At 61.4% G+C, this 55,653-nt stretch carries 56 protein-coding genes, 4 tRNA genes and 1 riboswitch (1 of these 61 only partly in view); of the genes, 38 read left to right on the top strand and 22 right to left on the bottom strand.

Annotation, left to right across the window (positions count from 1 at the left end):
- On the bottom strand, window positions 1–1,142 hold the 5' portion of the coding sequence (locus QU606_RS25685) for a methyl-accepting chemotaxis protein (RefSeq protein ID WP_304997771.1). The gene continues 880 nt to the left of window position 1, outside the view; 1,142 of the gene's 2,022 nt are visible here — the first part of the coding sequence; its start codon is at window positions 1,140–1,142; its stop codon lies beyond the left edge, outside the window.
- A 414-nt stretch (window positions 1,143–1,556) separates the two neighbouring features.
- Here QU606_RS25685 and QU606_RS25680 point away from each other — a divergent pair, with 414 nt between their 5' ends.
- The 11 genes from QU606_RS25680 (at window position 1,557) to QU606_RS25630 (ending at window position 12,433) form a co-directional block, all read left to right on the top strand.
- A complete protein-coding gene (locus tag QU606_RS25680) occupies window positions 1,557–2,063 on the top strand; it encodes a hypothetical protein (RefSeq protein ID WP_304997770.1) in 507 nt (168 codons plus the stop codon).
- Window positions 2,064–2,170: 107 nt separating this feature from the next.
- A complete protein-coding gene (locus QU606_RS25675) occupies window positions 2,171–3,517 on the top strand; it encodes a hypothetical protein (RefSeq protein ID WP_168232043.1) in 1,347 nt (448 codons plus the stop codon).
- Window positions 3,518–3,799: 282 nt separating this feature from the next.
- Window positions 3,800–5,014 carry a methyl-accepting chemotaxis protein gene (locus QU606_RS25670; RefSeq protein WP_024076567.1) on the top strand — a complete coding sequence of 405 codons (1,215 nt, stop codon included), beginning with the start codon at window positions 3,800–3,802 and terminating at the stop codon, window positions 5,012–5,014.
- 9 nt (window positions 5,015–5,023) lie between these two features.
- Complete coding sequence (locus QU606_RS25665; RefSeq protein WP_024076566.1) at window positions 5,024–5,392, top strand: response regulator; 369 nt, start codon at window positions 5,024–5,026, stop codon at window positions 5,390–5,392.
- Between the two features lie 23 nt (window positions 5,393–5,415).
- Entirely contained in the window at window positions 5,416–5,703 is a 288-nt protein-coding gene (locus tag QU606_RS25660; protein ID WP_024076565.1) for a lipid asymmetry maintenance protein MlaB, read from the top strand.
- Window positions 5,704–5,744: 41 nt separating this feature from the next.
- Complete coding sequence (locus QU606_RS25655; protein ID WP_304997769.1) at window positions 5,745–7,778, top strand: chemotaxis protein CheA; 2,034 nt, start codon at window positions 5,745–5,747, stop codon at window positions 7,776–7,778.
- Window positions 7,779–7,807: 29 nt separating this feature from the next.
- Entirely contained in the window at window positions 7,808–9,466 is a 1,659-nt protein-coding gene (locus QU606_RS25650; RefSeq protein ID WP_024076563.1) for a methyl-accepting chemotaxis protein, read from the top strand.
- Window positions 9,467–9,502: 36 nt separating this feature from the next.
- Window positions 9,503–10,042: a chemotaxis protein CheW gene (locus QU606_RS25645; RefSeq protein WP_024076562.1), complete on the top strand. Its 540-nt coding sequence runs from the start codon at window positions 9,503–9,505 to the stop codon at window positions 10,040–10,042.
- Window positions 10,043–10,051: 9 nt separating this feature from the next.
- Complete coding sequence (locus QU606_RS25640; protein ID WP_024076561.1) at window positions 10,052–10,861, top strand: protein-glutamate O-methyltransferase CheR; 810 nt, start codon at window positions 10,052–10,054, stop codon at window positions 10,859–10,861.
- Complete coding sequence (gene cheD, locus QU606_RS25635; RefSeq protein ID WP_024076560.1) at window positions 10,858–11,361, top strand: chemoreceptor glutamine deamidase CheD; 504 nt, start codon at window positions 10,858–10,860, stop codon at window positions 11,359–11,361. The genes QU606_RS25640 and cheD overlap by 4 nt, the downstream gene beginning before the upstream one ends.
- Window positions 11,354–12,433: a chemotaxis response regulator protein-glutamate methylesterase gene (locus QU606_RS25630; protein ID WP_024076559.1), complete on the top strand. Its 1,080-nt coding sequence runs from the start codon at window positions 11,354–11,356 to the stop codon at window positions 12,431–12,433. The genes cheD and QU606_RS25630 overlap by 8 nt, the downstream gene beginning before the upstream one ends.
- Before the next feature lie 16 nt (window positions 12,434–12,449).
- On the opposite strand, the gene QU606_RS25625 is transcribed toward QU606_RS25630, so the two are convergent.
- The 8 genes from QU606_RS25625 to QU606_RS25590 form a co-directional block, all read right to left on the bottom strand.
- Window positions 12,450–13,796 (bottom strand): ATP-binding protein, encoded by a 1,347-nt coding sequence (locus QU606_RS25625; protein ID WP_304997768.1) that lies wholly within the window; start codon window positions 13,794–13,796, stop codon window positions 12,450–12,452.
- On the bottom strand, window positions 13,772–14,437 hold the full coding sequence (locus QU606_RS25620) for a response regulator transcription factor (RefSeq protein ID WP_150296195.1): 666 nt from the start codon (window positions 14,435–14,437) through the stop codon (window positions 13,772–13,774). The genes QU606_RS25625 and QU606_RS25620 overlap by 25 nt, the downstream gene beginning before the upstream one ends.
- A gap of 97 nt (window positions 14,438–14,534) precedes the next feature.
- Complete coding sequence (locus tag QU606_RS25615; RefSeq protein ID WP_168232047.1) at window positions 14,535–14,972, bottom strand: hypothetical protein; 438 nt, start codon at window positions 14,970–14,972, stop codon at window positions 14,535–14,537.
- Window positions 14,973–15,001: 29 nt separating this feature from the next.
- Complete coding sequence (locus tag QU606_RS25610) at window positions 15,002–15,766, bottom strand: hypothetical protein (RefSeq protein ID WP_304997767.1); 765 nt, start codon at window positions 15,764–15,766, stop codon at window positions 15,002–15,004.
- Between the two features lie 356 nt (window positions 15,767–16,122).
- Window positions 16,123–17,373 carry an NAD(P)/FAD-dependent oxidoreductase gene (locus tag QU606_RS25605; protein ID WP_024076558.1) on the bottom strand — a complete coding sequence of 417 codons (1,251 nt, stop codon included), beginning with the start codon at window positions 17,371–17,373 and terminating at the stop codon, window positions 16,123–16,125.
- A 101-nt stretch (window positions 17,374–17,474) separates the two neighbouring features.
- A complete protein-coding gene (locus QU606_RS25600; RefSeq protein ID WP_069076166.1) occupies window positions 17,475–17,915 on the bottom strand; it encodes a type II 3-dehydroquinate dehydratase in 441 nt (146 codons plus the stop codon).
- Window positions 17,916–17,928: 13 nt separating this feature from the next.
- Window positions 17,929–18,909 (bottom strand): NAD(P)H-quinone oxidoreductase, encoded by a 981-nt coding sequence (locus tag QU606_RS25595; protein WP_304998653.1) that lies wholly within the window; start codon window positions 18,907–18,909, stop codon window positions 17,929–17,931.
- Window positions 18,906–19,328 carry a RidA family protein gene (locus QU606_RS25590; protein ID WP_024076555.1) on the bottom strand — a complete coding sequence of 141 codons (423 nt, stop codon included), beginning with the start codon at window positions 19,326–19,328 and terminating at the stop codon, window positions 18,906–18,908. The genes QU606_RS25595 and QU606_RS25590 overlap by 4 nt, the downstream gene beginning before the upstream one ends.
- Window positions 19,329–19,511: 183 nt before the next feature.
- On the opposite strand from QU606_RS25590, the gene QU606_RS25585 reads away from it, so the two are divergent.
- The 10 genes from QU606_RS25585 to QU606_RS25540 all read left to right on the top strand — a co-directional run bounded on the left by QU606_RS25585 (window position 19,512) and on the right by QU606_RS25540 (window position 30,271).
- Complete coding sequence (locus QU606_RS25585; protein WP_069076168.1) at window positions 19,512–20,486, top strand: LysR family transcriptional regulator; 975 nt, start codon at window positions 19,512–19,514, stop codon at window positions 20,484–20,486.
- Between the two features lie 452 nt (window positions 20,487–20,938).
- Window positions 20,939–22,456 (top strand): amino acid ABC transporter permease/ATP-binding protein, encoded by a 1,518-nt coding sequence (locus tag QU606_RS25580; RefSeq protein ID WP_102623653.1) that lies wholly within the window; start codon window positions 20,939–20,941, stop codon window positions 22,454–22,456.
- 26 nt (window positions 22,457–22,482) lie between these two features.
- Window positions 22,483–23,355, top strand: a complete 873-nt coding sequence (locus tag QU606_RS25575) for a phytanoyl-CoA dioxygenase family protein (protein ID WP_150055936.1) — start codon at window positions 22,483–22,485, stop codon at window positions 23,353–23,355.
- Between the two features lie 28 nt (window positions 23,356–23,383).
- Entirely contained in the window at window positions 23,384–24,214 is an 831-nt protein-coding gene (locus QU606_RS25570) for an ABC transporter substrate-binding protein (protein WP_024076550.1), read from the top strand.
- A gap of 52 nt (window positions 24,215–24,266) precedes the next feature.
- On the top strand, window positions 24,267–24,998 hold the full coding sequence (locus tag QU606_RS25565; RefSeq protein ID WP_024076549.1) for a class II aldolase and adducin N-terminal domain-containing protein: 732 nt from the start codon (window positions 24,267–24,269) through the stop codon (window positions 24,996–24,998).
- Window positions 24,999–25,008: 10 nt separating this feature from the next.
- Window positions 25,009–25,686: a DUF1028 domain-containing protein gene (locus tag QU606_RS25560; protein WP_304997765.1), complete on the top strand. Its 678-nt coding sequence runs from the start codon at window positions 25,009–25,011 to the stop codon at window positions 25,684–25,686.
- Complete coding sequence (gene argE / locus QU606_RS25555) at window positions 25,683–26,834, top strand: acetylornithine deacetylase (RefSeq protein ID WP_304997764.1); 1,152 nt, start codon at window positions 25,683–25,685, stop codon at window positions 26,832–26,834. Before QU606_RS25560 ends, argE begins: the two co-directional genes overlap by 4 nt.
- A 105-nt stretch (window positions 26,835–26,939) precedes the next feature.
- Window positions 26,940–27,635, top strand: coding sequence for a tRNA (adenine(22)-N(1))-methyltransferase TrmK (locus QU606_RS25550; RefSeq protein WP_024076544.1), 696 nt, complete (start codon window positions 26,940–26,942; stop codon window positions 27,633–27,635).
- A 33-nt stretch (window positions 27,636–27,668) separates the two neighbouring features.
- A complete protein-coding gene (locus tag QU606_RS25545; RefSeq protein ID WP_024076543.1) occupies window positions 27,669–27,977 on the top strand; it encodes a DUF3144 domain-containing protein in 309 nt (102 codons plus the stop codon).
- Between the two features lie 236 nt (window positions 27,978–28,213).
- Entirely contained in the window at window positions 28,214–30,271 is a 2,058-nt protein-coding gene (locus QU606_RS25540) for a methyl-accepting chemotaxis protein (RefSeq protein WP_024076542.1), read from the top strand.
- A 244-nt stretch (window positions 30,272–30,515) separates the two neighbouring features.
- Here QU606_RS25540 and QU606_RS25535 read toward each other — a convergent pair whose 3' ends face one another.
- A complete protein-coding gene (locus QU606_RS25535) occupies window positions 30,516–31,142 on the bottom strand; it encodes a glutathione S-transferase family protein (RefSeq protein WP_069076629.1) in 627 nt (208 codons plus the stop codon).
- 386 nt (window positions 31,143–31,528) lie between these two features.
- Between QU606_RS25535 and QU606_RS25525 the strand changes: the two genes are divergently transcribed.
- Window positions 31,529–32,260, top strand: a complete 732-nt coding sequence (locus QU606_RS25525) for a BPL-N domain-containing protein (protein WP_024076538.1) — start codon at window positions 31,529–31,531, stop codon at window positions 32,258–32,260.
- A 159-nt stretch (window positions 32,261–32,419) separates the two neighbouring features.
- Here the strand turns inward: QU606_RS25525 and QU606_RS25520 are convergent, their stop codons facing one another.
- From QU606_RS25520 to QU606_RS25505, 4 genes are all read right to left on the bottom strand, one after another.
- Window positions 32,420–32,800, bottom strand: coding sequence for a cupin domain-containing protein (locus QU606_RS25520; protein WP_024076537.1), 381 nt, complete (start codon window positions 32,798–32,800; stop codon window positions 32,420–32,422).
- A gap of 501 nt (window positions 32,801–33,301) precedes the next feature.
- Window positions 33,302–33,709: a hypothetical protein gene (locus tag QU606_RS25515; RefSeq protein ID WP_024076536.1), complete on the bottom strand. Its 408-nt coding sequence runs from the start codon at window positions 33,707–33,709 to the stop codon at window positions 33,302–33,304.
- A gap of 116 nt (window positions 33,710–33,825) precedes the next feature.
- A complete protein-coding gene (locus QU606_RS25510) occupies window positions 33,826–34,143 on the bottom strand; it encodes a hypothetical protein (protein ID WP_024076535.1) in 318 nt (105 codons plus the stop codon).
- 133 nt (window positions 34,144–34,276) lie between these two features.
- The gene (locus QU606_RS25505; RefSeq protein WP_041160983.1) at window positions 34,277–34,495 is read right to left on the bottom strand and encodes a hypothetical protein; all 219 of its coding nucleotides are present in this window, start codon (window positions 34,493–34,495) and stop codon (window positions 34,277–34,279) included.
- Between the two features lie 228 nt (window positions 34,496–34,723).
- On the opposite strand from QU606_RS25505, the gene QU606_RS25500 reads away from it, so the two are divergent.
- The gene (locus QU606_RS25500; protein ID WP_024076534.1) at window positions 34,724–34,957 is read left to right on the top strand and encodes a hypothetical protein; all 234 of its coding nucleotides are present in this window, start codon (window positions 34,724–34,726) and stop codon (window positions 34,955–34,957) included.
- Window positions 34,958–34,996: 39 nt separating this feature from the next.
- Here the strand turns inward: QU606_RS25500 and chrA are convergent, their stop codons facing one another.
- Window positions 34,997–36,205: a chromate efflux transporter gene (chrA, locus tag QU606_RS25495; RefSeq protein ID WP_168232053.1), complete on the bottom strand. Its 1,209-nt coding sequence runs from the start codon at window positions 36,203–36,205 to the stop codon at window positions 34,997–34,999.
- A 197-nt stretch (window positions 36,206–36,402) separates the two neighbouring features.
- On the opposite strand from chrA, the gene QU606_RS25490 reads away from it, so the two are divergent.
- Window positions 36,403–36,843 (top strand): TspO/MBR family protein, encoded by a 441-nt coding sequence (locus tag QU606_RS25490; RefSeq protein ID WP_193689599.1) that lies wholly within the window; start codon window positions 36,403–36,405, stop codon window positions 36,841–36,843.
- Window positions 36,843–37,769: an alpha/beta hydrolase fold domain-containing protein gene (locus tag QU606_RS25485; protein WP_193689598.1), complete on the top strand. Its 927-nt coding sequence runs from the start codon at window positions 36,843–36,845 to the stop codon at window positions 37,767–37,769. The genes QU606_RS25490 and QU606_RS25485 overlap by 1 nt, the downstream gene beginning before the upstream one ends.
- 233 nt (window positions 37,770–38,002) lie before the next feature.
- Here QU606_RS25485 and QU606_RS25480 read toward each other — a convergent pair whose 3' ends face one another.
- The 4 genes from QU606_RS25480 to QU606_RS25465 all read right to left on the bottom strand — a co-directional run bounded on the left by QU606_RS25480 (window position 38,003) and on the right by QU606_RS25465 (window position 42,096).
- Window positions 38,003–38,767, bottom strand: coding sequence for an ABC transporter ATP-binding protein (locus QU606_RS25480; protein ID WP_024076530.1), 765 nt, complete (start codon window positions 38,765–38,767; stop codon window positions 38,003–38,005).
- On the bottom strand, window positions 38,764–39,768 hold the full coding sequence (locus QU606_RS25475; protein ID WP_024076529.1) for an iron ABC transporter permease: 1,005 nt from the start codon (window positions 39,766–39,768) through the stop codon (window positions 38,764–38,766). Before QU606_RS25475 ends, QU606_RS25480 begins: the two co-directional genes overlap by 4 nt.
- The gene (locus QU606_RS25470; RefSeq protein ID WP_304997763.1) at window positions 39,765–40,775 is read right to left on the bottom strand and encodes an ABC transporter substrate-binding protein; all 1,011 of its coding nucleotides are present in this window, start codon (window positions 40,773–40,775) and stop codon (window positions 39,765–39,767) included. Before QU606_RS25470 ends, QU606_RS25475 begins: the two co-directional genes overlap by 4 nt.
- Window positions 40,776–40,888: 113 nt before the next feature.
- Window positions 40,889–41,084: riboswitch (cobalamin riboswitch) on the bottom strand.
- Between the two features lie 82 nt (window positions 41,085–41,166).
- Window positions 41,167–42,096, bottom strand: a complete 930-nt coding sequence (locus QU606_RS25465; protein WP_277378454.1) for a DNA/RNA non-specific endonuclease — start codon at window positions 42,094–42,096, stop codon at window positions 41,167–41,169.
- 132 nt (window positions 42,097–42,228) lie between these two features.
- On the opposite strand from QU606_RS25465, the gene QU606_RS25460 reads away from it, so the two are divergent.
- Both QU606_RS25460 and QU606_RS25455 read left to right on the top strand, forming a co-directional pair.
- Entirely contained in the window at window positions 42,229–43,290 is a 1,062-nt protein-coding gene (locus tag QU606_RS25460) for a M4 family metallopeptidase (RefSeq protein ID WP_024076526.1), read from the top strand.
- Between the two features lie 28 nt (window positions 43,291–43,318).
- Window positions 43,319–43,624 (top strand): protealysin inhibitor emfourin, encoded by a 306-nt coding sequence (locus QU606_RS25455; RefSeq protein ID WP_024076525.1) that lies wholly within the window; start codon window positions 43,319–43,321, stop codon window positions 43,622–43,624.
- Window positions 43,625–43,648: 24 nt separating this feature from the next.
- On the opposite strand, the gene QU606_RS25450 is transcribed toward QU606_RS25455, so the two are convergent.
- Window positions 43,649–45,040, bottom strand: a complete 1,392-nt coding sequence (locus QU606_RS25450; protein ID WP_304997762.1) for an aldehyde dehydrogenase family protein — start codon at window positions 45,038–45,040, stop codon at window positions 43,649–43,651.
- Window positions 45,041–45,143: 103 nt separating this feature from the next.
- On the opposite strand from QU606_RS25450, the gene QU606_RS25445 reads away from it, so the two are divergent.
- The gene (locus QU606_RS25445; RefSeq protein WP_069076637.1) at window positions 45,144–46,037 is read left to right on the top strand and encodes a LysR family transcriptional regulator; all 894 of its coding nucleotides are present in this window, start codon (window positions 45,144–45,146) and stop codon (window positions 46,035–46,037) included.
- An 81-nt stretch (window positions 46,038–46,118) separates the two neighbouring features.
- On the opposite strand, the gene QU606_RS25440 is transcribed toward QU606_RS25445, so the two are convergent.
- Together QU606_RS25440 and QU606_RS25435 are read right to left on the bottom strand one after the other, a co-directional pair.
- Entirely contained in the window at window positions 46,119–46,328 is a 210-nt protein-coding gene (locus QU606_RS25440) for a hypothetical protein (RefSeq protein ID WP_024076522.1), read from the bottom strand.
- A gap of 111 nt (window positions 46,329–46,439) precedes the next feature.
- Entirely contained in the window at window positions 46,440–47,636 is a 1,197-nt protein-coding gene (locus QU606_RS25435; RefSeq protein ID WP_150056164.1) for an amino acid aminotransferase, read from the bottom strand.
- A 344-nt stretch (window positions 47,637–47,980) separates the two neighbouring features.
- Between QU606_RS25435 and uvrB the strand changes: the two genes are divergently transcribed.
- The 10 genes from uvrB to QU606_RS25385 all read left to right on the top strand — a co-directional run bounded on the left by uvrB (window position 47,981) and on the right by QU606_RS25385 (window position 55,445).
- Entirely contained in the window at window positions 47,981–49,996 is a 2,016-nt protein-coding gene (gene uvrB / locus QU606_RS25430; protein WP_024076520.1) for an excinuclease ABC subunit UvrB, read from the top strand.
- 195 nt (window positions 49,997–50,191) lie between these two features.
- Window positions 50,192–51,673, top strand: coding sequence for a glutamate--tRNA ligase (gltX, locus tag QU606_RS25425; RefSeq protein ID WP_024076519.1), 1,482 nt, complete (start codon window positions 50,192–50,194; stop codon window positions 51,671–51,673).
- A gap of 147 nt (window positions 51,674–51,820) precedes the next feature.
- A tRNA-Ala gene (locus QU606_RS25420) sits at window positions 51,821–51,896 on the top strand.
- A 78-nt stretch (window positions 51,897–51,974) separates the two neighbouring features.
- Window positions 51,975–52,050 (top strand) — tRNA-Glu (locus tag QU606_RS25415).
- Window positions 52,051–52,099: 49 nt separating this feature from the next.
- Window positions 52,100–52,175: transfer RNA gene (locus tag QU606_RS25410), tRNA-Ala, on the top strand.
- 90 nt (window positions 52,176–52,265) lie between these two features.
- Window positions 52,266–52,341 (top strand) — tRNA-Glu (locus QU606_RS25405).
- A gap of 218 nt (window positions 52,342–52,559) precedes the next feature.
- Window positions 52,560–53,099, top strand: coding sequence for a TetR/AcrR family transcriptional regulator (locus tag QU606_RS25400; protein ID WP_069076640.1), 540 nt, complete (start codon window positions 52,560–52,562; stop codon window positions 53,097–53,099).
- Window positions 53,100–53,114: 15 nt separating this feature from the next.
- Window positions 53,115–53,948, top strand: a complete 834-nt coding sequence (locus tag QU606_RS25395; protein ID WP_024076517.1) for an alpha/beta hydrolase — start codon at window positions 53,115–53,117, stop codon at window positions 53,946–53,948.
- A gap of 38 nt (window positions 53,949–53,986) precedes the next feature.
- Entirely contained in the window at window positions 53,987–54,421 is a 435-nt protein-coding gene (locus tag QU606_RS25390; RefSeq protein ID WP_024076516.1) for a thioesterase family protein, read from the top strand.
- A 55-nt stretch (window positions 54,422–54,476) separates the two neighbouring features.
- Entirely contained in the window at window positions 54,477–55,445 is a 969-nt protein-coding gene (locus QU606_RS25385) for a tRNA-dihydrouridine synthase (protein ID WP_024076515.1), read from the top strand.
- Window positions 55,446–55,653 lie beyond the last annotated feature (208 nt).

Below are 55,653 nucleotides of genomic sequence, written 5' to 3'. Positions count from 1 at the left end.
GCCAACGGCACATCCCCAAAAATGCCGGCCATGCTGCCCAGCTCGGTGCCGTTATTCAGTCGGCGCAAAATGCAGTCATTCAAAATCCCCGCCACCGGCTGGCCGCCCTTGCCACGCAAAAACTGCTCGTAGTCCAGGCGTGTGGCCTCACGCAATGGCGTACGTCGCACCATCACCAGCTCTTCGCCCGGCGCCACGTCGCAAAACAGCTGCACGATCTGCTGTTCATAGTCGATGCGTGCGATGGAGCGCACAAACAACTCACTGCCCACCCGAATCGCGAACGAGTAATCCGCCAGCTTCGACTCCAGTGCCTGGGGGGCGCAATTGAACGCATCACACAGCGCCTGCACCATGCTCTTGATATTGCCGCTGCTGTCGATCACCTGGTCAATCGTGCGGTCTTCCACCGAGGCGGTCAGCACACTGAAGGTCAAATCCGCGGCCTTGAAGTTTTGGCTTTTAAACACGCCAAAGCGCACATGGGCCGCGGTCTTGAGGAACACAATCTGTGCATGGTTCTGATAACTGCGCTGGCCATCGTGGATCAGCGTTTTCTGGAAATCCGACTTACCCCCAGCCGACCCGCCTACGAACAAGCATGGAAAACGCCCGGACTCATACAGCGCCTCCATGAAAAACGATTCCGACGCCGACAACCCATCGAACACCACGTAAGCCAAGGTGTCGCGGTGATCGATCGAGGTGTGCACCTGCACCCGCTTGATATTGGCCACCAACTTGGCGATCCGCTCCTGCATCCCCAAGCGCTTGCCGCCGCTGCGAATGTCCTCACACTCCAACGGCACCATCACCACCTCGGCAGAGGCAATCACACTGTCATCAAACAGCTGCAACACCATCCGGTCCCAGCGCTCGCCGGTCGCGCAATACAGCGAATCGGCGGCGTTGCACAGCTCACCGGAGGTGGTGCACAGGCTGATGGCGGTTTGCGGAAAGCGACGCTTGAGCTTGGCGGCGACCTGGTCGATGTCCAGGTGGGGGGAGATGAAACCGGTGATCAGGGTGGGTGTGATGCGCAGGGTGGCCAATGAGGACTCCAATTCATTGGCGGTGCAGGTGAGGGTGGCGGTGCCTTGACGATCGGCCCGGGCTTTTTTTAGAAGGGAAAGTGGGTTCATAGGGCTGGCTCGAACGGGTGGAGGGGCGCAGGTCATAGGCATGCGGTTAGTAGGGTTATCGGCGGGTTCGGTGAGGGCTGGAGGGGAGGACGCAAAGATGCGACGAATGAGCGCAGGGCACTCCCTCTTTGGGTTTGTCAGTCAGAAAGACAAGAAATAACCGATTCATCATTCAGGTGATTTGAACGGCCATTCGCGGGAAGATGGGTTAAGGGGCTTCCGAGCGGTAATGCTGGCGGGACTAGGAAGTTACTTACGAATTCCTACTTTCATGTATGACAGTGCTGTCCTTCGTGTTTTTAGGAAGTACTTGGCTTTCTACGGTTATTAAATCGTGCAATGGTAGGGGCGTGATGCTTACAGCTGGATTGATTTGAACCTGACATGTTAATAACTGACGCTAGGGTGATGATTATGAAAGGCACGATTGTATGGGCGCGCGGTATTACTCAAAGACGAACGTTGCTCGCTTTTTTAGCGGTTTTTGTAGCGTCTACTCATGGGACTGCTTTTGCGGCAGAAAACGCTATTACTAAAACAGCGGCGCCCAACCCCGTTCTTGTTTTATCTAACTCTGACACCCAGCCAGGCGTCGGGCTTGCGAGTTTCAATGTTTTGGCTGCGGATATTCCCCAAGGTACACTCATTGATCCCAAACAGTTGTTAGAGATTCAATGGAATACAACTTATTATCCTCAGGGCATTAGAGAAGTGGTACAGCTGTGTTACTCCCGGCCGTTCAGCTCTCAAGAGGACTGTAGGGAAATCTATCCAAATTCATCCGGGACATTGTCAGACTTTAATGCTCAGGCTTTCGGCCATGGCTCACGAGTTGTCATCTACCATCGTGTATTTGGCGGTACACCACGTTATGTAAATCCTGCCGGCACCGACTCAGTGACATTCCGATATCGATATTAATAAAACAAAAAGTACTCGCAGCCTATTTGGCTGCGGGTTGCTTTCCAGTTTTGACAATAGACTTTTCATCGCACCGTTGCTGTTTTCCCAAGCCAAGGTGAATGCTCATGGTCATTATCAATCCTGCCGCATCGTCGGCTTACAACCCCGTGGCAAACAGCTCAGTCAACGCCACGCCTCGCTCTTCGGTGTCGCCAGGCGATGAAGTCAAACCCGATACCTATGGTTCAGCAACCGATAGTGGCACCTTCAGCTCAGTCTCAATCCTGGCTCAGCAATTGAGTGAAGCCGCAACGCGTGCCGAAACCCGCATCGGCCAAAACGATACCAGCCTGCTCGACTCGATTACCGGCGATCAGTACCTCGTCAACCAAGCGCAGCACGACGCGCAGGTCCCCTCTACCGATAACCCGGATCTCCTGGCACGGGCTCGACAAGCGACCGGCTTCGTCAACGGTTCTGATACCAACCCGTTCAAGGGCCTCACACGCGATCAACTCCAGCTGATTGCCCACGACGACGGCGGGCCTTTCACCCTCAATGAGCGACGTGCCGCATGGGAAGAGCTGCGATCGATGGAGCCTCCGGCGCCGGCCAAGTCCAATTCCCACCGTGACCTCATGATTTCGCGCTTGTTTGGTAGCAACACCGAGCCACCGGTCGCCAAGCCACCGTTTACCTACCTCAATGGCACCCTGAACTCTAACCTTTTCCTTAACCGCGAGGATCGTGCCTTGTTCGCGGATATGTATGCTTATGCGCAGGAGCAGGGAGTGGATCTGGTTTATGTCGATGCATTGGCCATGACATTCGGTATTTATCGTCACTTCAGCGATGGCCGCCAGCTCTTGGGGGGCAACACCGGCTATGACGCGGAGCGGTATCGAGTGACTTTCGATTTCAAGCCGGAAGATGCTGCAATCGCCTCACGCATCCTCAATGGTTCGGCGATCAACAGTACCCGTATCGACCAGGGTTTTTTGCGATACATCCTGCATCCAGACCATGGGGCGTTCATGAACATCGGGGGGATACCGTTCCTGGAGAAGATGGTGAACAAGTTCTCCAGCGAGGGCGATCAGCAACCGCCGCTGGGCAGCGAGTTCGCCACCTACACGCGAGTCCGGATCGAGGATCACATTGTTCGCACCACGGACAAGTCCATAAGGCTGCCGCCCTCCGAAGCACTCTCGGGTATCGTTAATGGCGTATGGGGCCTGACCGAAAAAGGCAAGGCGGCTGGCTATAGCATCGACCCGGTCACCGGCCTGATGAGCAAGCCAGCCAAAGCCCCTGATGATCAAGCGTCGCCGCCCTCTACCCTGAATGCCCCTGTGGATACGGCGCCCAATCGCAATGCCTTCGACGCCCTCGCAGACACCCGCGACCAGCCCACCGCACGATGGATCTGGCCCGGCCATCTGTTCAAATTGATGAGGGGGTTCAAACCTTGAGGCTTGGGTGAAGACGGTCAAGGGCGGTCCTCTATCACCGCCGGTTGGGGGGCAATGGCGCAAGAGCGCGGCGTAGCCAGCCCCCGAGGCTTCTCAACGTCATGAGCGGACGTTAACGGCAGCGATTCGAAAGGCGCAGCTTCAGCGGGACTGAACACCGTGGACGTTCATCCGTTGGTCATAAATCAGACGGAAGGCACATAAGGTGTCTAAAGTTGTTCTGTACTGGGCAGATAAACCCTATGTCGTTTATATCCGCAACAACGTTCAAGGATCGAACTCATGACCCAGCGTCAAGCCAGCCGCATTTCCCCTACCGGTCATCCGCGTTTTCGCTGGTTTGCTTTCATCCCGGTCCTGCCCGCCGTCGTGTGGATACTGGTGCAATCAACTTCTGCGGCCAACCTGGCGGCCTGCGCGGTACTGGTGTTGATCGGCTTCGGTGCCTGTGCCTGGAGCGCGGGTTCGCAGCGTGACGCCACGCGGCGAGCCATTGCGCGTGCGCAGGCGGATCAGGCCGACGCGGACGCGGCACATAACGGCATGGCCGCGCGGGCACAGCTTGATGAAGTGTTGCTGGGCGCCATGCCGATCTGGGCCAAGCAGGTGGAAAGCTCGCGCCATCAGACCGAAGAAGCCATTGTGAGCCTGGCCAACCGTTTTACCGGCATTGCCGCACGGTTGCAGGAAACGGTACAAGCCTCGCAGCACGCTGCGGGTGAGCTGGATGGCCAGGCCGCCGACGGCGCGCTTGAGGTGCTGGCGCGCAGCGACAGTGAGCTGAGCCAGGTGATCAATTCGCTCAAGGCGACCCAAAGCAGCCGTGACCAAACCCTGGCCCAGGTCCGTAGCCTCACCGCCTATACCGGTGAACTGCGCACCATGGCCGCCGACGTGGCGGCGATTGCCGCGCAAACCAACCTGCTGGCGCTCAACGCGGCCATCGAGGCGGCGCGGGCTGGCGAAGCCGGTCGTGGCTTCGCCGTGGTGGCCGATGCGGTGCGCAGCCTGTCGAGCAAATCCAGTGAAACCGGCCAACAGATGTCGGCCAAGGTCGACATCATCAATAACGCCATCACCCAATTGGTACAGGCCGCGTCCAGCAGCGCCGACCAGGACAGCCACTCGGTGGCGGCGTCCGAAAACAGCATTCAAGTGGTGCTCGAGCGCTTCCAGAACATCACCGGGCGCCTGGCCGAGTCCGCCGACCTGCTCAAGCAGGAAAGCTACGGCATTCGTGATGAGATGACCGAGGTGCTGGTCAACCTGCAATTCCAGGACCGGGTCAGCCAGATCCTCAGCCACGTGCGAGACAACATGCACGCCTTGCATGATCACCTCCTGCAGGCCAGCCAGGCCCCTGACCAGGCGGTCGCCGTCGACGCCCGGCAGTGGCTGGCGCGCATGGAAGCCACTTATGCCACCGACGAGCAACGGCGCATCCATCATGGCGAAGCGGCCGTGCAGCAGAATTCTCAAGACATTACCTTCTTTTAGGAGCACCTCATGGCGAAGAATGTATTAGTGGTCGACGACTCCAGCAGTGTGCGGCAAGTGGTTGGCATTGCCTTGAAAAGCGCCGGTTACGACGTGATCGAAGCGTGCGACGGCCGGGATGCCCTGGGCAAGCTCACCGGGCAGAAGGTGCACCTGATCATCAGCGACGTAAACATGCCCAACATGGACGGCATCACCTTCGTCAAGGAGGTCAAGAAGCTGGCCAACTACAAGTTCACCCCGATCATCATGCTGACCACCGAGTCCCAGGAATCGAAGAAGGCCGAGGGCCAGGCCGCTGGCGCCAAGGCGTGGGTGGTCAAGCCGTTCCAGCCGGCACAGATGCTGGCAGCGGTCTCAAAACTGATTCTGCCCTGACACCCGGCGCCAGGGAGGCTCCCATGCCCATCACCCATGAAACGTTCGATGACACCACCCGCGTGTGCATTGACGGCGAACTGACGATCTACACCGTCGCCGAACTGGCGGGCGCGCTGCTGCCGCAGCTGGGCGCGACGCCACGCATGGCGCTGGACCTGTCGCAGGTCACGGAACTGGATGGCGCCGGCCTGCAGTTGCTCGCGGTCATCCAGCGTGAAGCCGGCATCGCCGGCACAGCCTTGAGCGTGATCGGCCAGAGCCAGGCGGTCACGCAGGCACTCCAACTGTGTCGCGGCGCGGTCTTGTAGTCAGCGCCATCCACGTTCATTGATCGACAAGGAAAGTTCAGGTGAGCATCAATCTCGATCAGGCACAGCAGACATTCATCGTCGAGGCGCGCGAGCTGTTGCAAGCCATGGAGCAATCCTTGCTGCAACTGGAAAGCGAGCCCGGCGACCAGGATGCCATTGGCGCGATTTTCCGTGCTGCCCACACCATCAAGGGTTCCGCCGGCCTGTTCGGCCTGGAGCCTGTCGTGAGTTTTACGCATATTGTCGAGGACGTACTCGACCGCCTGCGCGACGGCAGTGTGGCGGTCGATGCCACGCTGATCGCGATGTTGCTCAAGTGCGGCGACCATATGCTCGAGTTGATCGACGTCGTCGCCCATCGGGGCGAAACGTTGCAGCCCGAGGCCCTGGAACGTGAAGCGGCATTGCGCGAGGCGCTGAGCACGTATCAGGCACCTGGCACCCCGGCCCAACGCGTCGAAACCGCCGCGGCCTGTACAGGCACTCCCACCGACGTGCTGTGGCACATCTCCCTGCGCTTCGGCGCGGATGTGTTCCGCAATGGCATGGACCCGCTGTCGTTTCTGCGTTACCTCGAGACCTTGGGGCAGATGATGCAGGTCACGATCCTCACCGATAGCATCCCGGCCTTGGAAAGCTGGGACCCGGAAAGCTGCTACCTGGGCTTCGAGATCGACCTGCGCTCGACAGCCAGCCACGCCACCCTCAACGAAGTGTTCGACTTCGTGCGTGACGATTGTGAAGTGCACATCGTTGCCGTCGATCCCACGCCCGACAGCGACCTGGGCAGCGAACAGGTCACGCCGGCAGAGCAAGGCGCCATGACGGCTTCGGCGCAGCGCCAGCCGGCAGCCAGCGAGGCGAAACCCCGGGACGGTAATTACGTGCGGGTCAATGCCGACAAGCTCGACGAGTTGATCAACCTGGTCGGCGAGCTGGTGATTGCCAGTGCCGGCGCGAGCCTGCTGGCCCGCTCCTGTAACAACGACCCTCTGCAAGAGGCCACCTCGACGGTATCGGGGTTGGTGGAAGAGATCCTCGATGGCGCCCTGCACTTGCGCATGATCCCCATCGGCGACACGTTCAACCGCTTCCGCCGCGTGGTGCGCGATATCAGCCAGGAGCTGGGCAAGGACATCGAACTGATCATCAGCGGCGCGGAAACCGAACTGGACAAGACGGTTGTCGAGAAAATCGGCGACCCACTGATGCACCTGCTGCGCAACGCCATGGACCACGGTATCGAAAGCGCCGATGCCCGGCGTGCGGCCGGTAAGTCGGCCAAAGGCCATTTGAGCCTCAATGCGTACCATGACTCGGGGAGCATCGTCATTGAAATCGCCGACGATGGCGCCGGGCTCAACCGTGAACGCATCCTGGCCAAAGCCCAGGAGCGCGGGCTGGTGGCCAGCGGTGCGGTGCTCACCGACCAGGAGATCTACAACCTGATCTTCGAAGCGGGTTTCTCCACCGCCGAGGCCGTGACCAATCTGTCCGGGCGTGGCGTGGGCATGGACGTGGTCAAGCGCAATATCACCCTGTTGCGCGGCACCGTCGACCTGGACAGCCGCCCCGGCCAGGGCACCGTGGTGCGCATCCGCCTGCCGCTGACGTTGGCGATCATCAATGGGTTCCTGGTGGGCATCGACCAGTCCACTTATGTGATTCCGCTGGACATGGTCCAGGAATGCATCGAACTGGATGAGCGCCAGCGCCAGTCCAGCCGCGACAAGGGCTACCTGGACCTGCGTGGCGAAGTGTTGCCGCTGGTGGACCTGCGCGACCACTTCAGCCACGAAGGCCCCGCCTCGCGCCGCCAGAATGTGGTGGTGGTGCGCTACGCCGAGCACAAGGCCGGGCTGGTGGTCGATGAGCTGCTCGGGGAGTTCCAGACCGTGATCAAACCCCTGGGCAAGTTGTTTGGCGCACTGCGCGGCATCAGCGGCTCGACCATATTGGGCAGCGGCGCGGTGGCCCTGATCCTGGATATACCGGCACTGCTCAACCAAATCGTACAACTGGAAGCCCGCACGACCCAGGTGCCTCAATCGCCACCGGCCGTCGCTCGCTGACGTATTCGCAACTCCATGGAGGTTCCCCGATGAAATGGTTCTACGATCTTAAGATTTCCACCAAGTTGATCAGCTCGTTCCTGGTGGTCCTGGCGCTTACCGCCGCCATGGGCGGCTTCGCCATCCACCAGCTCGGTGCGGTCAACCAGGCGGCCCAGGACATCAAGGGCAACTGGATGCCCTCCATGCGCGCAGCGGCCGGCATGCGTTTTTTTGCCGCCAACTACCGCTTGAAAGAAAACCGCCACATCGGTACCGAGATTGCCGAGGAAAAGGCCCAGGCTGAACGTGAGGCCGTGGACTCGCGCCAACAGTTCGAAACCCGCCTCGGGACCTATGAGCAGTTGTTGTCCAACGATGAAGACCGTCAGCTCCTGGCCAGCGTGAAAAGCGCCTGGGCCTCCTACCTGGCGACCAGCAAGCAGTTGCTCGAGCTGTCCCGGCAGAATCAGGAAGCCCAGGCGCGCGGTTTGCTCAGGGGCGAGTCCAAGGAGCATTTCGATGAAGTGACCAGCCGCTTGCAGAAAATGGTCGAGCTCAACGACGGCGGGGCGACCATTGCGGGTGACAAGGGCGCGGCGCTGTACGAAAGCGCACGCGTGTCGATCATCGCGGTGCTGATCGCCGCCTTGTTGATTGGCCTGGGCCTGGCGATGTTCATTGCGCGGATCATTTCCCGTCCGTTGAAGCAAGCCGCGACTGCCGCCGAGCAATTGGCCGAAGGCAACCTCAACGCCCACATCGAGCCGGGTGCCAAAGATGAAACCGGCATGGTGCTCAACGCCATGCGCAACATGGTCGGCAAGCTGGCACATATCATCGGTGAAGTGCGCAACGCCGCCGATAACCTGGCCAGCGCCTCCGAGGAGGTCAGCGCCACCGCGCAATCGATGAGCCAGGCCACCAGTGAACAGGCCGCCAGCGTCGAGGAAACCAGTGCATCGGTCGAGCAGATGAGCGCCAGCATCAACCAGAACACTGAAAACGCCAAGGTCACCGACGGCATGGCCAGCAAGGCCGCCAAGGAAGCCACCGAGGGCGGCGAATCGGTACAGCAGACCGTGGTGGCGATGAAGAAAATCGCCCAGCGCATCAGCATCATCGATGACATCGCCTACCAGACCAACCTGCTCGCCCTCAATGCCGCCATCGAGGCCGCTCGGGCCGGTGAGCATGGCAAGGGGTTCGCCGTGGTGGCGGCCGAAGTGCGCAAGCTGGCCGAACGCAGCCAGGTCGCTGCCCAGGAAATTGGCGAACTGTCCTCCAGCAGCGTGGACATGGCCGAGAAGGCCGGCAAGTTGCTTGACGAAATGGTGCCCTCGATCAACAAGACTTCCGACCTCGTACAGGAAATCAGCGCCGCGTCCGAGGAACAGGCCGCGGGTGTCGCGCAGATCAATACGGCGATGACCCAGCTCAACCAAGTGACCCAGCAGAATGCTTCAAGCAGTGAGGAACTGGCCGCCACCGCCGAAGAAATGAGCAGCCAGGCCGAGCAACTGCAACAGGCCATGAGCTTCTTCGTGCTGGATTCAACGCCCAAGGCCGCGGTTCAAAGCAGCAGCGTGGACAGCCCTGGCAGCAAGCCAAACCGTCAGCCGCCACGCCCGAAACCACAGGCGCCGCGCAAGGCCTTCGCCTACAGCATGGCCAGTGCCCCGGACGAATCGGAATTCACCCGCTTCTGATCACAAGAATCGATGCGGGCCTACAGGGAGAATGACATGGGCGCAGTGATGACGACTCGGCATGCCGCGGTTGCGGTGGACGAGGACGCGCAATACCTGACCTTTATGCTTGGCGGCGAAATGTTTGCCCTCGGCATTCTGGGGATCAAGGAAATTATCGAATATGGCAGCCTGACCGTGGTGCCGATGATGCCCGCCTTCGTGCGCGGGGTGATCAACCTGCGTGGCGCGGTGGTGCCGGTGGTCGATTTGTCGGCGCGCTTCGGCCGGGCCAATTCGGCGATCACCCGGCGTTCCTGCGTGATCATCATCGAGGCGAGTACCGAAGATGGCCAGCCCCAGGACATCGGGCTGCTGGTCGATACGGTGTCTGCCGTGCAGGAGATCCCCGCCACGCAGATCGAGCCGCCGCCCAGCTTCGGCGCGCGGATTCGCGCCGATTTCATCAGTGGCATGGCCAAGGTCGATGGCAAGTTCGTGATTGTGTTGGAGGTGGACAAGGTGCTGTCCATCGATGAGATGTCCAGCCTCGCCGAGGGCGGCCAGGCGCCGGCTCTCGACCTTGACCTGCGTTGAGGCCCGACCATGCCAGACACCGCCGTTATCGACGATCGTGAATTCGGCCAGTTCCAATCCTGGCTGTACCGCGCAGCCGGCATCAACCTGTCGCCGGCCAAGAAAGCCCTGGTGGCCGGGCGCCTGTTCAAGCGTCTCAAGCACTATGAGCTGCAGAGCTATGGTGAGTATTTCAAGCTGATCATGAATGACCAACGCACGGGCGAACTGCAGGTTGCCCTGGATTTGCTGACCACCAACGAAACCTATTTTTTCCGTGAGCCCAAGCACTTCGACTTCCTGCGTCAACAGGTGCTGCCCAAGGTCGTGCCGGGCAAGGTGTTTCGTGTGTGGAGTGCGGCCAGCTCCTCGGGCGAAGAACCCTACAGCCTGGCGATGACCCTGGCCGAGAGCCTGGGTACCACCCCCTGGGAAGTGGTCGGTTCGGACATCAGTACCCAGATGCTGGCCAAGGCGCGCAGTGGTCATTACACCATGGAGCGCACCGAGACGCTGCCCCAGCCGCTGCTGACCAAGTACTGCCTCAAGGGCATTGGTCGCCAGGAAGGCACCTTCCTGATCGACAAGACCTTGCGTAACCGGGTCAATTTTGTCCAGGTCAACCTCAACGAAGCGCTGCCCGCACTCGGCGAGTTCGAGGTGATCTTCCTGCGCAACGTGATGATTTATTTCGACCAGCCGACCAAGAGCCAGGTGGTTGCGCGCCTGTTGCCGCTGCTCAAGCCCGGCGGTTACTTCATCATCAGTCATTCGGAAAGCCTCCACGGTGTGAATGACACCTTGAAGCTGGTGGCACCGTCGATTTACCGCAAGCCATGAAAAAGCCTGTCGGCGTGGCCGAAGTGGTATTGGCACCTGGGCAGGTCAGCTTTGCGACGCGGCCGACGCGCCTGCGCACTTTGCTCGGTTCCTGCGTAGCTATCACCTTTTGGCACCCGCAACGGCAGATCGGCGGCATGTGCCACTTCATGCTGCCGGGGCGCTTGCGCAACCATCAGTCCCTGGACGGCAAGTATGCCGATGAGGCCCTGGAACTGCTGGTGCAACACGCCCACCTCAATGGCACGCAGGCACAGGATTACCAGGTCAAGCTGTTCGGTGGCGGCAGGATGTTTCCCGAACAGCAACGCCAGCGGCCGACGCAGGACGTGGCCAGCCTGAATATTCGCGCGGCGCTGGCCTTGGCCGAGCGCTATCACCTGCACTTGGCGGCCCAGGACATGGGCAGTACCGGTTACCGCACGATCATGTTCGACCTGTGGAACGGCAACGTCTGGGTTCGGCACCAACCAATGGGAACACTTCAACAAAATGCCTAACAAAAAAATCAGTGTGCTGCTGGTCGATGACTCGGCCGTAGTGCGCCAGGTGCTGCTGGCGATTCTCAGCGATACACCGGATATCCACGTGATGGGTGCCGCCTCTGACCCGATCTTTGCCATGGACAAACTCGCCCGGGAATGGCCGGATGTGATCGTACTGGACGTGGAAATGCCGCGCATGGACGGCATCACCTTTCTGAAGAAAATCATGAGCGAGCGGCCGACGCCGGTGGTGATCTGTTCTTCGCTGACCCAGAAAGGCGCGGAGACCTCCCTGCAAGCGCTGTCGGCCGGTGCCGTGGAAATCATCACCAAGCCCACGACCGGGCTGAAGAGTTTCCTGATCGAGTCGGCGGCCGAGTTGGTGGCCGCGATCCGTGCCGCGGCGAACTCCAACGTCAAGAACCTGGGAAAGCGCGCCGCCAGCCCGGCGCCGTCACTGGCCCCGCCCAGCAAGCTCAGTGCGGATGCGATCCTGCCCGCCAATGGCCACGCCATGGCACAGACCACGGAACGTATCGTCGCCATTGGCACCTCCACCGGCGGTACCCAGGCACTGGAGGCGGTGCTGACAGCATTGCCGAGGGTGTGCCCCGGCATGGTGATCGTGCAGCACATGCCCGAGAAATTCACCGCCTCCTTTGCCGAGCGCCTCAACAGCGTCTGCGAGATCGAGGTACGCGAGGCGCGCAACAACGACCGCATCCTGCCCGGCCTGGCCTTGATCGCGCCTGGCGGCAAGCACCTGATGGTCACCCGCAGTGGTGCCTATTATCACGCCCAGGTGATCGACGGGCCGCTGGTCAACCGGCATCGGCCGTCAGTGGATGTGCTGTTTCGCTCGGTGGCCAAGTTCGCCGGCAGGAATGCCACCGGCATCATCATGACCGGCATGGGCGACGACGGCGCACGCGGGCTCAAGGAGATGCTCGAGGCCGGAGCCGCCACGGTGGCCCAGGACGAGGCCAGTTGCGTGGTGTTCGGCATGCCCAAGGAGGCGATCAAGCTCAACGCCGCCCAGCGCATCATGGCGCTGGAGGACATTCATCAGGCGATCTTGTACAAGTGAAGGTGAACGCCAGCGGTCAACGTGTGATCCAGACAGAAACACGTAACCCGCTCTGCTTCGCCTCATCGGCAAAACCCAGTTGGATACGCGCTCCTATACGCTCTACGATCGCCATGACGATGGATAAGCCCAACCCGGAACCGGATTCATGGGTTCCCAGGCTGCGGTAGAACGGGTCGAATACAAGCCGTTGTTCTGCAACGGCGATGCCCGGCCCGGAGTCCGTGACCTCGATAAGGACGGTCTCCCGTTGCGCAGTGACCTTAAGGTCGACACGGCCCGCCGCAGGGGTATAGCGAATGGCGTTGTCGACCAGGTTCTTGAGGAGGATGAACATCTCCATTTCGTTGATGACGACCTGAACATCCGCCAGGCTTTCAACCCCGATATCAATGCCCTTGTGTTCGGCCAAGGGCAGCAAGTCTTCCAGCACCTGGCGAAACACTGCATGGACTGACACGCAGGCTTGTGGTCGTGCGGTCAGCGATTGTGCAGAGGCCAAGGCCAGCAGTTGTTCGATCAGTTTTCGGTTGCGCTCGATCCCCTCGGCCAATGGCAAAAAGCGTTCCTGGGCGGTGGCCGACAGTGGCGTAGCCTTCAATCGTTCCGCTTGCAGGGATAGCGCCGTCATCGGCGACCGCAATTCGTGGGCGGCGTCGGCAATGAAACGACGCTGTGTTTCCATCGCCTGCTCGACACGCTTGAGCAACCGGTTGATCGCCACCACGAAAGGCCGGATCTCTGTCGGCAGATGATGTTCGTCAATAGGATGCAAAGCCTGCTGGTCGCGCTGATCGATTTCGGCCGACAGCGTTGCAATCGGTCGGAACAGCTTGCGCACCAGGTCACCCACCACCAGCAACAGCACCGGAAAGAGAATGAGGAAGGGCAACAGACTGCGCCAGGCGCTTTCGCGCGCTTCCTTGTCACGCACGTCTGCCTCCTGGGCAACCACGATTCGTTGGCCTGCCGCAGTCGTTTTGACCAGTACCCGAAAGGCTTCGCCCGCGATCGTCAAGGTCGACAAACCATCGGCCAGCGTCGTCGGAAAGGGCAAGGGTATGGCGTTGTCATTATTGCTGGGCGCGTGCTCGCTATCGGCCAGGTACTGCACGATGATCCTGGCGTCTTCATCTTCGCCTGCGGCTTGTTCTGCGCTGGGATACTGCAGCGTCATGTGTTGTCGATCAAACAGCGCGGCCACTTGGCGCAGAGCGTCGTCCTGCATTTCGTGTGCCTCATCGAGCGCGGAGGTAAACGCGAATGCCCCGGCCACCAATGCGACGATCAGGATGGCCAGCGACAGCGTGATCGAAAGCCTTAGCTGGACCGAGTCTCTCAAGCGCCTTTTGAAACCATCCATCCCATCCCCCTGACGTTTTTGATGACATGGCTCCCCAGTTTTCGTCGCAATGCATGGATCAGAAACTCCACTGCATTGCTTTCCACTTCATTGCCCCAGCCGTAGATACGGTCCTCCAGTTCGCTCCGCGAGAGGATGGCGCCAGGTCTTATCAACAGGGCCTGTAAAAGCGCGAATTCTCTATTGGAGAGTTGGACGTCGCGGGTCTCGGCCGTGGTGGCCTGCTTCGAGACGAGATTCAACGAGACCTCTCCGTTATCCAGCAGCGATTGCGCGTTGCCGCCACGACGGCGCAATACCGCACGCATGCGCGCCAGCAATTCGGCCATCGGGAAGGGTTTGAGCAGGAAGTCGTCGGCGCCGCCATCCAGGCCCCGCAAACGATCATCGAGAGCGTCCCGTGCGGTGATGATGATCAAGGGCACCGCGTTGTTACGCGCGCGAATGGCATCCAGCACGTCGAGCCCGTCTTTGCCGGGAAGCCCGAGGTCGAGTAATACAAGGTCATAGCTTTGGGTATCCAGGGCCGCCAAGGCGGTCAGGCCATTTTTCACCCAGTCGGTGGCGTAGCTCGCGTCGTTCAGCACGGCCTGGATGGCCTCACCAATCATCAGGTCATCTTCAACCAGCAGAATCCGCATGCTGCGCTCCGATAAGGAAAGGTGCGACGGTCGCGACCGTCGCACCTGTATTGAAGCATCTGAACCGGGGATTGTCCGCCGCCGATTCCTCGCGGCCTCACGGTTTGCCTTTCATCGCGTCGAAGGCGCTGAGCAAATCGTCCATTGCCGCCTTGCATTCGTTTGGCTTTGGCGTGCTGGCGCGAAGGGCGTCGAGCGCTCGATCGATGGCCTTGTCCAGTACATGCCAGTCGCTGGCGGCGCGAGGTTTGATGCCGGCTTCGGCGGAGTCCCAGGTGGTCTCCAGGTCCTTGATGCGCGCCTTGGCCGCGGGCAGGTCGTTTTTCTCGACGAGCGCGCTGACATCGGCGGCGATGGCCCGGAACTCACTCAGGTCACCCAGCTTTGAGCCCGACTGGGCAGGCGCGCTCATCGAGGTAGTCGGTGTACCGGTGCTGGGTTTGTCGGCGGGTTTCGAGCAGCCGGCCAAGCTGCCGAGCAGTACCAGGGACGCGACGATTGCTACGTGGCGAAGAGCCGTTTGAAAGGCGTGCATGATGATTCCTTTGGTCGAGGTCTGAAGGGTTATTGAATGACGGGTCTACGGTTGGCCACGCTGACTTGCGCGACTGCCACCAACAGCACGATGACCGTCAGGAAGATGGCGCTGGTCCACGCGGCGCCCATGCCCAAGCCACCGTAGGTCTTGGCTTGGGTCAGCAAGTCACCGAGGGAGGCGCCGAACGGGCGAGTGAGGATGTAAGCGATCCAGAACGTCAGCACGACATTGGCACCCCGGCGCCAGGCCAGCAGTGTTGCCGCGATCAGTGCGCCGAAAATCACCGCCCCGAGAGTGAACCCCAGCCCCAGCGCTTCAGTGGCCAGGTCCCCGGCGGCGGTGCCAAGGGCAAAGGTGCAGAGCACGGTGGACCAGTAAAAAAACTCACGTCGCGGCGTGTCGATTTCACGAATCGACAGGCTGTGCTCCACGCGGTACCACAGCAGGAAATTGGTGGCCAACAGGACGGAGAAGACCGCCGTGCTGACGTACAGGCTGATGTCGAGCATGTCGGTCATGATGTCGGTGATCTGCGTGCCAACGATGCTCACCAGCACCACGGTCAACCAGTAGATCCACGGCGAATAAGCGGTTTTGCGCATTTGCAAAAACACCGCGCACGCCAGTAGCAGCGCCATGCCAATGCTGGTCCAGCCCGCACCCAAACCAGCATCGACGGCCAGGAAGTCCGCACCGGTTTCGCCCACGGTCGTCGACAGAATCTTGATCAACCAAAACGACAGCGTGACCTCGGGCACTTTATTGAGCCATCCGGCTTTGACGTGATTCATGTGTGGGTAGCCTCTCCTGATCTGCGCTGAACTTGCGTGGAGGGGAAGATACGCACGGATACTTAGCTGAGACTGAGGGGGGGCAGATAGGGCTGTTGTGGCAAGCCCGCTTGCCCTAATGCCGTTCAGTTAAGCCTACGTCGTCTTTTGTAGGAGCGAGCTTGCTCGCGAAGAACTCACAGGCGCCGCGTTCATTCAGGAAGCACGCGTTATCGTTGACGTTTTTCGCGAGCAAGCTCGCTCCTACAAAAAAAGCCTAACTGAACGGTATTTGGGCAAGCTCGCTCGCCACAGAAGTGATGTTTTCACTCGGGCTACTAAACCCGATCACTGAGTTGTCAGCGACCGGGCCACCTTTAAGGCTTCTTGTAGGCCATGTACTCGTTCTGCAACACGATGTGATCGGCCAGGTACTTCGCGTCATGCCAAACCCCATAGATAAACGACGATGCGCGGTTCACCAGGTTTGGCAGGCCCAGGAAGTAGATGCCGCTCTGCGCCGAGATCCCGCGTTTGTGGAACGGCTCGCCGTTCTCGTCGAATGCATCCACCTTCAACCAGCCGAAATCAAACGTGAAGCCAGTGGCCCAGAGGATCGTGGTCACGCCGGCTTCGGCCAGGTTCAGGCTGAGGGTCGGGTTAATCAGGCATGCCGGGTCGGGCAGCAGCTTCCAGGCTTCGGGTTCCGGTGGAAATGCCAGGCCGTTCGACTCGATATAGGCATCCGCCTCACGCAGGACGTCAAAGTACGCACGATCCCCTTCGGCCACGTTCTCGGCCAGGCCCGGTTGGAAGGTCATGATGCCGTCGTTCCAGCCCTGGGTGACGCCCACCAGGTGGATGCCTTGGTGCGCCAGGCGCCGGAAGTCGACGGTCTTGCCCCCTTCGTAGCCGCTGACGGCGAAGGCGACGTGTTTTTTCTTCGGCTGGATTTTGACTTCGTCCCACAGGCCTAGGGCGCCGAGCCACCAGCAGTAGTCGCGGCCGCGGTAGGCGCGGGGAGGGCGGTAGTGTTCGCCGACCGAGAGGTACACGGTCTTGCCGGCCTTTTGCAGTTCTTCGGCGATTTGCGCGCCGGAGGCGCCGGCACCGACTACCAGGACGGCGCCTTCGGGCAGTTGGCCGGGGTTTTTATAGGTGGAGGAGTGCAGTTGGTGCAGCGGTGCGGTGGCGGGGACGATGTTCGGGATGGCGGGGCGTTGGAACGGGCCGGTGGCGGCCACCACGTTGGCAGCCTCGATCACGCCGGCCGAGGTGGTGACTTTGAAGCCGGGGCGGCCGACGTGGCGCTCCACTTGGTGCACTTCTACGCCGGTGCGCACGGGCGCCTGTAACCGCTCGACGTACGCTTCGAAGTAGTCAGCCATGCGCTCCTTGGGCGGGAAGGCTTCGGGGGAAATGCCTTCGAACGTCAGGCCGGGGAAGCGGTCGTGCCAGGCCGGGCCATTGGCGACCAGCGAGTCCCAGCGCTCCGAACGCCAACGTTCGGCGATGCGGTGGCGTTCCAGCACGATATGCGGCACGCCCATCAGGGACAGGTGTTCGCTCATGGCGACACCGGCCTGGCCTGCGCCGACGACCAGGGTGTTGATGGTTTCTACTGACATGTGCGTTTCCTGGAAAGTGAGAGGTTTATCAGCGACGCCGACGTTCCGATGCGAGCGTTGTCGAACGCCCGCGGGGAGCTGCTGTGTTTTCGAGTGCGCATTCAAGGCTTGAGCAACTCGGCCACGGCGGTAAGTGCCAGTTCGTAACCCAACGCCCCGAGCCCGGCGATGACGCCGGTGGCGGCCTTGGAGAGGTAGGAGTGATGCCGGAAGCGTTCGCGCTTCCAGATATTGCTCATGTGCGCCTCGATGATCGGGCCGTCGAAGGCCAGCAGCGCGTCGAGGATCGGCACCGAGCTGTAGCTCAGCCCGGCGGCGTTGATCACAAGGGCGTCAGCGTGCAAGCGCGCTTCTTGAATCCAGTCCACCAGCACGCCTTCGTGGTTGCTCTGGCGAAAGTCCAGACTCAAGCCCAGTTCGGCGGCGTGGCGTTGGCAGCGTGCTTCGATGCTGGCAAAACTCTCATTGCCGTAGGTGCCGTTGCTATCCAACCCATACAGGTTGGCGTTGGGCCCATTGAGGAAATACACGGTGTGGGGCATGGGGTTCTCCTGCTTAGTGCGCGACGCTCAGCACGACTTTGCCGACATTGGCGTTGGCTTCCAGCAGCCGATGAGCTTCGGCAGCCTGGGCGAGGGGGATTTGCGCATGCAGCTGCGGGCTGACCAGGCCGGACGCCAGCCAGGGCAAAACGCGGGAGCGGATGCACACCGCCAGGCGGGCTTTTTCGGCGTGGCTTTTAGGGCGTAGGGACGATGAGGTGAGGCTCAGGCTTTTGCGCATCAACAGGCCCAGGTCCAGCTCGATGTGCGCGCCTTGCAGGAACGACAGGCTCACATGCCGTCCCCCCATCGCCAGCGCCGCCAGGTTGCGCGCCACGTAGGGGCCGCCGACGTTATCCAGGACCACGTCCACGCCGCGATCTTCGGTGCAGTCCTGCACCACCCGGACGAAGTCTTCCGTGTGGCGGTCGAGCGCGCGCCAAACGCCGAGCGCTTGCAGCATCGCGACTTTCTGCGGGCCGCCAGCGGTGGCGATCACCCGCGCACCGGCAGCCTGGGCGCACTGCACGGCGAAGCTGCCGACGCCACTGGCGGCGCCGTGGATCAGCACGCTGTCGCCACTGCGCAGGCGCCCCAGTTCAAACAGGTGGTGCCATACCGTAAACGCGGCTTCCGGTATGCCGGCGGCGTGGTGCAATGACACGCCCACGGGTACCGGCAGGCAGTGCGCCGCCTCGGCCACACAGTACTCGGCGTAGCCACCGCCGTTGAGCAGCGCCATCACGCGATCGCCCACGGCAAATTCGTCCACATCGCAACCCCGTGCAACCACGATGCCTGCCGCTTCCAGGCCCAGTACGTCGGTGACACCGGGCGGTGTCGGCAAGCCGCTGCGTTGCATCAGGTCCGGGCGGTTGACACCCGCGGCCGCGACACGAATCAGCACTTCGCCAGGCTGGGGCGACGGCACCGGGCGTTGCACTAACTGCAACACCTCTGGCCCACCGGGCTCGCGGGCGATCACCGCGTTCATACGGTCCAATCGTCAGGCACCACGGCGATCACATCGATCTCCATCAGCCACTCGGGCTGGCCCAGGCCGGAAATCACCAGCCCGGTGGAAATCGGGAACACGCCCTTGAGCCATTTGCCAACCTCCTGGTACACCGGCTCGCGGTAGCGCGGGTCGATCAAATAGGTGGTGGTCTTGACGATGTGCGACAGGTCGGAACCGGCTTCTTCCAACAGTTGCTTGACGTTTTTCATCGCCTGTTCGGCCTGGGCGCGCGGGTCGCCGAGGCCGACCAGGTTGCCGTCGAAGTCGGTGCCGATCTGGCCGCGCACGTAGATGGTATTGCCAGCGCGCACGGCCTGGCACAGGTCGTTGTCCAGCGCCTGGTTGGGGTAGGTCTCTTTGGTATTGAACATGCGGATACGGGTGTGGGTCGGCATAGCAGGCAACTCATTGCAAGCGGGATGAGTTCAGCTTCACATCGCCTCCGATCTCGCGAAACCAGCATTTGCGCGGGGTAGTGCTTAGGAAAATCCGAAGCCCGTGCAGGTCATCGGCGCGCGCAGGACCCGGCACGAACCCTGCAACGTCGCCTGCACAGTCATTGTTGAGGGGCAGGTGTGATGCTCAGTCGTATTACTCAGCGTCAACTGGAGTATTTTGTGGCGTCGGGAGAGGCGGGCAGCATCAGTGCGGCCGCTGAGCGCATTCATGTGTCATCGCCGTCGATCTCGGCGGCGATCACCCATATGGAAGCCGAACTGGGCATCCAGTTGTTTATCCGTCATCACGCCCAGGGTATTTCCCTGACCGCCGTGGGGCGCTTGGTGATGCAAGAGGCCAAGCAGATCCTGGAGCAGATGAGCAACCTCTATACCATCGCCTCGGAATCATTGAACACGGTGCGCGGGCCGTTGCGGGTGGGCTGCCTGGAGTCGCTGGCGCCGATGATCACGCCCGAATTGGTGTTTGGTTTTGGTCGCGCGTTTCCCGGCGTGCGGTTGACCCAAACCGAAGGCAACCATGAGGAACTGCTGGAAAAACTGCGCAGCGGCGAGCTGGATATCGCCCTGACCTACGACCTGGTAACCAGCCCGGACATCGACTTCCAACCCCTCGCGCACCTGCCGCCCTATGTGATGGTCGGCGAGTATCACCCGTTGGCCAGCCTGTCGGCGGTCAGCATGCAGGACCTGGAAGCGTACCCGGTGGTGCTGCTCGACACGCCCTGGAGCCGCGACTATTTCCTCAGCCTGTTTATGCAGGCGGGCACCACGCCGAACATCATCATGCGCTCCACCAACCTGGAAACGGTGCGGGCGATGGTGGGCAATGGCATTGGCTATTCCTTCGCGAATGCGCGGCCCAAATCGAACATGTCCCAGGACGGCAAGCGGGTGATCCGCCTGCGCCTGGCCGGGGCGCATCGGCCGATGAAGCTGGGCTATGCCACTGCGAGCAACACCCAGCTGTCGCGCGTGGTGTCGGCATTTGCCGAGCGCTGCCGCATGTTTGTGTCCGACCAGTACATCCCCGGCATGGCGCCGCCGAGCTTTTTTGACCCCCATGCGGTGCGCTCGCTCAGCAGTGTGAACTGAGAACGCACCAGAAGGTGGCGTTCGCGGCACGCTGAATTGCAGCGTGCACCCTTTTAGCCAAACCACACAGTCTGCCCACTGTGGGAGGGGGCTTGCCCTAATGCCATTCAGTTAAGGCTTTTTTGTAGGAGCGAGCTTGCTCGCGAAGAACTTACAGGCGCCGCGTTCATTCAGGAAACACGCGTTATCGTTGACGTTTTTCGCGAGCAAGCTCGCTCCTACAGAAGGCGACGTACGCTTAACTGAATGGCATTAGGGCAAGCCCCCTCCCACAGTGGATGTGGGGTGTTTTCAACAGTGGGGGAGGCGCTGCGTAGGTTCTGCCTACCCAGTGGACCGGCTTTTACGAATTGACCCCAAGTGCCTCTCGCCACGACTCTGAATCCATTGATGCAGATCAACGTTTTGCACGTTCGATCGGCCATTTCTTTTTTCTGCAGGGCACAGCGACGATGACATTTGACTGGAACTACATGTTGGGTTTGCTGGGTGACGCCGAGTTCTGGCGAGCGACGTGGACGGTGATCAAGCTCAGCACCCTGACCTGGGTCTTGAGCATCGGTTTTGGCTTTCTGCTGGCGCTGGCCAAGCAATCCAGGCACGCGCTGCTCAGCGTGCCGGCGCGGGGTTATATCTGGTTGTTCCGCAGCCTGCCGCTGCTGGTGCTGCTGATCTTTATCTACAACCTGCCCCAGGCGCTGCCCGCCACCTCGGTGGTGTTGGCCGACCCGTTCTGGTCCGGCCTGCTGGCCCTGGTGATCTGTGAAACGGCATACGTGGCCGAGATCCATCGCGGCGGTTTGCTCTCGATCCCCAAAGGTCAGGGCGAAGCGGCGCGGGCGTTGGGCCTGAAGTTTTTCGGCACCCAATGGCGCGTGGTGATCCCCCAGGCGCTGCGAGTGGCATTGCCGTCCCTGGCCAACGAATACATCTCCATCGTCAAGCTGACTTCGCTGGTGTCGGTGATCTCGCTGACGGAAATCCTGATGGTCGGTCAGCGCCTGTATTCGCAGAATTTCCTGGTGATCGAAACCATGGCCGCGGTGGCGTTCTTCTACGTGTTTATCGTCACGGTGTTCGACTTCCTGCTCAAACGCCTGGAGCGCCTTCTCGACGTCAACCAGCGCAATGTCTCGCGCGTTCCCGATGCGGCGGTGCTGGCCCTGGCCACACAACAGCGCAGCGCGTTGCAGCGCCCGGTGAGTACCGGTGTGTCGGCGCTGCAGGCCACGCGACTGCACAAGGCCTACAACGACATCGAGGTACTGGGCTCGGTCAACCTGCAAATCCAGCCGGGTGAAGTGGTGTCGGTGATCGGGCCGTCCGGCTCGGGCAAAACCACGTTGATCCGCCTGCTCAACGGCCTGGAGCCATTGGACAACGGCGAGATCCAGATCAACGGCCAGCCTTTCATTCACCTCAGCAAGGTCGGCGCGCAGAAACCCCAGTACACCGAGCACGCCGAGCACCGCCTGAACATCGGCATGGTGTTCCAGAGCTTCAACCTGTTCCCGCACTTGAACGTGCTCGACAACCTGCTGATGGCGCCCAAATACCACCGCCTGGGGCGTACCGACGAGCTCAAGCAACAGGCCTACGCGCTGCTGCACAAGGTCGGCATGCTCGACCATGCCTGGAAGTACCCGCACCAACTCTCCGGCGGCCAACAGCAGCGCGTGGCCATTGCCCGCGCCCTGATGATGCGCCCGCAGATCATGTTGTTCGACGAGCCCACCTCGGCGCTGGACCCGGAGAAAGTCAACGAAGTGCTGCAAGTCATCGAGGCCTTGGCCGAGGAGGGCATCACCATGGTGATCGTCACCCACGAGATGAATTTCGCGTTCAAGGTCTCCGACCGGATCGTGTTCATGGAGAAGGGGCGGGTGGTCTGCGACGACACGCCCGCGGTATTGCGCAGCGGTCAGAACCCACGCGTGGAGGCGTTCCTCAAGGACGTCTCGCTGGCGTGATCGCTTTAACGTTCAGGAAAAAGACAATGATCGAGCAAGCACAAATCGAGCAGTTCCAGCGCGACGGATACCTGGTGGTGGAAGGTGTGTTGTCGATGGACGAAGTGGCCGCGCTGCAGCACGACTTCGACCAGTGGGTCGAAGAAAGCCGGCGCCATGACCAGGGGTGGGGCGCTACCGTGGATGGCCGCGCGCGCTTCGACCTGGAAGGCGACCACCGGCCTGACCACCCCTCGTTGCGCCGGGTCAGCTCGCCCACCGAGATTTCCACGGTGTATGAACGCGTGGCCTTGCACTCGCGCATGGCGGCGATTTCCGCGCAGTTGATTGGTGGCGGTGGCGCGCGTTTCCACCACAGCAAGATCAACTCGAAACTGCCCCACACCGCGACCCAGGTGAAGTGGCACCAGGACTTTTTGTTCACGCCCCACAGCAACGACGACATCGTCACTGCGTTGCTGATGGTCAGTGAAGTCACCCCGCAAAATGGCCCGCTGAATGTGATCCCCGGCAGCCACAAAGGCCCGCTGTGGTCGCACTGGCAGAACCAGCGCTTCACCGGCGCGGTGGACGATGCGGTGGTGCAGGAACACTGCCAGCAACCGGTGGCCTGCTACGGCCCGGCCGGCTCCGTGTGCTTCATGCACACGCGGCTTTTACATGCTTCCAGCCCTAACGAGACCGAACTGCCGCGCACCCTCTTCATCAGCGTCTACGCCGCTGAAGACGCGCTGCCATTCGGCGAAAACCCACTGCCCAGCGCACATGCCGGCCTGCTGGTGGCCGGCGAAGAAAGTGGCGTGGTGCGTTCTACGGATAACCAACTGCGCTTGCCGCAGAAACCCCGTGGCGCCTCGTTCTTCGTGCAACAGGCCGGACAAGATTCTGCCACTGCCTAACCTCCCAACCCCCTTGCAGGTATTGACCATGACAGCGTTTCGTAAAAGTGTTCGCCCCCTTGCCGTGTGCCTGCTGGGCGCTGCGGTTGCGATGACTTCGTTGGCGGCTTCGGCGTTCCAGCAGGAAGGCAAGATCGTCGCCGGTTCCGATGTGACGTTCTTCCCCTACGAGTACATGGATAACAACAAGCCGGCGGGCTTTGATATCGAGTTCATGGACGGCCTGGGCAAGGTCATGGGGCGCAAGGTCGAGACCCTCGACACGCGCTTTCCCAACCTGATCACCGGCCTGCAAGCCGGGCGTTTCGATGTGACCAATTCGTCGATGTACATCACTGCCGAGCGGGTCAAAGTCATCGACATGATCCCCTACCTCAAGAGCGGCGAGTCGATCCTCACCCTCAAGGACAGTGCGTTCCAGCCCAAGACTCCGGAAGAATTCTGCGGCCACAAGATCGGCTCCATGGGCGCCACCTCGTGGCTGGCGCAGATGAACAAACTGTCGGCCGAGTACTGCGTGGCCAAAGGCTTGAAGCCGATCCTGATCAGCGAATACAGCACCGACCCGCAAACCACCCAGGCGCTGCTTGCGCATGCGGTGGAGGCGCAGATCACCGACGCGGCCGTGGCCCGTGGTGTGATCGACAAGCTGGGCAACCGCGTGGTGATTTCATCCGACACGTTGATCTACCCGGTGCTCAACGGCTTCGGCGTGAAGAAGGGCAATGACACGGTGAAAAAAGCCCTGCTCGACGGCCTGGACAAATACCGCGCCACGCCTGAGTACGCGGCCTTGCTCAAGAAATACAACTTCGAGGCGCCGACCGATGCCGACATTGCGGCGTTGATGCCCAAGTAACCTGACCCGCGCGCCGCAGTCCGCTGCGGCCGCGCCCTGCGGAGACCGATCCATGGCGTTATCCCTCGAAGAACAAACGCGCATCGACCTGGCGGCGACCTTTCGCATCATTGCCCACCTGGGCATGCACGAGGCCGTGGCCAACCACTTCAGTGCCGCCGTGTCGGCCGATGGCAAACAGTTTTTGCTCAACCCGAAGTGGAAGCACTTCTCCAGGATCCGGGCCAGCGATCTGTTGCTGCTCAACGCTGATGACTCATCCTGGGCCGAGCACCCGAACGTGGACGCCACTGCCTGGTCGATCCACGGGCAAATCCACCGCCTGCTGCCGCACACCCGTGCTGTGCTGCACTTGCACCCGGTCTACACCACGGCGGTGGCGTGCCTGGCCACACCGCATATCCCGCCGATCGACCAGAACACCGCGCGCTATTTCAACCGTGTCGCGGTGGATGAACTCTACGGCGGCATGGCCGACACCGAGGCCGAAGGCGCGCGCCTGGCCGGCTTGCTCGACGGCAAGCGCCGCCTGCTGATGGGCAACCACGGCGTGATGGTGACGGCCTCGTCCATCGGTGAAGCCTTCGACGATATCTGGACCCTGGAGCGTGCCTGCCAGATCCTCGTCACAGCGTGGTCCACGGGGCAGCCGCTGCGAGTGTTGTCCGATGACGTCGCGGAGAAAACCGCACGAAGTTGGGAAGGCATTGCGGATTTCTCACGCCGGCACTTTGAAGAAATGAAGCAGATGATGATCGACGCCGACCCCTCGGTACTCGATTGAGGAGCGCTCAATGACTTTTTCAGTTGTCGCCCGCTGCGCCGAAACGGGCCAGTTGGGTATAGCAATCAGCTCATCGAGCATTGCGGTGGGCGCCCGTTGCCCATGGCTGCGGCCCGGGGTGGGCGCGGTGGCCTCGCAGAATATTACCTTGCCGAGCCTGGGGCCGCAGGTGCTGGACGTGTTGGAGCAGGGCATGGCAGCCAGTGAGGCGCTTGGCGCGGTGCTTGCCGGCCAGGAGTATCGTGAATATCGTCAAGTAACGGTGATCGATAGCCAGGGGCGCACCGCGCATTACAGCGGTGCCCAGACCCTGGGCATTCACGACGCGGTCAGCGGGGAGCAGTGTGTTGCCGCCGGAAATATGCTGGCCAATCGCGCAGTGATCAGCGCCATGGTACGCGCCTTTGAGCGCGCCAGCGGGCACCTGGCCGAGCGCCTGCTTGCCGCGATGCACGCCGGCCAGGCCGAGGGCGGCGAAGCCGGGCCGGTGCATTCGGCGGCCCTGGTGGTGGTCGATGACCTGCCGTGGCCTATCGTCAACTTGCGTGTGGACTGGGCCGATACAGACCCGATTGGCGGCCTCGACCAACTCTGGCAGGCCTATCGCCCGCAACTGCAGGACTACCTCGACCGCGCCCTCAACCCGCACCTTGCACCGGGCTATGCGGTGCCGGGAGACGATCGATGAACCACAGCCGTGACCTGCTGGCGCAACTGGTGCGCTTTGACACCACCAGCCGCGAATCCAACCTGGCGCTGATCGACTTCGTGCGCACCTATTTGCAGGGCCACGGCGTTGCCTGTGAACTGTTATTCAACGAACACAAGAGCAAGGCCAACCTGCTGGCGACCATTGGCCCGGCGGATGTGCCGGGCATCGTGTTGTCCGGGCACACCGATGTGGTGCCGGTGGACGGCCAACGCTGGAGCGTGGCGCCGTTCGAGCTGACGGAACAGGACGGCAGGTTATACGGGCGTGGCACGGCTGACATGAAGGGCTATATCGCCTGCGTACTGGCCTGCGTGCCAACGCTGGTACAGGCGCCGTTGCGCATGCCGGTGCACATTGCGCTGTCCTATGACGAAGAAGTGGGCTGCCTGGGTGTGCGGGCGTTGATCGAAAGGTTTCAGGCCCAACCGGTCAAGCCGCTGCTATGCGTGATCGGTGAGCCCACCGAGCTCAAGCCGGTGCTGGGGCACAAGGGCAAATTGGCCATGCGTTGCGACGTACACGGTGCGGCGTGTCATTCGGCGTATGCGCCGTCGGGCGTCAACGCCATCGAATACGCGGCGCGCTTGATCAGTGAACTGGTACGGCTTGGCGAAACACTCAAGGCGCCGGCGCAGCTGGATCCGCGTTTTGAACCGCCATTCTCCACGGTGCAGACCGGTGTGATCAGCGGCGGCAAGGCACTGAATATCGTCCCGCAGCAGTGCACGTTTGACTTTGAAGTGCGCTCGCTGCCGGCCCATGATCCCTGGCTGGTGGCCAACCAACTGCGTGATTACGCCGAGCACACCCTGCTACCGGCGATGCAGGCGGTGAGTGCGCAGTGCGCGATCGGCTTCAGCGAGTTGTCGAGCTACCCCGGCCTGGTGACCTCGCTGGAAAGCCAGGCCGCCGAGTGGGTCGCGCAATTTTGCGGCTCTCGAGACTACGGCACCGTCGCCTTTGGCACCGAGGGCGGCCTGTTTGACCAGGTGGGGATTCCCACGGTGGTGTGCGGGCCGGGGAGCATGGAGCAGGGGCACAAGGCCGATGAATTTATCAGCCTGGCGCAACTGGAGGCGTGTGATCGGATGTTGGCGCGGGTAGTGGGGTTTGTGCGCCATTGAATGGCAAGGCCGGCCGTGTTTTCAGGCGCCAGCCTTTACCTCATCTTCTTCACCCAGCATGATGCGCCGCTCGCACTGACATTCGCGGTGAAGAAGGAACCTCAGTTGAACGAACACACACTCTCCACCCGCCTGGAACGCGTGGCGGCGCATGTGCCGCCTGGGGCGCGGTTGGCGGATATCGGCTCGGACCACGCCTACCTGCCGGTGGCGTTGATGCGTCGCGGTGTGATCGCAGCAGCGGTGGCGGGGGAGGTGGCGGCGACGCCCTTCCACGCGGCGGAACGGACCGTGCGCGACAATGGCCTGGAGCAGCAAGTCAGCGTGCGCCTGGCCGATGGCTTGGCGGCCGTCACGCCGGCAGATGCGATCACCGCCGTCAGCCTGTGCGGCATGGGCGGCGAGACGATCCGTGACATCCTCGCCAGCGGCACGGCGTACCTCAACGGCCAGGAGCGTCTGATCCTGCAACCCAACGGCGGCGAGCAATCGCTGCGCCACTGGCTGATGGACAATGGCTACCGCATCCTGGTCGAGGAGCTGTTGCAGGAAAACCGTTTCTACTACGAAATCATCGTCGCCGAACGTGCCGAACCAGTGGTGTACAGTGCCGAGGCGTTGTACTTCGGCCCGCTGCTGATGCAGGCGCGCAGCCCGGTGTTCCTGGCCAAATGGCAACGCCTGCTGCGCCAGAAACACAAGACCCTGGCCAGTTTCCAGCAAGCGCGGCAGGCGGTGCCGCAGGCCAAGGTGCAGGAACTTGTCCAGCAGGTGCAGTGGATTACCGCGTTGCTGGCTTGAACTCAATTCAACGACTCATCAAGGAAGCCCACCATGGCAGACGCCACCGACTCAGCCTTCTACGACCGCGCCGACGCCCATATCGAGCTGTCGAACGAGCAACTCAAGACCCTTGAAAACATCGGCCAGGTCAGCGCCTCGATGACCTTCGGGACCACGCGTTTCAATGCCTGGGCCAGCGCGCGCAGTTTCAAGTCCGGGGCGGAGATGGCCGACGCGCGCGAAGCGCTGTTGAAGTATTTCACCGAGCAATACCGACTGATGCTTGAGGACAATCTGGATGACCACATCAACAATTTCAGCCAGTACATGCAGGTAAATGCGTCGCCCGCCGGCGAATAAGCGAAAGGGGCGTAAAGAGCGGTTACAGTTTGCCCAGCGTACCTGAGTGCTTTTGCCCCATTTTCGTGCGCGCCGCGCCCGTTATTCAGCCGCACCCTGCCTATCTGCGGGCCCCATGCCGACGGCCCGTATCTTGCTTGAGCCTTCTCAATCAATGACATGGCATTTTGCCGTTAGTCATTTCATGGTTTCGCCCTGCGTTGTACCACGTGGGTTGTTTTGGGGAGTGGTCGGCCATGCACAGTCTTTTATTACCCGGTATCCGCCTGCTCGGACGTTTTGGTTTTGCGCGCAAGTTCCAGATTCTATTCATTCTGTTCATGCTGCCCCTGGCCGGGAGCCTGTGGCTGATCGGGTTGGACTATCGCGATAAATTAGCGGTGATTTCCAGCGAAACGTCCGGCGTTCACCAACTGCTGGCCTTGGATTCGCTGGATGGCCAATTGACCGCCCAGCGCAACCTGGCGTCGCGCTGGAAAGCCCTGGACCTGCTGCGTGAACCGACGCCTGCGGCCAAGGTGGCGATGGACAAGGTGGATGCCAATAACCCGCTGATCCTGCAAAGTCTGCAAGCCCTGGGCGATGCGCTCAAGGCTCGGGGCGTCAGCGCTGACACCCTGGCCCGCTTCGAGGCGTTGCAGGCAACGGTCAAGGGCATGGACGTGCAATCCCTGCGTACGGTGGGCTGGTGGCCGGACGGTTACGACCGCTTCACCTCGGCCCTGACCGCCCTGCAAACCCTGCGCGAGCAGATCGCCCTCGACACCGGCCTGATCCTCGATCCCTGGCTGGAAACTTACCTGCTGATGCAGGTTTCCACCCAGCAAACGCCAGACCTGATCGAGCGTATCGGGCGCATGGCCAGTGTGGGTCAGTCGTCCGTCGCCTCGGGGCAGTTCACCTTGCAAAGCCGTTTGCAGATGCGTGACCTGCGCAGCCGCATCGGCGATGCGCGGGAGCAACTGGTCAAGGCGACGGCCTCGCTCAAGGCCAAGCAATACCCTGGCCTGGAACCCTGGATCGCCCAGTACGACAACAGCCTGCAATTGCTGGATAGCGAGCTCAAAGTGCTTGACGATGGCGTGTTCGGCGGCAGCATCAAGCTCGATCCCGCCGGTTTCGAGCGCAGTGTCGACGCCATGCTCGGTAGCCTGGGCGCGCTGCGCAACCAGTCGCTGGGCTCACTGGAAGCGCGCCTGAGCTATTACCACGACCGTTCCCTTCAGCAGTTCATCCCTGTAGTGGCGACGTTCAGCCTGCTGGCCTTGGCGGCGCTGTACCTGTTCATGTGCCTGCAAGCCTCGATCCGCCGCAGTGCCAGCGGTATCACCACCTTGGCCGAGTCCCTGCGTGACGGCAACCTGTGCGTGGAAGTGGCGGTGGAAGGGCGCGACGAACTGGCGGTCATCAGCACCGCGCTCAACGTGGCGGTGGTGCAGTTGCGCACCAGCCTGCTCGGGGTCAACCACGAGACCCAGCAGCTCGGTTCTGCCGTGCTCACCCTCAATACGCAATCGAGCAGCACCCTCGGCGACGTCGAAGACCAGCAACACCAGATCAGCCAGATCGCCGCCGCCGCCACGCAGTTGGCCGCCACCTCCATGGGCGTCGCCAAGAGCTGTGAACAAGCCTCCGGCAGCGCCCAGCAGACCCGGCGCATCGCCGAAGACAGCAGCCGCGACAGCCTGCGCACCACGGCGAGCATCCAGCAGCTCAACCAGCGCCTGACCGACACGGCCAACGCCCTGGAGCAAGTGAGCCAGCAGGGCCAGCAGATTCAATCGGTGGTCGACACCATTCGCGGCATCGCCGAACAAACCAACCTGCTGGCGCTCAACGCCGCCATCGAAGCCGCTCGCGCCGGCGAGCAGGGCAGGGGCTTTGCCGTGGTGGCCGATGAAGTGCGCAGCCTGTCACAACGCACCCAGGCCTCCACCGCGCAGATCGCCAGCACGGTGGACAGCCTGCGCGCCACGGTCAGCCAGGCCGTCACGCTGATGGGCGCCGCCTGCGAACAGGCGCTGACCGATGCCGAGTCCGTTACCGGGCTGGGCACGCGGCTGGGCGAGATCGCCGGGGCTGTGCAGAACGTCACCGACACCCTGGCGCAGATTGCGGCGGCGGTGGAAGAGCAAGCCACCACGGCGGATGAAGTGAGCGGCAATATCCAACAGGTCGACCAGGCGGCAGGGCGCTTGCTCGACGGCGCGCGGGCGGTGAATCAGGCGGCGGATACGCTGAGCAAGGGCAGCCGTGCCCTGAGCGACAACACCGCGCGTTTTCGCCTGAGCTGAACGCTCACCGCGTTTGCTGTGGCGAGCTAGCTGTTGTGGAGTGGGCCGTTGTGGCGAGCGGGGTTGTTGTTGTTGTTGTTGTTGTTGTTGTTGTTGTTGTTGTGGCGAGCGGGCTTGCCCCGCGTTGGGCTGCGAAGCAGCCCCTTTACAGGCGATGTGTTTTTAACTGACACACCGCGGTGCCTGGTTTTGGGGCTGCTGCGCAGCCCAACGCGGGGCAAGCCCGCTCGCCACAACAGCGTCCTCACTTCGCAAACGCATACGCTCCGCCCTGTTCCAACGCCTGGCGATACGCGGGGCGCGCCTGGAACCGCTGCACCCAGGCGGCCAGGTTCGGGTAGGCCTGCAACTTGCCCTGGGCCTTGGCAATCTCGCCGATAAAGCTCATCTGGATATCCGCGCCGCTCAACGTGTCACCCACCAGATATGGAGAGTTGCCCAGGGCGTCGTTCAGATAACCCAGGTAATTGGCCACCTCGGACTCGATACGCGGATGCAACGGCGCACCGGCTTCACCCAGGCGCCCGACGTACAGGTTGAGCATCAACGGCAACATGGCCGAACCTTCGGCGAAGTGCAGCCACTGCACGTACTCGTCATAGGTGGCGGTCGCCGGGTCTGGCTGCAGGCGGCCTTCGCCATGGCGGCGGATCAGGTAGTCGATAATCGCAGCGGACTCGATCACCACGCGGGAGCCGTCTTCAATCACCGGGGATTTGCCCAGTGGATGAATGGCCTTGAGCTCCGGTGGCGCAAGATTGGTTTTCGGGTCGCGCTGGTAGCGCTTGATCTCGTAGGGCAGGCCGAGCTCTTCGAGCAGCCATAGAATGCGCTGCGAGCGCGAGTTGTTGAGGTGGTGGACAATGATCATGTGAGGCTCCGCTGGGCAAAAGTGGGTGTTCAGGTAGAGACTGCGCTGCTGCGAAGGAGTGCCCTAATTGACCGGTTCGTCGGCAAACGCTGCGTCGATAAAGGCTTTCAGCCCCTTCTCCTCCAGAATCTCGATGGAGAAGTGCCCGAAGCGTTTGGGCAACCCGATAATGCGCCCACCGCTCGCCACAACAACCCTATCTCGAGATGCTCGACCAATATATAGACGTGACTGAATTTCAGATCCATTGCATGCCGCCTTTCGAGCCGGCCTGCAGGGTACCCAAGGCACCTGGGGTGTTTACAACTGTTAACGGATTCAACAGCCCATTCGATTTAGGCTGTGCGCTGGATCACCCATGCCCTCCCTGCCAAGAGCCCACTGCCATGAAGTCGTACGCTATCGCCGCCGCGTTACTGGCGTTTGCCACAGTGTCGGCGCACGCCGCCACACCCCTCACCCATGTGGCGATCTACCGCGGCCCGGCGGGCTGCGAGGACTGTTCGGAAAGCGTGAAAAGGGCACTGCTGCGTCTCGACCCGACTTACCAGATCGACTTCGTCGGCGCCGACGAACCGATCGACATCACCGCGCAAACCCTCGCCCGCTACGATCTCTATGTGCAACCCGGCGGCGGCCAGGACATTCCCGCCGCCCTCGACAGCCTGGGCGATGCTCGCGTCGAGGCCATTCGCAATTATGTCGCCCAGGGTGGTCGTTACCTGGGCTTGTGCATGGGCGCCTACCTGGCGGACGAAAACAACTTCGGCCTGATCCCGCAGGCCCTCGACAGCGAAGTCGGCCGCCCAGGCTTTGAAGTGACCACCCTCGACGACGCGGCGGTTCGCGTCACCTGGGCGGGCAAGCCGGACCACGCCTTCTATCAGGATGGCCCTTACTTCCCCACACCCCGCACGACCACACGCTATAAAACCCTTGCGACCTACCATAACGGCGACGTCGCCGCGGCGCGTTATGCCTATGAAAAAGGCGTGGTGGTACTGAGCGGCCCCCATCCGGAAGCCGGGCAGGCGTGGTTTGAAAGTGCCGATATCCCGTGGAACAAGAGGCCGCGTGGCGAGCTGTTTGCGGCGTTGATACACAGTGTTGAAGAGTAGGGGAGGCTGATTAACCCATCACGACCGACGCCGTCTATTGGTGGGCGCAGTGGTTTTTACCGGTGCATCAGGCGGCTTGCACCGCCTCACCCGTTGGCCGTACTCGCTATCCTCGCCCTCGGCGCCAAGTTCAAAAGCGGGGCGACGAGCCCCAGCCGTTCAGATCCACAGATCATTCGTGGCAGTGCGCTCTCCGCCTTCATGGCCAGTGTTCAGAATGCCGCGCGGTTCGATCATCATCAGCTTGGCTTCACCTTCGGCGGCCGTCCGATGCTCGACGCCACGGGGGACCACATACAGTTCACCCGGCGCCACGTACACGGGGCCTTCCGGAAGGTCGATACGCAGCGTCCCTTCAAGCACAAGAAACGCCTCGTCGGTTTCCGGGTGCGAGTGCCAGATGAATTCTCCTTCGATACGCACCACCTTGAACTGGTAGTCGTTCATCTCGGCGACGACCCTCGGGCTCCATTGCTCGTTGATGAGCGACGCTTTTTGCGTGAGGTTTACAGGTTGTGTTGGGTGCTGTGACTGGGCCATGACCGATACTCGGGTAGTTGAGAGGTGTCAGGATATCGAGGGGGTGGTTAGCTGGCTTGTACGATCCTGCATGTTGAAATAGTTGATCGACGATGCGCAAACGCTCACGGACTGGGCCTGAATCCAGCGGGCTATAGCCAGCGTACCTATGCCAGGCAGTTAGGCTGCAATAGTTTTGTTGTGCAGGCCGAGTTTCCCTGGGGGGACACCGTCCTGGTGCCGAATGACGACACGTGGCAACGTATTGTTGAAGGGTTAACGTTGGCGGAGACGGAAACGCAAGGGCGGCCCGAGGATTAGCCGCAGCAGTGGCATGAGGGATATCAGCGAAATGCGGTTGGATGGGCAGCGGAGTTGTTGCGGTTGATTGTGCGGTGATGCCAGGGGGATTAAGAAGTCTCAACGTCGGGGGCAGAACTCAGGCTCTTACGAATATGGTCTGCCCCCGATTCGAACAATTAAAACTCCGTTTTTATGGAATATATCGTTGGTGTGTATGCGCTAGATATATTTAAAGTCAAATTTATGGCTCATGAAGCTAATGTCCGACTCGTCTCGGCAGGCAATTACGCCAAATTTCCAAGATTTTTTCTCTATTTTTTCCAGGTCAACATTTAAAGGCCACCAAGCGAAATAGACTTGGGATACCGGGTGTCTGCTAATGGTGTGCGCTGCGCACAGTTTGATACCGTGCCCTTTATGGTTGAGTGTTCCGTTAGTAAGGGACATTGCAATTTTATCCCCTACACCTTCGCCAAAGTCATCTCGCCTGGCATGCCCGACTTGAGGGTGGATAACTAGGCCGTCACCTTCTTGCGCACAAAGATTTAAAAAGAAATCAAAAAGTTTTGCTGTCTTTTCGAGTTCTCGGGGGGCGATCAGTTTTATGTATCTTATTGGCTTGCTCATGATCTGCTCATAGTTGTCGGGGCGTGGACCGGCATCATTGGATTCCGGCATTTTCAGCGAACTAGAGGTGTCGCGTTATGGCGGGGTATAGATTGATGGGTACTATGTGGTTTTGATTACTGGCTGAAAGTGTTGCAGGATTCATTGGTTGCGGTGATGTAGGTGCTGCTTTTGTTCGCGCTGACGAAACCATGCATTAAACTGATCGCTACCCGCCCCGAACTAATGTCAGTGAGATAGATGTTTCTAGCAATTTGGTAGTCGTTGTTGTTGCTGTCTTTTTTTATGTAATAAGTTGTTTTGTCGTTGATTCGACAAATAATACCAAAATCCCTATTTTGAGAGTCAGGGACCAACAACGTTTTGGCGGGCTCTGCAGCGACTAATCCGCTGATAGTGGACAAGATAATAGATAGGGCGAGGTGTTTCTTCATTATATGCACTCCATGCAAAATACTAGAATATCACCGGGTAGTGGCTATGGGCCATTATTTTTTTTCGTCCGGTGCGCGATTTTTGTTCTAGGCCGCGTTAATACAGCCGGACGGAGAGCCGCAGTGGTGCGAGTTAATTGATCTGAAAAATGCCAGCAATTGCATTCAGGGCTTTGCTGCCGTCAGCTGCGTAAAGCTCATGCAGCAAGCCCTGATCGCTGAGACGATGCAGACGGAAATGGTTATAGAAAGCCTGGCCCAGCCGCTGATGGTCGAAAGCACCTTGCTGCCAAAGCGTCAGGAATTCATCGTAGGTCGCTTTCTCGATTTGCAGTCTTATCACGCTTTCCAATGTGGGCCTCAACGGCGTGGGAGGTCTGGCCGGAGCCTACAAAGTCCGGGCGGCTGGCGCAACCCAATGCCCTTCAGTCAAGCGCTTTGATGTGTCAAACAAAGCAGATCCAATTTGAAACCGTCGAGCGTCTGGCCGAAAGCAACCCCTTTCTCCGCTAACCGGTCTACCATGCCACCCCGGCAGTGGTTCCACGCGCTACCGATCTCCATCCTTGAAGGTACCGTAATGACCATCGACCAAATCTCCCTGCCCAAAGGTGTAGGCCCTCACGCCGCCAAGCTTCTCGACGCCATCACGGGCGCGGCCACTCACGAAGAGCTCAACCGTGCCGGCGGCAAGGCGGAAGGTTTTGTGCTGGGTCTAGAATCCACCAAAGCCATCAAAAGCCAAATCGCCGAGTCGTTGTACGTGGCTTACGACGACGCGGCGAGTCATCGGTTGGGCGAGTTGAAGGGCTAGGGATTCACTCGGCAGGGCGATGCGCGTGGGCTGCGAGCTTCACAGCGTAAGACTCAATAACCATCCCGCCGCGCCGCTTCCTACCACCACCAGCCACGGTGGCAGCTTCCACACCATCAACGCCACCACGCCAATCAGCGCCAGGCCGAAGTCCTGGGCGGTAAAGATCGCGCTGGTCCACACCGGCTGATACAACGCCGCCAGCAACAGGCCGACCACCGCGGCGTTCACGCCTGCCAGCGCGGCCTGGGTGCGAGGGCTGCGGCGCAGGCTTTCCCAGAAGGGCAGTGCGCCCATCACTAGCAAAAACGACGGTGCGAAGATCGCCAGCAGGCAGAGCAGGCCGCCGAGCCAGCCGGTCGGGGCTTGGGTCATGGAGGCCCCGAGGAAAGCCGCGAAGGTGAACAAGGGGCCGGGCATGGCTTGGGCGGCACCGTAGCCGGCCAGGAACACGTCGTTGCTGACCCAGCCGGTGGGCACGACTTCGGCTTGCAGCAGGGGCAGCACCACGTGGCCGCCGCCAAATACCAGCGCGCCGGTGCGGTAGAAGGCGTCGGTTAACGCCAGGCCTGGGTTGGGGAGCCAGTGGGCCAGGATCGGCAGACCGGCCAGCACCAGCACAAACAGCGATAACCACATTGCCCCTGCACGACGGCTGATGGTCACGGGCAACGCATCGTGCGCGGCGGGCGGTGTGGGCTTGAACAGCAGCAGGCCAGCCACCGCTGCTGCGCTGATCACCCCGACCTGGCCCCACGCAGAGCTTTGCAGCAGGGCCACGCAGGCGGCGAGCAGCATCAGGGTGATGCGCGGTGCGTCGGTACACAGGTTGCGCGCCATGCCCCATACGGCCTGGGCGACCACCGCGACAGCCACCACCTTGAGGCCGTGCAGCGCGCCGGGCGGGATGGCGGTGCTGTGTTGGGCAATGCCCAGGGCAAACAGGATCAGCACGACGGCGGACGGCAGCGTAAACCCCAGCCACGCCGCCAGCGCTCCGCCGTAGCCGGCCCGCGACAGGCCGAGCGCGATGCCCACCTGGCTGCTGGCCGGGCCGGGCAGGAACTGGCACAGCGCGACCAAATCCCCATAGCTGCGCTCGCTCAGCCAGCCGCGCCGGGTCACGAATTCGTGCCTGAAATAGCCCAGGTGCGCGACGGGACCGCCGAAGGAGGTCAGGCCCAGACGCAGGAAGATCAGGAACACTCCCCAGATGCGGGTGGGGCGATCAGTGGGGGAGTGGGCCAAGGTGCAGGGTCTCGATAAGGGCAAAATAGGCTAGGGTATCGAGGCACCTTAGCGAATTTTGATGACGCACAGAAGAGGCGCCCGCTCGCGCAAATCGCCACGCCGGATGGAATTTTTGCGCGCGTGCTGGAGTCATTGAAGATGCATGCAGAAAGACTTCCCCGTTGCACGCCACTGAACTCAGCCAAGGACAGACGATGACCTTCTTTATATTCCTCCTGGCTTGCGCCGCTGCCGCCAGCACCGGTGTCATTTTCAAGCCCGGTGCCTGGTACGAATCCCTGGTCAAGCCCGGCTTCACCCCGCCCAACTGGCTGTTCCCGGTGGCCTGGAGCATTATCTACCTGCTGTTGGCCTGGGCCGGTTACCGCTTGAGCTTGATCCCCGACAGCCAGCCGGTGCTGGCATTGTGGGCGGCGCAGATTGCGTTGAACACGCTGTGGACACCGGTATTTTTCGGTGCGCATCAGTTGCTCGTCGGTATGCTGATCATCGTGTTGTTGTGGCTCACCGTCGCCGCAATGGTGGTGTTGGCCGTGCGCCTGGACCTGATTACCGGGTTGATCCTGTTCCCGTACCTGGCGTGGCTGTGCGTGGCGGCGGCGTTGAATTTCTCGATTTTGCGCAATAACCGCTGATGGCCCATAAACCCTGGCCCGCCAGTGCGCCTGAACTGGCTCAAATGCGCCGCTTCAACCAAAAGCTCACTTGGCTGCCGCGCTTCAAAATCCGCAATCGCGTGACACCGCGTTTGATTCAGGCGTTGTTGCGGGTCAGTCAAACGTTCAAGCGGGCGCCTCTGGCCGAGACTCAATTCGTGGGCGCAGTCCCCGTGCGTATCTTGCGGCCGAGCGGCAAGCCCAAGGGCGTGGTGCTGGATATCCACGGCGGCGGTTGGGTGATCGGCAATGCGCAGATGGATGATGACCTCAACCTGGGCCTGGTGAACGCGTGCGAGGTGGCGGTGGTGTCGGTGGATTATCGGCTGGCGGTCGATACACCGATAGAAGGGCTGATGGAGGATTGTTTGAGCGCCGCGCGCTGGCTGTTGGGTGACTGCGCGGAATTTGCCGGGTTGCCGGTGATTGTCGTGGGGGAATCGGCCGGTGCGCACTTGGCGGCGGCGACGTTGCTGGCATTGAAGCAGTGGCCGGATTTGCTCCAGCGCGTGAGCGGTGCGGTGTTGTATTACGGCGTCTATGATTTGACCGGCACTCCCAGCGTACGCGCGGCGGGCCCGCAGACGTTGTTGCTGGATGGGCCTGGCATGGTGGACGCGTTGCGCAGGCTGACCCCAGGGTTGAGCGATGAGCAGCGGCGACAGCCACCGTTGTCGCCGTTGTATGGCGACTTCAGCGGGTTGCCGCCGGCGTTGATGTTTGTGGGGGCATTGGACCCGCTCAAGGATGACACCCTGCTTATTGCTGAGCGCTGGGGGACGGTGGAAGCCCATCTGCTGCCGGAGGCGGCCCATGGGTTTATCCATTTTCCGTTGGCGATCGCCGAGAACGTTCTGGCCTATAGCCGGGCGTGGGTCGCGCGCCGGATCGCTGTAGCACCGTAAACCTGCCGCGGTTCTTGCCTGATGGGCCCTTGCTTCAAGAGGTACCCATCATGGGCTTTCGTATGACGGGCCTTGCCCTAATGCCAGTCAGTCAAGGAGGAAAACGAAGCGGGCTCGCCACAACAAGCCCGCTTTCCACAATTAGCCCGCTCTCCAGAGTTACCGTTTTCCTCCTTGACTGACTGGCATTAGGGCTCGCCCCCGATGACACTGTTGGGCCGCGTTGTTAAATCTCAGTTCGAGCGCAACCGCAGTATCTGCACGCCGTCGAACGGGTCTGTCAGGTAATGCGCCTGCACGCCGAAGGTTTCCTGCAAGCGTTGCGGCGTCAGCACCTCCAGCGGTTTGCCCAGTGCCACCAATCGCCCATGATCCAGCACGGCCAGGCGGTCACAGGTCAGTGCCTGGTTGAGGTCGTGCAGGGCGATCAAGGTGGTGACGGGTAATGCCTGCACGCCTTTCAAGATCGTCAGTTGATGCTGGATGTCCAGGTGATTGGTCGGCTCATCCAGCAACAGGATCTGTGGCCGTTGCGCGAGGGCGCGGGCGATGTGCACGCGTTGGCGCTCACCGCCGGAGAGGCTGCGCCAGGCGCGTTGGCTCAGGTGGGTGGCGTCGACGTCGTGCAGGGCCTGGCGCACGATGCGATCGTCTTCGCTGGACCACGGGCTCAGCGCCGACAACCACGGTGTGCGGCCCAGTGCCACGGCGTCGAATACGCGGATGGCATCGTCGGTGTCGGCCTGTTGTTCCACCACCGCCAGGCGTTGTGCGATGGCGCGGCGGGACAGCGCGCCCAAACGCTCACCACCCAGGTGCACCTCGCCGCTGGCCGGTGCGCGCAAGCCGGCGAGCAGTTTGAGCAGGGTCGATTTGCCGGAGCCGTTCGGCCCGACGATACCCAAGGTTTCCCCCGACTGGACTTGCAGGTGAATATCGCGCAGCAACTGGGCCTCTCGCACCTTGAAGCCCAGGGCCGTGCAGCTCAGCACCGTCATCGCGCATTCCTCCGGCCGATCAGGATCAGCGCAAATACCGGCGCGCCGACGAGTGCGGTGACCACGCCCACCGGAATGACCTGGCCCTTGATCAAGGTGCGTGACAGCACATCGGCTGTAATCAAAAACAATGCGCCTCCCAAGGCGCTGGCCGGCAGCAGGCGTGAGTGCCCGGTACCGAGCAACAGGCGTGCGGCGTGAGGGATGACCAGGCCGACAAAACCAATGGAGCCGACAATCGACACCATCACCGCGGTGACCAACGCCGCGCAGCCCACCAGCACAAATTGCACGCGGCGCACCGGGATGCCGAGGGACGCCGCCGAGTCGCTGCCGAAGGTGAATGCATCCAGTGCGCGGCGGTGCCACAGGCACACCGCCAACCCCGCGACGGCCACCGGTACCGCCAGCCACACCGACGACCAACGCACGCCGCTGAGATTACCCAGCAACCAGAACAGGATGCCGCGCGCCTGTTCGGAGCTGGCGGACTTGGTGATCAGGAACGCGGTCAGCGCGTTGAACAGCTGCGAACCGGCGATGCCTGCCAGGATGATCTGGCCGGTGCCGCTCGACGACCCGCTGGCCCGGGCGAGCAAAATCACCAGCGCAAACGCCGCCATCGCCCCGGCAAAGGCGCCGGCGGACAGCGAGATCAAGCCACCGCCGACCCCCATCAGCACCACCAGCACCGCGCCGGTCGAGGCACCGGCGCTGATGCCAAGCAGGTAAGGGTCGGCCAAGGGGTTGCGCAACAACGACTGCAGAATCACCCCGCATGTGGCCAGCCCCGCACCGCAGGCGGCGGCGACCAGCGTGCGAGTGAGGCGATAGTTCCACACCACGCCTTCGTCGATAGGGTCCAGCGCGTAGCCGGCGGCCCACAGTTTATTAGCCAACACCTGGAGCACTACCTGCGGCTCGATGGCGGTTTCGCCGATGGCTACGCCGGCCAGTATGGCGATCAACAGCAGCGCCAGGGCGAGGAGCGTTCTGCTCATTTGGGCAGGTCGTAGCTGTCGATGGCGCTCGCCAGTTGGTCGAGCCCATCGAAAGTACGCACGCTGGCCTGTAGGGCCATGGCGTCAAGGATGATGATGCGGTTGTGTTTCACCGCGTCCATGTTGCGTGTCACCGGGTCGCTGCGCAGGAAGGCCAGTTTCTGTTCGTAGTTGTCGACCGGGTAGCGGCGGCGGTCCATGCGCGCGATCACCAGGAAGGTGGGGTTGGCTTTGGCGAGGGTTTCCCAGCCGACGGCGGGCCACTCTTCATCGGACTGCACCACGTTGTGCAGGCCGAGGGTTTGCAGCATGAATTCGGGGACACCCTTGTGGCCGGCCACATAGGGATCGCTGGCCATTTCGGCGCTGGAGAACCACACCAGCGCACTGGCCTGTTTGAGGCCCTTGTTGCGGGCGGTGGCGACGGACTTGGCCAGGCGCGCCTTGAGCGCCTCGTTCAGTTGCTGGCCGCGGTCCGGCACGTCGAAAATCTCGGCCAGTTGGCTGATGCTTTTATAAATGGTGTCGATGCGGAACGGCTCCAGGCGTGTGCCGTCGGCGCCCACCAGGTTGTTCTTGCCTTCGCAGTCGGACGGCAGCAGGTAGGTGGGGATCTTCAATTCATGAAACTGCTCGCGGGTGCCGACCACGCCTTGTGGGCCAACCACCCATTCCAACTCGGCGGCCACCAGTTGCGGGCGCTTGGCAATGACCGCTTCGAAGCTTGGCTCATTGTTGGCCAGGCGCTCGATGGTGTCGTTCTGTGCCTTGAACTGCGGCAACACGTTGTTGAACCACAACGCCGTGCCGACCACTGTGTTGCCCACACCCAGGGCGTAGAGCATCTCGGTCGCCGCCTGGCCAATGGTTACGCTGCGGGCGGGCGCTTGCTGAAAGGTCAGGGTGCTGCCGCAGTTCTCCAGCGTCAGCGGGTAGTGGGTGGGCGTCGCCTGGGCCAGGGCACAGAAGCCCAGTCCGGTGAGCAAGGCGGTAACGCGTGGCAGCATGGGGCAATCTCCTGGGAGCCGTACGTGGAACTGGGGAGGTACGGTTCGGAAATACGCCCTCGGACGCTGCGGTGGAGGCAGCCAAGGATGTCCTTCCCGGACACCCCGCCGGTTAGTGATTTTACTGGGCCGGCAGGTCTCCTGACTGATGCGTCGTCACCCGGCTCCAGCCTTCCCGGAGGGTATCCAGTGGCGTTGAGGAGCAGGCTCGGCATCTACAGTTGCGGGGGCAGTTCCGATTGACGCGGGGGTACCGCGCTTCGGATTCCCTATTAGTCCCGTTTGGGAACCGGCGCGGTATGGTAGTCGATTGGGCTGGGGAGGGGGAACCGAATGGCGGCTTTCTGTAGGCGCGTACAGGCTCGCGCCCACATAAAGCCGCGGTAACCGGTCAGAGGCGTATATCTTCAGGGCCGCGGATCAGCGCTTCAATTCGCGTCCCCGTGGCGCGCTCTTCATTGCTGAAACCGTCGTAGTCGGCCAGGTTGGCGAAACGGATGCCGGTCAATTGCTCGATCTGGATCACACTGCGCCGGTAGGTCCGCAGTTGGCCAAATACCAGATCAAGCTGACCGAGTTCACGGCTCTGGTCGATCATGTAGGCGCTGGCAGAGGGCTTGCCGTCGTCGCCGAGGTAGGCCACCACTTTCCAGAATGCCTTGGGGATTTTCACGCCGCGGTAGACACGGTCGTCATCGGCCAACACCGGGCCGGTAAACACCGTGGCCCGGGCCTTCCAGCGTTGTGTGTTGTCGAGAATGTAGTCTTCGAGCTCCAGCCAGGTCTTCTGGTTGAACCCGCTCATCTGCGGCGAGCAATTGGTGAAATGGAACGTATCGAGGTTGGCGGTGTTGGCCTCGTCGCCCCAGTTGGGATCCTGTCGTCGCACCAGGTGGCCGCGATCCAGGCCGTTGTTGGTGTAGAGCTCGTCGCCGATCTGCGCGCTGATGGGCAGGCGGCCGTCGTAGGCCCAGGTGTCGTTGCTGCGAACGATATCCACCGCCTGTCTGCCGTCGATATTCACGCCCACATAGAGCGCCATCCGTCGGGAACGTGACAGGGTCACCGAGAAATGCGTGTAGTCCAGGCGCAGCGGCTGGACGTCAGTTGCCAATGCCTCATCCACCGTGGGCCACGGCACGGCGAAGCCGCTGAGAAAGTCGGGTGCGTAGCCACGCCGGTCCTGCAAATCCTTGGCGGGCGTCACACGGGGCGTCGCCGCCCTGGCTTCCATCAGGCTGGGGGTGGCCGGGATCAACGGGCGTAGATCGACGAGCCGGGGGCGGTGGGTCAGGTCAATTTTGGCTTTGCGTGCTGGCATCGCGAGTTCCTCGCAGTCTTGGGTAAACACGACTGCAACACAGGTTCATGACAATTAGGGCCAGGTACCCGCAGCAGGGCTATCCTGAACCGGTGACCCGGACGTTCATTACCCGCCAAAAGGAGCCAGCCCATGTGTGTTCGCCACCCGCGCCAGGCGATTTTCTGCCTGATCCCGCCTTACATCCTCGACCAGATCGCGCGTAACGGTAATAAAACGCAACGGGACGTCGCGCTACGTACCCGCGCCAAGGACAGCACGTTCCGCTCGTTGCGCATGGTCGCCGAGCCCGCTCATGGCCCGGCCCGTATGGCCTTGGCCATGGGCGCCGGCAAACGGCGTTCGATCTACGGCGCCGAGGGCACGGATAGCCTGCCAGGCAAGCTGATCCGCGGCGAAGGGCAGCCCGCCAGCGGCGATGCGGCGGTAGACGAAGCTTATGACGGTTTGGGCGCCACGTTCGATTTTTTTGACCAGGTCTTCGACCGCAACTCCATCGACGATGCCGGTATGGCGCTGGACGCGACCGTGCATTTTGGCCAGAACTACAACAATGCGTTCTGGAACTCGACCCAGATGGTGTTTGGTGATGGCGATCAGCAATTATTCAACCGGTTCACGATCGCGCTTGATGTGATTGGCCATGAATTGGCCCACGGCGTGACCGAGGATGAAGCCAAGCTGATGTATTTCAATCAATCCGGCGCCTTGAACGAGTCGTTGTCGGATGTGTTTGGCTCGCTGATCAAACAGTACTCGTTGCAGCAGAAGGCGCAAGATGCCGATTGGTTGATCGGCAAAGGGTTGTTTACCGACAAGATCAAAGGCATTGCGCTGCGCTCGATGAAAGCACCCGGTACTGCCTTTGACGACAAGTTGCTGGGCAAGGACCCACAACCGGGGCATATGGATGATTTCGTACAGACTTACGAGGACAATGGCGGGGTGCATATCAATTCTGGCATTCCCAACCATGCGTTCTATCAGGTGGCCACGAAGCTGGGTGGGTTTGCCTGGGAACGTGCGGGGCGGATCTGGTATGACGCATTGCGCGATGCGCGCTTGCGGCCGAACTCAGGGTTCCTGCGCTTCGCGCGGATTACCTACGATATCGCCGGTCGACTGTATGGCGCGAACAAGGATGAGCAGAAGGCGGTCAAGGAGGGCTGGAAAGCGGTTGGCATTCATGTGTGACAAACCGCCTGTGCGGTGAGGAGCAGCCATGCAAATTTCGATCAAGGAAAACGGCGGGCCGGCGTTTTTTCCGGGGCTGGCCAAACCTCGTACGGTGCAGCTGGACACGCTGCCCGAGCCGGACCAGCAGGAATTGCGGCAACTGATCGAGGCGTCAAACTTCTTTGAGTTGCCGCAAAGCACCGCGCCAGAACCCGGCAACCCAAGCCAGGTGCATTACACGTTGACCGTGACGGAAGGCGAGCGTGAGCACACGGTCTGCGTGCTGGCGCCGGTGAAGTCGCAGGCGCTGGATGGGCTGGTGCAGTGTGTGCGGCGGCATATTCGCTGTTGAGGCAGGTTCAGGGCCTGCCCGAACTTACTTGCGATCCAGCCAAACGGTCTGCGCGTTGCAGAACTCGCGCACGCCAAAGTGCGACAACTCGCGACCGAAGCCGCTCTTCTTCACGCCACCAAACGCCACCCGAGGGTCGGAGACGCTGAAAGCATTCACGAAGATCCCGCCGGTTTCCAGCTGGTTCGCAATGTCGCGGGCCTTGGCTGGATCCCTGGTGAAGATGCTCGCGGTGAGGCCGAACTCGCTGTCATTGGCCAGGGCCACGGCATGGTCGGCGTCGCGGGCGGTGATGATCGAGGCCACGGGGCCGAACAGTTCCTCTTTGAAGGAGGTCATCTGGTCGGTGACGTCGGCCAGTACGGTCGGCGCGTAGTAGTTGCCGGCGCCGGCTACTTTGTCGCCGCCCAGCAGCAGGGTCGCGCCTTGCGCCAGGGTCGTCTGGACCTGGGCATGCAGTTCGTCGCGCAGGTCGAAGCGGGCCATGGGGCCGACGTAGGTGGCGGTCGAGGTCGGGTCGCCCATCACCAGGGCACGGCTGGCTTCGACAAACTTGGCGGTGAAGGCTTCCACCACACCCGCTTCGACGATCAGGCGCTTGGCGGCGGCGCAGACTTGGCCGCTGTTCTGGAAGCGGCCGATCACGGCGGCCTGGACGGCGGCATCGAGGTCGGCATCGTTGAGCACGATGAACGGGTCGGAACCGCCCAATTCCAGTACGCATTTCTTCAGCGCGGCACCGGCCTGGGAGCCGATGGCCATGCCGGCACGCACGCTGCCGGTGAGGGTGACGGCGGCGATGCGCGGGTCGGCGATGGCTTTTGACACGCCTTCCTGGGTCACATTGAGCACTTCGAACAAGCCTTCGGCGAAGCCGGCTTTGTCGAACGCGGCTTTCATCAGGTAGGCGCTGCCCATGACATTCGGCGCGTGTTTGAGCACGTAGGTGTTGCCGGCGAGCAGCGTCGGCACCGCGCCGCGCAGGACTTGCCACACCGGGAAGTTCCACGGCATCACGGCCAGGATCGGGCCCAGCGGGCGGTATTCGATATGGGCGGTGCCGTTGTCCACTAGGGTCGGTTCCGGGGCGAGCATGGCCGGGCCGTGGGCCGCGTACCACTCGCTGAGCTGGGCGCATTTCTCGATTTCGGCACGGGCCTGGACGATGGGTTTGCCCATTTCCAAGGTGATCATCTGTGCCATCTCTTCGGCTTGATCACGCAGGGCAGCGGCCAGGGCCAGCAACAGGGCCGAGCGCTCGCTGACCGGCTGGCGGCGCCAGGTGCGGAAGGCGTGGGTGGCACGGTTGAGGGCGGCGTCCAACTGGGCTTCGGTTTCGTAGGGGTAGCTGCCGACCGTCGCCCCGGTAGTGGGGCTGATCGACAGGGCGTGGGTCTGGTGGGTGATAGCGTTCATGGCACCGTCCGGCTGAATGAGTGGATTGGGGTCAGCCTACGGGGCTGCATCTTTTCTGGAAACTGAATAATATTGAGCAATACATTCACGATTGGAGAATGATTTGGACTTGGTGCAGCTGGAAATCTTCAAGGCCGTTGCCGAGCAAGGCAGCATCAGTGCCGCGGCGCAGTTGATTCATCGGGTGCCGTCGAACCTGACCACGCGCATCAAGCAACTGGAGCAGGATCTGGGCGTGGAATTATTCATCCGCGAGAAAAGCCGCCTGCGCCTGTCGCCAGCCGGGTGGAACTTCCTTGGCTATGCGCGGCGCATTCTTGACCTGGTGCAGGAAGCACGCGCGACGGTGGCGGGGGAGGAGCCCCAGGGGGCATTTGCCCTCGGTTCGCTGGAGAGCACGGCCGCGGTGCGCATTCCGGCGTTACTGGCGGCGTACAACCAGAAGCACGCCAAGGTCGAGCTGGACCTGAGCACCGGGCCGTCCGGGACGATGATCGAAGGCGTGTTGTCGGGACGCCTGGCGGCGGCGTTTGTGGATGGGCCGGTATTGCATGCCACCCTGGAAGGCGTGGCGGTGTTCGAGGAAGAGATGGTGGTGATTGCGCCGTTGCAGCATGCGCCGATCACCCGCGGGCAGGATGTGAACGGGGAGAGCATCTACACCTTTCGCTCCAACTGTTCCTACCGGCACCATTTCGAGCGGTGGTTCTCACAGGATGGCGCGGTGCCGGGCCGCATCTTCGAGATGGAGTCCTACCACGGCATGCTCGCCTGCGTCAGTGCCGGGGCCGGCCTGGCGCTGATGCCGCGCAGCATGCTGGAAAGCATGCCGGGGTTTACCACGGTGAGCGTGTGGCCGCTGACGGACAGTTTCCGCCTGTTGCACACCTGGCTGATCTGGCGACGGGGCACGGTGTCGCAGAGTTTGAACAGTTTTGTGAAGTTGCTGGAGGAGCGCGGCCACTGTAGGCGCGAGCTTGCTCGCGAAGGTCGTTAACGATAACGCGGGCATTCTGGATAAACGCGGTGTCCCTGCGTTTTTCGCGAGCAAGCTCGCTCCTACTACTGCGGGTCGTGTTCAGCCGCCGAATTGCAGGGTGCCCATGGCCAGTTTCGCCATGAGTGCCGTCGCGCCCAACTGCACCAGCCACAACGCCAGGCCACCCAGGAACACACCCAGCGCCACTTGCAGCACCAGGCTTTTCTGGCGCTTGGCTTGCGGCGCGCGCGGAGCGAAGTACTCCTGGTCGTCTGGATCGGCGTGCAGGTTCAGGTCGTCGTTTTTCATAGGGCTCTCACAGCAAAAGGGCAATCGGTGCTCAGTCTAGGGGAGCAGGGTATTTTCCGACAGGCATTAAAAAGGGAAGCCACGGCTTCCCTTCGTATAACGCCGTCAGGCTTATAGAACCTGAACAATCGCCTTTGTTACCGCACCGATGTTCGACTGGTTCAACGCCGCCACACAGATACGCCCGGTGTCCAGCGCGTAAATACCAAACTCGGTGCGCAAGCGGGTGACTTGCTCCACGGTCAGGCCCGAGTAGGAGAACATCCCACGCTGGCGGCCGACGAAGCTGAAGTCGTGGCCCGGAGCAGCCTTGGCCAGCTCGGCCACCATTTGCTCACGCATGCCACGGATGCGCAGGCGCATTTCGGCCAGCTCGGCTTCCCACTGGGCACGCAGTTCAGGGTTGTTCAGCACCGCCGCCACGATCGCTGCGCCGTGGGTCGGCGGGTTGGAGTAGTTGGTGCGGATCACGCGCTTGACCTGGGACAGGATGCGCGCGCTTTCTTCCTTGGACTCGCTGACGATCGACAGTGCGCCCACGCGTTCGCCATACAGGGAGAACGACTTGGAGAACGAGCTGGAGACAAAGAAGGTCAGGCCGGATTCCGCGAACAGGCGCACGGCAGCGGCGTCTTCGTGGATGCCGTCGCCAAAGCCCTGGTAAGCCATATCGAGGAACGGTACCAGGTTCTTGGCCTTGACCACGTCCAGCACGTGTTGCCAGTCCGCCGGGCTCAGGTCGACGCCGGTCGGGTTGTGGCAGCAGGCGTGCAGCACCACGATGGACTGCGGCGGCAGGGCGTTGAGGTCTTCGAGCAGGCCGGCACGGTTCACGTCGTGGGTGGCGGCGTCGTAGTAGCGGTAGGTCTGCACCGGGAAACCGGCTTTTTCGAACAGTGCCTGGTGGTTTTCCCAGCTGGGGTCGCTGATGGCAACCACGGCATTGGGCAGCAGTTGCTTGAGGAAGTCGGCGCCGATTCTCAGGGCACCGGTACCGCCGACGGCTTGCGCGGTGATGACGCGGCCGGCGCCCAGCAGTGGCGACTCAGCGCCAAACAGCAGTTTTTGCACGGCCTGGTCGTAGGCCACGATGCCGTCGATCGGCAAGTAGCCACGGGCAGCGTGTTGCGCCACGCGAATGGCTTCCGCTTCGGCAACGGCACGCAGGAGTGGAATCTTCCCCTCCTCGTTGCAGTAAACGCCCACGCCAAGGTTGACCTTGGTGGTTCGTGTATCGGCGTTGAATGCTTCGTTGAGGCCCAGGATAGGATCGCGTGGTGCCATTTCGACAGCGGAGAACAGGCTCATTTTTGCGGCAGCTCTATGGGGGAAAGGAGGGACGTGTCGCGCTCCAGCCGAATGCACTAGAGCGGTGCACAAACGGGGAGCTAGTATAGAGGCCATCACGCCTGAGGGCGACAGCCGAAACGGCTTTTCGGCCAAGTTTTTCGGTTTATTTGCCGACCGTTAGTCTTATTGCAACATTGGGGGGAAGGGCCATGTAGGAGGATTACCTTGAAACCCGTCACATTCGCCACCACTTCTACAGCTATCATGGTTTTTTCCTGCAACCTGCGATGAGAATTCGCGGGTTGCTGAGCTATTTCGTCCTCGGCGGTTGTCAGCCTGGGGTGACTTGAAAGAGGTACGTTATGTCGGATTTCCAGCTCGTCACCCGCTTTGAACCCGCCGGCGACCAGCCCGAAGCGATTCGCTTGATGGTCGAAGGCATCGAGGCCGGCCTGGCGCACCAGACGCTGCTCGGGGTGACCGGTTCGGGCAAGACCTTCAGCATTGCCAACGTGATCGCGCAGGTGAACCGCCCGACCTTGGTGCTGGCGCCGAACAAGACCCTGGCTGCGCAACTGTATGGCGAGTTCAAGGCGTTCTTCCCGAACAACGCGGTGGAGTACTTCGTTTCCTATTACGACTACTACCAGCCCGAAGCCTACGTGCCGTCCTCCGATACCTTTATCGAGAAGGATGCGTCGATCAACGACCATATCGAGCAGATGCGGTTGTCGGCGACCAAGGCGCTGCTGGAGCGCAAGGACGCGATCATCGTTACCACGGTGTCGTGCATCTACGGCCTGGGCAGCCCGGAAACCTACTTGAAGATGGTGCTGCACGTCGATCGCGGTGACAAACTTGACCAGCGTGAACTGCTGCGTCGCCTGACGAGCCTGCAATACACACGCAACGACATGGACTTTGCCCGCGCCACCTTTCGCGTGCGCGGCGATGTGATCGACATCTACCCGGCCGAATCCGACCTGGAAGCGATCCGCATCGAGCTGTTTGACGATGAAGTCGAGAGCCTGTCGGCGTTCGACCCGTTGACCGGCGAGGTGATCCGCAAACTGCCGCGCTTCACCTTTTATCCGAAAAGCCACTATGTGACCCCGCGCGAGACGTTGATGGGCGCCATCGAGGGCATCAAGGTCGAGTTGGCCGAGCGCCTTGAGTACCTGCGCGCCAACAATAAGCTGGTGGAAGCCCAGCGCCTTGAACAGCGCACCCGCTTCGACCTGGAGATGATCCTCGAGTTGGGCTACTGCAACGGCATCGAAAACTACTCGCGCTACCTCTCGGGCCGCGAATCCGGGGCGCCGCCGCCGACCCTCTACGACTACCTGCCGCCCGATGCGCTGCTGGTGATCGACGAATCCCACGTCAGCGTGCCGCAAGTGGGCGCCATGTATAAGGGCGACCGCTCGCGCAAGGAAACCCTGGTGGAATACGGTTTCCGCCTGCCGTCGGCGCTGGATAACCGGCCGATGCGCTTCGATGAATGGGAAAGTATCAGCCCCCAGACCATTTTCGTGTCGGCGACACCGGGGAACTACGAGGCCGAGCATGCCGGCCGCGTGATCGAGCAACTGGTGCGCCCGACAGGCCTGGTGGACCCACAGATCGAAATCCGCCCGGCGTTGACCCAGGTTGACGATCTGCTCTCGGAAATCACCAAGCGCGTGGCCCTGGAAGAGCGGGTGCTGGTCACCACGCTGACCAAGCGCATGTCCGAAGACTTGACCGACTACCTGGCCGACCACGGTGTACGGGTGCGTTACCTGCACTCGGACATCGACACCGTGGAGCGCGTGGAGATCATCCGCGACCTGCGCCTGGGCACCTTCGATGTATTGGTGGGGATCAACCTGCTGCGTGAGGGCCTGGATATGCCCGAGGTGTCGCTGGTGGCGATCCTGGATGCGGACAAGGAGGGCTTCCTGCGCTCCGAGCGTTCGCTGATCCAGACCATCGGCCGTGCGGCGCGTAACCTCAATGGCCGGGCGATTCTCTATGCCGATCGTATTACCGGCTCCATGGAGCGGGCGATCGGCGAGACCGAGCGCCGCCGCGACAAGCAGATCGCCTTTAACCTGGCCAACGGCATTACGCCCAAGGGCGTGTTCAAGGACGTCGCCGACATCATGGAAGGTGCCACCGTGCCTGGCTCGCGCAGCAAAAAGCGCAAGGGCATGGCCAAGGCTGCCGAGGAAAGCGCCAAGTACGAAAACGAACTGCGCTCGCCGAGCGAGATCACCAAGCGGATTCGCCAGTTGGAAGAGAAGATGTACCAGCTGGCGCGGGATCTGGAGTTCGAGGCAGCGGCGCAGACGCGCGATGAGATCGGCAAGTTGCGTGAGCGGTTGCTGACGGTCTGATTTGCGCTGACTCAACCGGCCTCATCGGGGCAAGCCCCCTCCCACATTTGACTGCATTCTCATGCTGAGAACCGGTCCGGTGTGGGAGGGGGCTTGCCCCCGATGGCCGCGCCTCGGTTTTCCAGAAATCACCCAGGCTGTTACCATTCGCCCCTTGTTTCAATTTTCAGTTATATCGCCCATTCGAGACCTGCCATGACCACCGTCCGCACGCGCATCGCGCCATCGCCTACTGGGGATCCCCACGTCGGTACTGCCTACATCGCCTTGTTCAACTACTGCTTTGCCAAGCAGCATGGCGGTGAATTCATCCTGCGGATCGAAGACACCGATCAACTGCGTTCGACCCGTGAGTCGGAACAGCAGATTTTCGATGCCCTGCGCTGGTTGGGCATTACCTGGTCAGAAGGCCCGGACGTCGGCGGCCCGCATGGCCCGTACCGTCAGAGCGAGCGCAGCGACATCTACAAGCAGTACACCCAGCAATTGGTCGACATGGGCCATGCGTTCCCTTGTTTCTGCACCGCCGAAGAGCTCGATCAGATGCGCGCTGAGCAGCAGGCGCGCGGTGAAACGCCACGTTACGACGGCCGTGCGCTGTTGTTGTCGAAAGAAGAAGTGGCCCGGCGCCTGGCGGCTGGCGAGCCCCATGTGATTCGCATGAAGGTGCCGAGCGAAGGCGTGTGCGTGGTGCCGGACATGTTGCGCGGTGACGTCGAGATCCCGTGGGACCGCATGGACATGCAAGTGCTGATGAAGACCGACGGCTTGCCGACATACTTCCTGGCCAACGTTGTCGATGACCACCTGATGGGTATCACCCACGTGCTGCGCGGTGAAGAATGGCTGCCGTCGGCGCCGAAGTTGATTCTGCTCTACGAATACTTCGGCTGGGAACAACCGCAGCTGTGCTACATGCCGCTGCTGCGTAACCCGGACAAGAGCAAGCTGTCCAAGCGCAAGAACCCCACCTCGGTGACGTTCTACGAGCGCATGGGCTTTATGCCCGAAGCCATGCTCAACTACCTGGGCCGCATGGGCTGGTCGATGCCGGACGAGCGCGAGAAGTTCTCGTTGCAGGAAATGGTCGACAACTTCGACCTGTCCCGCGTTTCGCTGGGCGGGCCGATCTTCGATATCGAGAAATTGTCGTGGCTCAATGGCCAGTGGCTGCGTGACCTGCCGGTGGAAGAGTTCGCCAGCCGCGTGCAGCAGTGGGCGTTGAACCCTGAATACATGATGAAGATCGCACCGCTGGTGCAGGGCAGGGTGGAGACGTTCAGCCAGGTCGCACCGTTGGCCAGCTTCTTCTTTGCCGGTGGCGTGAGCCCGGATGCCAAGCTGTTTGAATCCAAGAAGCTTTCCGGTGACCAGGTTCGCCAGTTGATGCAGTTGATCCTGTGGAAGCTCGAAAGCCTGCGCCAGTGGGAGAAGGAGGCGATTACCGCGACGATCCAGGCGGTGGTTGAATCCCTCGAACTGAAATTGCGCGACGCCATGCCGCTGATGTTCGCCGCGATCACCGGCCAGGCCAGTTCGGTGTCGGTGCTTGATGCGATGGAAATTCTTGGCCCGGACCTGACGCGTTTCCGTCTACGCCAAGCCCTTGATTTGCTTGGCGGTGTGTCGAAGAAAGAAAACAAGGAATGGGAAAAGCTGCTGGGCGCTATCGCCTGAGTCAGCTGCTGTAGCGGCCAAACCCCGGTTTTCCGGGGTTTGTCTGGTAAGTGATTGTTATCCCGGCAAAAATTTTTAGAAATTGTTGAAAATAAATTTGACACCTTTCTAAAGCGCCATTAAGATTCGCCCCGTCCTCACCGATGAGGGGCTATAGCTCAGCTGGGAGAGCGCTTGCATGGCATGCAAGAGGTCAACGGTTCGATCCCGTTTAGCTCCACCAATTTACAGGTTCAAGGTCTGGCCACACCGTCCTTGAATCGATCAGTCCTCAGCGCTGATCAGTTGTACAGAAGGTTTTGTCCCCTTCGTCTAGTGGCCTAGGACACCGCCCTTTCACGGCGGTAACAGGGGTTCGAGTCCCCTAGGGGACGCCAGTTTCAACAAGCAGTTCGAAAGGTCTGCTGCGCCGCCAGGCGAAAAATCGGGGCTATAGCTCAGCTGGGAGAGCGCTTGCATGGCATGCAAGAGGTCAACGGTTCGATCCCGTTTAGCTCCACCAATTTACAGGTCCAAGGTTCCGGCCACACCGTCCTTGGATCGATCAGGCCAGGTTTCAAGATCAGCCTGGTCAGTTGTACAGAAGGTTTGTGTCCCCTTCGTCTAGTGGCCTAGGACACCGCCCTTTCACGGCGGTAACAGGGGTTCGAGTCCCCTAGGGGACGCCACGATTACCCGCTCTGCGGGATTTTTAAGGGTCATTCAATTATTGAATGGCCCTTTTGTTTGTCTGGCGTTTGGGTTTCTGCCCTCTGGCCTGTTCTATTTGCCCTGACTCTTATTCCAACGTTTTGCAGGCGGCCGGTTCGGACGGGCGGTCATGCTTCTCGCTTGCGAAATATTATTATGGTAATAATATTCAACCCATGAACGACGGAGGCACACGATGAGCGATAAAAAAGCGCAAACCCGCGAACGCATTCTGCAGGCTGCCAGTGCCGCGTTGGTCCAGCGTGGCCCGGCCGAGCCGAGCGTGGGGGAAGTCATGGGCGCGGCGGGGCTGACGGTGGGTGGGTTTTACGCGCACTTTGAAAGCAAGGATGCGCTGATGCTGGAGGCCTTCAGTCAACTGCTGGCCCAGCGTCGAGCTTCGATCGACGACATGGACGAGCAACTGACCGGTGAAGAGCGTCGTGCGCTGGTGGCCGCGTTCTACCTGTCGCGCAAACACCGCGACTCGACGGCCAAAGCCTGCCCCATCCCGGCGACGGTGGGCGAGATGAGCCGCCTGCCGGACGAATTTCGCCAGGTGCTCAATGAGCATGTGGAGTTGATGGCCGCACAGTTGGCCGCCAGCCCGGAAGATACCGACAAAGCCTTGGCAGACATGGCCTTGATGATTGGTGGCCTGGCCCTGGCTCGTGCGCTTGGGCCGGGTGAATTGTCGGATCGTGTATTGCGTGCTGCCAAGTCGGCAGTGCGCTGAAAAGGGGGTTGCATAATGGGCGCATTCACATGGATTCGTAGCGTCAACGGCACCTTGGGGCGCCTGGCGCCGCACACGGTGGCCAGTAAAATGCGTCGGGTCTTCATGACCCCGCGAGACCTGCCGCCGCGTGATTGGGAATTGCCGCTGCTGGCCCAGTCGGAGCGCATCACCTTGCGTTTCGGCCTGTCGGCGCTGCGTTGGGGCCAAGGGCCGGCGGTGTTGCTGATGCACGGTTGGGAAGGGCGGCCGACGCAATTCGCCAGCTTGATCACGGCGTTGGTGGGCAACGGCTATTCGGTGATTGCCCTCGATGGCCCGGCCCATGGTCGTTCGCCGGGGCGTGAGGCCCATGTGCTGTTGTTCGCCCGCGCCATGCTGGAAGCGGCGGCCGAGTTGCCGCCCTTGCACGCGGTGGTCGGCCATTCCATGGGCGGCGCCAGTGCGATGCTGGCGGTGCAGTTGGGGTTGCGCACTGAAGCGCTGGTGAGCATTGCGGCGCCGTCGCGCTTCCTGGATGTGCTGCGCGGCTTTGCCGGAATGGTCGGTTTGCCGTCGCGGGCCCGCTCGGCGTTTATCCAGGAAGTGGAACTGACGTTCGGCATGCCGCTCAAGCACTTGGATGTCGCCCACTACCAGATGAATATCCCTGGCCTGATCGTTCACGCCGAAGACGATACCTTCGTTCCGGTCAACGCCTCGCAAGCTATCCATGACGCCTGGTTCGACAGCCGCCTGCTGCGCCTGGAACACGGCGGGCACCAGAAAGTTCTGGCTGATCCGCGTGTGATCGAAGGCGTGCTGGACCTGTTGGCAGGCCGTCGTTTACAGGAGCGCCAGACCGCCTGATACACTGCCGTGCCGACATCAATCGACTGGAGCAAGGCATGGGCTGGGATTTGGCAACGCCGTTTATCATCGACCTGCAGGTGGCCCCTGAGGACATTGACGGCCTGGGGCACGCCAACAACGCGGTGTACGTCGCCTGGCTGGAACGCTGCGCCTGGCGCCACTCCCAGCGCCTGGGGCTGGACCTGACCGAGTATCGTCGCCTGGACCGTGCCATGGCCGTGGTGCGCCATGAGATCGATTACCTGGCGGCCGGCTATGAGGGCGACGAGCTGCAACTGGCGACCTGGATCGTCGATTGGGACCAGCGCCTGAAAATGACCCGGCGCTTCCAGCTCGTCCGGCCCCGTGACGGCGCGACCTTGCTGCGCGCGCAAACCACCTTCGTCTGCATTGAACTGTCCACGGGCAAGCCCAAGCGTATGCCGACAGAGTTTCTCGACGGTTATGGCCCCGCCCTGACAGGGGGTTAACGGTTGCGCTGGGAAACCCAGTAAACTGCGCCACGATTTTTGTTGAGTGTTTTCCATGCAAATTGCCTTGGCGCCCATGGAGGGGTTGGTCGACAACATCCTGCGGGACGTGTTGACCCGCGTGGGCGGTATCGACTGGTGCGTGACCGAATTCATCCGCGTCAACGACCGCCTGCTCACCCCCGCCTATTTCCATAAGCTCGCTCCGGAACTGCTGCAAGGCGCCCATACGGCTGCCGGTGTGCCGTTGCGTGTGCAATTGCTTGGCTCCGACCCGGTGTGCCTGGCCGAAAACGCAGCCCTGGCCTGCGAGCTCGGTTCGCAAGTGATCGACCTGAACTTCGGCTGTCCGGCCAAGACCGTCAATAAGTCGCGCGGCGGTGCGGTGCTGCTCAAGGAGCCGGAGTTGCTCAATCAGATCGTCGAGCACGTACGCCGAGCAGTTCCTGCTCATATCCCGGTGACCGCCAAGATGCGTCTGGGCTTCGACAGCCCGGACGGCGCGTTGGTGTGCGCCACTGCCCTGGCCGAAGGTGGCGCGGCGCATATCGTGGTGCATGCGCGCACCAAGACCGATGGCTACAAGCCCCCGGCCCATTGGGAATGGATCCCGCGGGTGCAGGACGTGGTCAAGGTGCCGGTGTTCGCCAACGGGGATATCTGGAGCGTCGAAGACTGGAAGCGTTGCCGCGAAGTCAGCGGCGCTGAAGACATCATGCTCGGTCGTGGCCTGGTAGCGCGCCCTGACCTGGCTCGGCAGATTGCCGCGGCGCGGGCGGGCGAAGACGTGGTGGAAATGACTTGGGCGCAGTTGCAGCCCTTGCTTCAGGACTTCTGGGTCCAGTCGGTCGCCCAGTTGACCGAACGCCAGGCGCCGGGCCGTTTGAAGCAGTGGCTGGCGATGCTGACGCGTAATTACCCCGAAGCTGTCGAGCTGTTTACGGCCCTGCGCCGCGAGACCGGGTTGGAGCAGGTGAGTCGCCTGCTGAATATGCCCCATCCTGAGTCATGCAGTAACGCTTGAGTGTTTGTTGAGGACCGCTGGGGCCACGCGTCAGCGTTTATTGTATTTCAACGTAAATGCTCCGTACCGAAAAGTACGGGGCATTTTGTGTTTGTGGGCGGTAGGGATTCACTCGGTACCCCCAGCGGTAGTGGGGTATTTGGGTGAGGGAGAGGGTGTTTCAATATTAGGCGGTAACATTGAGTAAAGTGCACGGTATTCCAGATTC

It is taken from the genome of Pseudomonas sp. OVF7, assembly GCF_030644265.1.
GTDB classification, from domain to species: domain Bacteria; phylum Pseudomonadota; class Gammaproteobacteria; order Pseudomonadales; family Pseudomonadaceae; genus Aquipseudomonas; species Aquipseudomonas gorinensis.
Note: the sequence above shows the minus strand (reverse complement) of the source record. Positions and strands in the feature narration are given on the sequence as shown.

What these genes read in the sequence shown, in the direction of transcription:
- QU606_RS25680 (WP_304997770.1), top strand. Translation starts at nt 1,557, where the DNA reads ATGAAAGGCACGATTGTATGGGCGCGCGGTATTACTCAAAGACGAACG.
- QU606_RS25675 (WP_168232043.1), top strand. Translation starts at nt 2,171, where the DNA reads ATGGTCATTATCAATCCTGCCGCATCGTCGGCTTACAACCCCGTGGCA.
- QU606_RS25670 (WP_024076567.1), top strand. Translation starts at nt 3,800, where the DNA reads ATGACCCAGCGTCAAGCCAGCCGCATTTCCCCTACCGGTCATCCGCGT.
- QU606_RS25665 (WP_024076566.1), top strand. Translation starts at nt 5,024, where the DNA reads ATGGCGAAGAATGTATTAGTGGTCGACGACTCCAGCAGTGTGCGGCAA.
- QU606_RS25660 (WP_024076565.1), top strand. Translation starts at nt 5,416, where the DNA reads ATGCCCATCACCCATGAAACGTTCGATGACACCACCCGCGTGTGCATT.
- QU606_RS25650 (WP_024076563.1), top strand. Translation starts at nt 7,808, where the DNA reads ATGAAATGGTTCTACGATCTTAAGATTTCCACCAAGTTGATCAGCTCG.
- QU606_RS25645 (WP_024076562.1), top strand. Translation starts at nt 9,503, where the DNA reads ATGGGCGCAGTGATGACGACTCGGCATGCCGCGGTTGCGGTGGACGAG.
- QU606_RS25640 (WP_024076561.1), top strand. Translation starts at nt 10,052, where the DNA reads ATGCCAGACACCGCCGTTATCGACGATCGTGAATTCGGCCAGTTCCAA.
- cheD (WP_024076560.1), top strand. Translation starts at nt 10,858, where the DNA reads ATGAAAAAGCCTGTCGGCGTGGCCGAAGTGGTATTGGCACCTGGGCAG.
- QU606_RS25630 (WP_024076559.1), top strand. Translation starts at nt 11,354, where the DNA reads ATGCCTAACAAAAAAATCAGTGTGCTGCTGGTCGATGACTCGGCCGTA.
- QU606_RS25625 (WP_304997768.1), bottom strand. Translation starts at nt 13,796, where the DNA reads ATGGATGGTTTCAAAAGGCGCTTGAGAGACTCGGTCCAGCTAAGGCTT.
- QU606_RS25620 (WP_150296195.1), bottom strand. Translation starts at nt 14,437, where the DNA reads ATGCGGATTCTGCTGGTTGAAGATGACCTGATGATTGGTGAGGCCATC.
- QU606_RS25615 (WP_168232047.1), bottom strand. Translation starts at nt 14,972, where the DNA reads ATGCACGCCTTTCAAACGGCTCTTCGCCACGTAGCAATCGTCGCGTCC.
- QU606_RS25610 (WP_304997767.1), bottom strand. Translation starts at nt 15,766, where the DNA reads ATGAATCACGTCAAAGCCGGATGGCTCAATAAAGTGCCCGAGGTCACG.
- QU606_RS25605 (WP_024076558.1), bottom strand. Translation starts at nt 17,373, where the DNA reads ATGTCAGTAGAAACCATCAACACCCTGGTCGTCGGCGCAGGCCAGGCC.
- QU606_RS25600 (WP_069076166.1), bottom strand. Translation starts at nt 17,915, where the DNA reads ATGCCCCACACCGTGTATTTCCTCAATGGGCCCAACGCCAACCTGTAT.
- QU606_RS25595 (WP_304998653.1), bottom strand. Translation starts at nt 18,909, where the DNA reads ATGAACGCGGTGATCGCCCGCGAGCCCGGTGGGCCAGAGGTGTTGCAG.
- QU606_RS25590 (WP_024076555.1), bottom strand. Translation starts at nt 19,328, where the DNA reads ATGCCGACCCACACCCGTATCCGCATGTTCAATACCAAAGAGACCTAC.
- QU606_RS25585 (WP_069076168.1), top strand. Translation starts at nt 19,512, where the DNA reads ATGCTCAGTCGTATTACTCAGCGTCAACTGGAGTATTTTGTGGCGTCG.
- QU606_RS25580 (WP_102623653.1), top strand. Translation starts at nt 20,939, where the DNA reads ATGACATTTGACTGGAACTACATGTTGGGTTTGCTGGGTGACGCCGAG.
- QU606_RS25575 (WP_150055936.1), top strand. Translation starts at nt 22,483, where the DNA reads ATGATCGAGCAAGCACAAATCGAGCAGTTCCAGCGCGACGGATACCTG.
- QU606_RS25570 (WP_024076550.1), top strand. Translation starts at nt 23,384, where the DNA reads ATGACAGCGTTTCGTAAAAGTGTTCGCCCCCTTGCCGTGTGCCTGCTG.
- QU606_RS25565 (WP_024076549.1), top strand. Translation starts at nt 24,267, where the DNA reads ATGGCGTTATCCCTCGAAGAACAAACGCGCATCGACCTGGCGGCGACC.
- QU606_RS25560 (WP_304997765.1), top strand. Translation starts at nt 25,009, where the DNA reads ATGACTTTTTCAGTTGTCGCCCGCTGCGCCGAAACGGGCCAGTTGGGT.
- argE (WP_304997764.1), top strand. Translation starts at nt 25,683, where the DNA reads ATGAACCACAGCCGTGACCTGCTGGCGCAACTGGTGCGCTTTGACACC.
- QU606_RS25545 (WP_024076543.1), top strand. Translation starts at nt 27,669, where the DNA reads ATGGCAGACGCCACCGACTCAGCCTTCTACGACCGCGCCGACGCCCAT.
- QU606_RS25540 (WP_024076542.1), top strand. Translation starts at nt 28,214, where the DNA reads ATGCACAGTCTTTTATTACCCGGTATCCGCCTGCTCGGACGTTTTGGT.
- QU606_RS25535 (WP_069076629.1), bottom strand. Translation starts at nt 31,142, where the DNA reads ATGATCATTGTCCACCACCTCAACAACTCGCGCTCGCAGCGCATTCTA.
- QU606_RS25525 (WP_024076538.1), top strand. Translation starts at nt 31,529, where the DNA reads ATGAAGTCGTACGCTATCGCCGCCGCGTTACTGGCGTTTGCCACAGTG.
- QU606_RS25520 (WP_024076537.1), bottom strand. Translation starts at nt 32,800, where the DNA reads ATGGCCCAGTCACAGCACCCAACACAACCTGTAAACCTCACGCAAAAA.
- QU606_RS25515 (WP_024076536.1), bottom strand. Translation starts at nt 33,709, where the DNA reads ATGAGCAAGCCAATAAGATACATAAAACTGATCGCCCCCCGAGAACTC.
- QU606_RS25510 (WP_024076535.1), bottom strand. Translation starts at nt 34,143, where the DNA reads ATGAAGAAACACCTCGCCCTATCTATTATCTTGTCCACTATCAGCGGA.
- QU606_RS25500 (WP_024076534.1), top strand. Translation starts at nt 34,724, where the DNA reads ATGACCATCGACCAAATCTCCCTGCCCAAAGGTGTAGGCCCTCACGCC.
- QU606_RS25490 (WP_193689599.1), top strand. Translation starts at nt 36,403, where the DNA reads ATGACCTTCTTTATATTCCTCCTGGCTTGCGCCGCTGCCGCCAGCACC.
- QU606_RS25485 (WP_193689598.1), top strand. Translation starts at nt 36,843, where the DNA reads ATGGCCCATAAACCCTGGCCCGCCAGTGCGCCTGAACTGGCTCAAATG.
- QU606_RS25480 (WP_024076530.1), bottom strand. Translation starts at nt 38,767, where the DNA reads ATGACGGTGCTGAGCTGCACGGCCCTGGGCTTCAAGGTGCGAGAGGCC.
- QU606_RS25475 (WP_024076529.1), bottom strand. Translation starts at nt 39,768, where the DNA reads ATGAGCAGAACGCTCCTCGCCCTGGCGCTGCTGTTGATCGCCATACTG.
- QU606_RS25470 (WP_304997763.1), bottom strand. Translation starts at nt 40,775, where the DNA reads ATGCTGCCACGCGTTACCGCCTTGCTCACCGGACTGGGCTTCTGTGCC.
- QU606_RS25465 (WP_277378454.1), bottom strand. Translation starts at nt 42,096, where the DNA reads ATGCCAGCACGCAAAGCCAAAATTGACCTGACCCACCGCCCCCGGCTC.
- QU606_RS25460 (WP_024076526.1), top strand. Translation starts at nt 42,229, where the DNA reads ATGTGTGTTCGCCACCCGCGCCAGGCGATTTTCTGCCTGATCCCGCCT.
- QU606_RS25455 (WP_024076525.1), top strand. Translation starts at nt 43,319, where the DNA reads ATGCAAATTTCGATCAAGGAAAACGGCGGGCCGGCGTTTTTTCCGGGG.
- QU606_RS25450 (WP_304997762.1), bottom strand. Translation starts at nt 45,040, where the DNA reads ATGAACGCTATCACCCACCAGACCCACGCCCTGTCGATCAGCCCCACT.
- QU606_RS25440 (WP_024076522.1), bottom strand. Translation starts at nt 46,328, where the DNA reads ATGAAAAACGACGACCTGAACCTGCACGCCGATCCAGACGACCAGGAG.
- QU606_RS25435 (WP_150056164.1), bottom strand. Translation starts at nt 47,636, where the DNA reads ATGAGCCTGTTCTCCGCTGTCGAAATGGCACCACGCGATCCTATCCTG.
- uvrB (WP_024076520.1), top strand. Translation starts at nt 47,981, where the DNA reads ATGTCGGATTTCCAGCTCGTCACCCGCTTTGAACCCGCCGGCGACCAG.
- gltX (WP_024076519.1), top strand. Translation starts at nt 50,192, where the DNA reads ATGACCACCGTCCGCACGCGCATCGCGCCATCGCCTACTGGGGATCCC.
- QU606_RS25400 (WP_069076640.1), top strand. Translation starts at nt 52,560, where the DNA reads ATGAGCGATAAAAAAGCGCAAACCCGCGAACGCATTCTGCAGGCTGCC.
- QU606_RS25395 (WP_024076517.1), top strand. Translation starts at nt 53,115, where the DNA reads ATGGGCGCATTCACATGGATTCGTAGCGTCAACGGCACCTTGGGGCGC.
- QU606_RS25390 (WP_024076516.1), top strand. Translation starts at nt 53,987, where the DNA reads ATGGGCTGGGATTTGGCAACGCCGTTTATCATCGACCTGCAGGTGGCC.
- QU606_RS25385 (WP_024076515.1), top strand. Translation starts at nt 54,477, where the DNA reads ATGCAAATTGCCTTGGCGCCCATGGAGGGGTTGGTCGACAACATCCTG.